The organism is Stenotrophomonas sp. TWI1409 (genome assembly GCF_039673015.1).
Lineage (GTDB): Bacteria > Pseudomonadota > Gammaproteobacteria > Xanthomonadales > Xanthomonadaceae > Stenotrophomonas > Stenotrophomonas maltophilia_A.
In genome coordinates, this window is record NZ_JBDJKU010000029.1 from 1 (window position 1) to 51,526 (window position 51,526).

52 protein-coding genes, 1 other RNA gene and 1 riboswitch are annotated in these 51,526 nt (G+C 66.3%); of the genes, 30 read left to right on the forward strand and 23 right to left on the reverse strand.

The window, feature by feature from the left end; all coding sequences use genetic code 11:
• Positions 1–162: 162 nt before the first annotated feature.
• On the reverse strand, positions 163–1,740 hold the full coding sequence (locus tag ABE423_RS11285) for a BCCT family transporter (RefSeq protein ID WP_049400562.1): 1,578 nt from the start codon (positions 1,738–1,740) through the stop codon (positions 163–165).
• Between the two features lie 245 nt (positions 1,741–1,985).
• A riboswitch (TPP riboswitch) is annotated at positions 1,986–2,087 on the forward strand.
• 82 nt (positions 2,088–2,169) lie between these two features.
• Between ABE423_RS11285 and thiC the strand changes: the two genes are divergently transcribed.
• The 5 genes from thiC (at position 2,170) to ABE423_RS11310 (ending at position 11,337) form a co-directional block, all read left to right on the forward strand.
• Positions 2,170–4,014, forward strand: coding sequence for a phosphomethylpyrimidine synthase ThiC (gene thiC / locus ABE423_RS11290; RefSeq protein WP_071228157.1), 1,845 nt, complete (start codon positions 2,170–2,172; stop codon positions 4,012–4,014).
• Between the two features lie 137 nt (positions 4,015–4,151).
• Positions 4,152–4,823 carry an ion channel gene (locus ABE423_RS11295; RefSeq protein ID WP_125895004.1) on the forward strand — a complete coding sequence of 224 codons (672 nt, stop codon included), beginning with the start codon at positions 4,152–4,154 and terminating at the stop codon, positions 4,821–4,823.
• A 260-nt stretch (positions 4,824–5,083) separates the two neighbouring features.
• Positions 5,084–7,408: a winged helix-turn-helix domain-containing protein gene (locus ABE423_RS11300; RefSeq protein WP_107431606.1), complete on the forward strand. Its 2,325-nt coding sequence runs from the start codon at positions 5,084–5,086 to the stop codon at positions 7,406–7,408.
• Positions 7,409–7,523: 115 nt separating this feature from the next.
• Positions 7,524–8,423, forward strand: coding sequence for a helix-turn-helix transcriptional regulator (locus ABE423_RS11305; RefSeq protein WP_032128400.1), 900 nt, complete (start codon positions 7,524–7,526; stop codon positions 8,421–8,423).
• 49 nt (positions 8,424–8,472) lie between these two features.
• Positions 8,473–11,337, forward strand: coding sequence for a TonB-dependent receptor (locus ABE423_RS11310; protein WP_204305885.1), 2,865 nt, complete (start codon positions 8,473–8,475; stop codon positions 11,335–11,337).
• 179 nt (positions 11,338–11,516) lie between these two features.
• On the opposite strand, the gene ABE423_RS11315 is transcribed toward ABE423_RS11310, so the two are convergent.
• Positions 11,517–12,638, reverse strand: a complete 1,122-nt coding sequence (locus ABE423_RS11315) for an HDOD domain-containing protein (RefSeq protein WP_100446678.1) — start codon at positions 12,636–12,638, stop codon at positions 11,517–11,519.
• A 152-nt stretch (positions 12,639–12,790) separates the two neighbouring features.
• Positions 12,791–13,327: an inorganic diphosphatase gene (ppa, locus tag ABE423_RS11320; RefSeq protein WP_005410935.1), complete on the reverse strand. Its 537-nt coding sequence runs from the start codon at positions 13,325–13,327 to the stop codon at positions 12,791–12,793.
• A 184-nt stretch (positions 13,328–13,511) separates the two neighbouring features.
• Here ppa and ABE423_RS11325 point away from each other — a divergent pair, with 184 nt between their 5' ends.
• The 4 genes from ABE423_RS11325 (at position 13,512) to ABE423_RS11340 (ending at position 18,713) form a co-directional block, all read left to right on the forward strand.
• A complete protein-coding gene (locus ABE423_RS11325; RefSeq protein WP_197616267.1) occupies positions 13,512–13,985 on the forward strand; it encodes a hypothetical protein in 474 nt (157 codons plus the stop codon).
• 72 nt (positions 13,986–14,057) lie between these two features.
• Positions 14,058–14,558: an RNA polymerase sigma factor gene (locus tag ABE423_RS11330; RefSeq protein ID WP_014038389.1), complete on the forward strand. Its 501-nt coding sequence runs from the start codon at positions 14,058–14,060 to the stop codon at positions 14,556–14,558.
• Between the two features lie 104 nt (positions 14,559–14,662).
• Positions 14,663–15,595 carry a FecR domain-containing protein gene (locus ABE423_RS11335; RefSeq protein ID WP_346486055.1) on the forward strand — a complete coding sequence of 311 codons (933 nt, stop codon included), beginning with the start codon at positions 14,663–14,665 and terminating at the stop codon, positions 15,593–15,595.
• Between the two features lie 199 nt (positions 15,596–15,794).
• A complete protein-coding gene (locus ABE423_RS11340; RefSeq protein ID WP_346486057.1) occupies positions 15,795–18,713 on the forward strand; it encodes a TonB-dependent receptor in 2,919 nt (972 codons plus the stop codon).
• A 96-nt stretch (positions 18,714–18,809) separates the two neighbouring features.
• Here ABE423_RS11340 and ABE423_RS11345 read toward each other — a convergent pair whose 3' ends face one another.
• Positions 18,810–19,067, reverse strand: a complete 258-nt coding sequence (locus ABE423_RS11345; protein WP_006390068.1) for a DUF2789 domain-containing protein — start codon at positions 19,065–19,067, stop codon at positions 18,810–18,812.
• A 106-nt stretch (positions 19,068–19,173) separates the two neighbouring features.
• Between ABE423_RS11345 and ABE423_RS11350 the strand changes: the two genes are divergently transcribed.
• The 6 genes from ABE423_RS11350 to ABE423_RS11375 all read left to right on the forward strand — a co-directional run bounded on the left by ABE423_RS11350 (position 19,174) and on the right by ABE423_RS11375 (position 22,549).
• Positions 19,174–19,761 (forward strand): biliverdin-producing heme oxygenase, encoded by a 588-nt coding sequence (locus ABE423_RS11350; protein ID WP_049400694.1) that lies wholly within the window; start codon positions 19,174–19,176, stop codon positions 19,759–19,761.
• A 31-nt stretch (positions 19,762–19,792) separates the two neighbouring features.
• A complete protein-coding gene (locus ABE423_RS11355; RefSeq protein WP_346486059.1) occupies positions 19,793–20,260 on the forward strand; it encodes a YbaN family protein in 468 nt (155 codons plus the stop codon).
• The gene (gene exbB, locus ABE423_RS11360) at positions 20,247–20,975 is read left to right on the forward strand and encodes a tonB-system energizer ExbB (protein WP_164081248.1); all 729 of its coding nucleotides are present in this window, start codon (positions 20,247–20,249) and stop codon (positions 20,973–20,975) included. The genes ABE423_RS11355 and exbB overlap by 14 nt, the downstream gene beginning before the upstream one ends.
• 9 nt (positions 20,976–20,984) lie before the next feature.
• Positions 20,985–21,410 carry a TonB system transport protein ExbD gene (gene exbD / locus ABE423_RS11365; RefSeq protein WP_346486062.1) on the forward strand — a complete coding sequence of 142 codons (426 nt, stop codon included), beginning with the start codon at positions 20,985–20,987 and terminating at the stop codon, positions 21,408–21,410.
• Positions 21,407–22,126, forward strand: a complete 720-nt coding sequence (locus ABE423_RS11370) for an energy transducer TonB (RefSeq protein WP_346486064.1) — start codon at positions 21,407–21,409, stop codon at positions 22,124–22,126. Before exbD ends, ABE423_RS11370 begins: the two co-directional genes overlap by 4 nt.
• Before the next feature lie 87 nt (positions 22,127–22,213).
• Complete coding sequence (locus ABE423_RS11375; protein ID WP_346486066.1) at positions 22,214–22,549, forward strand: hypothetical protein; 336 nt, start codon at positions 22,214–22,216, stop codon at positions 22,547–22,549.
• A 43-nt stretch (positions 22,550–22,592) separates the two neighbouring features.
• Here the strand turns inward: ABE423_RS11375 and ABE423_RS11380 are convergent, their stop codons facing one another.
• Positions 22,593–24,620, reverse strand: coding sequence for a sodium-translocating pyrophosphatase (locus tag ABE423_RS11380; RefSeq protein ID WP_346486068.1), 2,028 nt, complete (start codon positions 24,618–24,620; stop codon positions 22,593–22,595).
• 282 nt (positions 24,621–24,902) lie between these two features.
• Between ABE423_RS11380 and ABE423_RS11385 the strand changes: the two genes are divergently transcribed.
• Positions 24,903–25,406, forward strand: coding sequence for a hypothetical protein (locus ABE423_RS11385; protein ID WP_346486070.1), 504 nt, complete (start codon positions 24,903–24,905; stop codon positions 25,404–25,406).
• 72 nt (positions 25,407–25,478) lie between these two features.
• Here ABE423_RS11385 and ABE423_RS11390 read toward each other — a convergent pair whose 3' ends face one another.
• The 3 genes from ABE423_RS11390 to ABE423_RS11400 form a co-directional block, all read right to left on the reverse strand.
• Entirely contained in the window at positions 25,479–25,868 is a 390-nt protein-coding gene (locus ABE423_RS11390) for a DUF488 family protein (protein ID WP_346486072.1), read from the reverse strand.
• Positions 25,869–25,988: 120 nt separating this feature from the next.
• Complete coding sequence (locus ABE423_RS11395; protein WP_049400701.1) at positions 25,989–26,783, reverse strand: hypothetical protein; 795 nt, start codon at positions 26,781–26,783, stop codon at positions 25,989–25,991.
• Between the two features lie 205 nt (positions 26,784–26,988).
• The gene (locus ABE423_RS11400; protein WP_125894981.1) at positions 26,989–28,245 is read right to left on the reverse strand and encodes a 6-phosphofructokinase; all 1,257 of its coding nucleotides are present in this window, start codon (positions 28,243–28,245) and stop codon (positions 26,989–26,991) included.
• Between the two features lie 136 nt (positions 28,246–28,381).
• On the opposite strand from ABE423_RS11400, the gene ABE423_RS11405 reads away from it, so the two are divergent.
• From ABE423_RS11405 to ABE423_RS11415, 3 genes are all read left to right on the forward strand, one after another.
• Positions 28,382–28,945: an adenylate kinase gene (locus ABE423_RS11405; protein ID WP_032128385.1), complete on the forward strand. Its 564-nt coding sequence runs from the start codon at positions 28,382–28,384 to the stop codon at positions 28,943–28,945.
• A gap of 328 nt (positions 28,946–29,273) precedes the next feature.
• The gene (gene mpl / locus ABE423_RS11410) at positions 29,274–30,638 is read left to right on the forward strand and encodes a UDP-N-acetylmuramate:L-alanyl-gamma-D-glutamyl-meso-diaminopimelate ligase (RefSeq protein WP_346486074.1); all 1,365 of its coding nucleotides are present in this window, start codon (positions 29,274–29,276) and stop codon (positions 30,636–30,638) included.
• On the forward strand, positions 30,635–31,213 hold the full coding sequence (locus ABE423_RS11415) for an LON peptidase substrate-binding domain-containing protein (protein WP_032128383.1): 579 nt from the start codon (positions 30,635–30,637) through the stop codon (positions 31,211–31,213). Before mpl ends, ABE423_RS11415 begins: the two co-directional genes overlap by 4 nt.
• 141 nt (positions 31,214–31,354) lie before the next feature.
• On the opposite strand, the gene ABE423_RS11420 is transcribed toward ABE423_RS11415, so the two are convergent.
• Positions 31,355–33,349, reverse strand: a complete 1,995-nt coding sequence (locus ABE423_RS11420) for a VTT domain-containing protein (RefSeq protein ID WP_346486077.1) — start codon at positions 33,347–33,349, stop codon at positions 31,355–31,357.
• Positions 33,350–33,434: 85 nt separating this feature from the next.
• Here ABE423_RS11420 and ABE423_RS11425 point away from each other — a divergent pair, with 85 nt between their 5' ends.
• The 3 genes from ABE423_RS11425 (at position 33,435) to ABE423_RS11435 (ending at position 35,120) form a co-directional block, all read left to right on the forward strand.
• The gene (locus tag ABE423_RS11425; protein WP_049400706.1) at positions 33,435–34,097 is read left to right on the forward strand and encodes a serine/threonine-protein kinase; all 663 of its coding nucleotides are present in this window, start codon (positions 33,435–33,437) and stop codon (positions 34,095–34,097) included.
• Positions 34,094–34,600, forward strand: a complete 507-nt coding sequence (locus ABE423_RS11430) for a DUF2867 domain-containing protein (protein ID WP_346486079.1) — start codon at positions 34,094–34,096, stop codon at positions 34,598–34,600. The genes ABE423_RS11425 and ABE423_RS11430 overlap by 4 nt, the downstream gene beginning before the upstream one ends.
• Positions 34,601–34,757: 157 nt before the next feature.
• Positions 34,758–35,120: a DUF4288 domain-containing protein gene (locus ABE423_RS11435; protein ID WP_071228176.1), complete on the forward strand. Its 363-nt coding sequence runs from the start codon at positions 34,758–34,760 to the stop codon at positions 35,118–35,120.
• Positions 35,121–35,182: 62 nt separating this feature from the next.
• Here ABE423_RS11435 and ABE423_RS11440 read toward each other — a convergent pair whose 3' ends face one another.
• Positions 35,183–35,866 (reverse strand): hypothetical protein, encoded by a 684-nt coding sequence (locus tag ABE423_RS11440; protein ID WP_346486081.1) that lies wholly within the window; start codon positions 35,864–35,866, stop codon positions 35,183–35,185.
• 108 nt (positions 35,867–35,974) lie between these two features.
• On the opposite strand from ABE423_RS11440, the gene ABE423_RS11445 reads away from it, so the two are divergent.
• The 3 genes from ABE423_RS11445 to ABE423_RS11455 all read left to right on the forward strand — a co-directional run bounded on the left by ABE423_RS11445 (position 35,975) and on the right by ABE423_RS11455 (position 38,862).
• A complete protein-coding gene (locus tag ABE423_RS11445; RefSeq protein ID WP_071228178.1) occupies positions 35,975–36,793 on the forward strand; it encodes an NAD(P)-dependent oxidoreductase in 819 nt (272 codons plus the stop codon).
• Between the two features lie 93 nt (positions 36,794–36,886).
• Positions 36,887–37,879 carry a YiiG family protein gene (locus ABE423_RS11450; protein WP_346486083.1) on the forward strand — a complete coding sequence of 331 codons (993 nt, stop codon included), beginning with the start codon at positions 36,887–36,889 and terminating at the stop codon, positions 37,877–37,879.
• A 17-nt stretch (positions 37,880–37,896) separates the two neighbouring features.
• Positions 37,897–38,862, forward strand: coding sequence for a YiiG family protein (locus tag ABE423_RS11455; protein WP_346486085.1), 966 nt, complete (start codon positions 37,897–37,899; stop codon positions 38,860–38,862).
• A 65-nt stretch (positions 38,863–38,927) separates the two neighbouring features.
• On the opposite strand, the gene ABE423_RS11460 is transcribed toward ABE423_RS11455, so the two are convergent.
• Positions 38,928–39,800: an ion transporter gene (locus ABE423_RS11460; RefSeq protein WP_346486086.1), complete on the reverse strand. Its 873-nt coding sequence runs from the start codon at positions 39,798–39,800 to the stop codon at positions 38,928–38,930.
• Positions 39,801–39,863: 63 nt separating this feature from the next.
• On the opposite strand from ABE423_RS11460, the gene ABE423_RS11465 reads away from it, so the two are divergent.
• A complete protein-coding gene (locus tag ABE423_RS11465) occupies positions 39,864–41,090 on the forward strand; it encodes an acetylornithine transaminase (protein ID WP_006467246.1) in 1,227 nt (408 codons plus the stop codon).
• Positions 41,091–41,138: 48 nt separating this feature from the next.
• Here ABE423_RS11465 and ABE423_RS11470 read toward each other — a convergent pair whose 3' ends face one another.
• The gene (locus ABE423_RS11470; RefSeq protein ID WP_346486088.1) at positions 41,139–41,741 is read right to left on the reverse strand and encodes an HAD-IA family hydrolase; all 603 of its coding nucleotides are present in this window, start codon (positions 41,739–41,741) and stop codon (positions 41,139–41,141) included.
• Positions 41,742–41,864: 123 nt separating this feature from the next.
• On the opposite strand from ABE423_RS11470, the gene azu reads away from it, so the two are divergent.
• The gene (azu, locus tag ABE423_RS11475; protein WP_049460658.1) at positions 41,865–42,314 is read left to right on the forward strand and encodes an azurin; all 450 of its coding nucleotides are present in this window, start codon (positions 41,865–41,867) and stop codon (positions 42,312–42,314) included.
• Positions 42,315–42,445: 131 nt separating this feature from the next.
• Here the strand turns inward: azu and hemL are convergent, their stop codons facing one another.
• Together hemL and thiE are read right to left on the reverse strand one after the other, a co-directional pair.
• Complete coding sequence (gene hemL, locus ABE423_RS11480) at positions 42,446–43,735, reverse strand: glutamate-1-semialdehyde 2,1-aminomutase (protein ID WP_346486090.1); 1,290 nt, start codon at positions 43,733–43,735, stop codon at positions 42,446–42,448.
• Positions 43,736–43,751: 16 nt separating this feature from the next.
• Positions 43,752–44,378: a thiamine phosphate synthase gene (gene thiE / locus ABE423_RS11485; protein ID WP_253145211.1), complete on the reverse strand. Its 627-nt coding sequence runs from the start codon at positions 44,376–44,378 to the stop codon at positions 43,752–43,754.
• Positions 44,379–44,412: 34 nt separating this feature from the next.
• Between thiE and ABE423_RS11490 the strand changes: the two genes are divergently transcribed.
• Positions 44,413–44,637 carry a rubredoxin gene (locus ABE423_RS11490; protein ID WP_080291769.1) on the forward strand — a complete coding sequence of 75 codons (225 nt, stop codon included), beginning with the start codon at positions 44,413–44,415 and terminating at the stop codon, positions 44,635–44,637.
• 70 nt (positions 44,638–44,707) lie between these two features.
• Here the strand turns inward: ABE423_RS11490 and ABE423_RS11495 are convergent, their stop codons facing one another.
• From ABE423_RS11495 to ABE423_RS11530, 8 genes are all read right to left on the reverse strand, one after another.
• Positions 44,708–45,553, reverse strand: coding sequence for a SirB1 family protein (locus tag ABE423_RS11495; RefSeq protein WP_010484022.1), 846 nt, complete (start codon positions 45,551–45,553; stop codon positions 44,708–44,710).
• Between the two features lie 298 nt (positions 45,554–45,851).
• Positions 45,852–46,295, reverse strand: coding sequence for a DUF192 domain-containing protein (locus ABE423_RS11500; protein ID WP_125894959.1), 444 nt, complete (start codon positions 46,293–46,295; stop codon positions 45,852–45,854).
• Positions 46,296–46,316: 21 nt separating this feature from the next.
• Entirely contained in the window at positions 46,317–46,964 is a 648-nt protein-coding gene (gene rpiA, locus ABE423_RS11505) for a ribose-5-phosphate isomerase RpiA (RefSeq protein ID WP_019338635.1), read from the reverse strand.
• Between the two features lie 22 nt (positions 46,965–46,986).
• Positions 46,987–47,466 (reverse strand): EVE domain-containing protein, encoded by a 480-nt coding sequence (locus ABE423_RS11510; protein WP_032128370.1) that lies wholly within the window; start codon positions 47,464–47,466, stop codon positions 46,987–46,989.
• Complete coding sequence (locus ABE423_RS11515) at positions 47,463–48,056, reverse strand: 5-formyltetrahydrofolate cyclo-ligase (protein ID WP_107431543.1); 594 nt, start codon at positions 48,054–48,056, stop codon at positions 47,463–47,465. Before ABE423_RS11515 ends, ABE423_RS11510 begins: the two co-directional genes overlap by 4 nt.
• Before the next feature lie 83 nt (positions 48,057–48,139).
• Positions 48,140–48,325: non-coding RNA, 6S RNA (gene ssrS, locus ABE423_RS11520), on the reverse strand.
• 152 nt (positions 48,326–48,477) lie between these two features.
• Complete coding sequence (locus ABE423_RS11525; protein WP_005410899.1) at positions 48,478–48,774, reverse strand: cell division protein ZapA; 297 nt, start codon at positions 48,772–48,774, stop codon at positions 48,478–48,480.
• Positions 48,771–48,992 carry a TIGR02449 family protein gene (locus tag ABE423_RS11530; protein WP_005410898.1) on the reverse strand — a complete coding sequence of 74 codons (222 nt, stop codon included), beginning with the start codon at positions 48,990–48,992 and terminating at the stop codon, positions 48,771–48,773. The genes ABE423_RS11525 and ABE423_RS11530 overlap by 4 nt, the downstream gene beginning before the upstream one ends.
• A 153-nt stretch (positions 48,993–49,145) precedes the next feature.
• Here ABE423_RS11530 and ABE423_RS11535 point away from each other — a divergent pair, with 153 nt between their 5' ends.
• Together ABE423_RS11535 and ABE423_RS11540 are read left to right on the forward strand one after the other, a co-directional pair.
• A complete protein-coding gene (locus ABE423_RS11535) occupies positions 49,146–49,694 on the forward strand; it encodes a YecA family protein (protein WP_032128368.1) in 549 nt (182 codons plus the stop codon).
• Positions 49,695–49,699: 5 nt separating this feature from the next.
• Positions 49,700–51,022 (forward strand): aminopeptidase P N-terminal domain-containing protein, encoded by a 1,323-nt coding sequence (locus tag ABE423_RS11540; RefSeq protein WP_100437673.1) that lies wholly within the window; start codon positions 49,700–49,702, stop codon positions 51,020–51,022.
• A gap of 236 nt (positions 51,023–51,258) precedes the next feature.
• Here ABE423_RS11540 and ABE423_RS11545 read toward each other — a convergent pair.
• Positions 51,259–51,526, reverse strand: a 268-nt coding sequence (locus tag ABE423_RS11545; protein WP_346486094.1) for a hypothetical protein, incomplete at its 5' end; no start/stop codon positions are given.

A 51,526-nucleotide genomic window follows, 5' to 3' on the forward strand; every position in this document is an offset into this window, starting at 1 on the left:
GTCCACGGCATGGATGCCGTGGACGAGCCTACAGGGACGTACTTGCGGCGTGTCCCGCCATCTGCCCCCTCCCCGCCAAGCAAGCAGCAACCCAGAGCCGCTCTGGCTTTTGAATCTGCACTTGCTTGAAAGAGCGGTGCAGCCGCAGGCTGCAAAACACCCTCAATCCTGATCGTGCGCGCGCGCCGCCTCCGCCTGGGTCTCCTCCTGCGCCGCCATCTCGCGCGCGATCCACGCATCGATCATGTGCCGCTGGCGCTGCGCCTGCCGCCGCTCGCGCGTGTACTCCTGGTCCAGCACCCGGTACAGCGACACCATCACCAGCACCATCAGCAGCGCGAATGGCAACGCCGCAATCGTGATCATGCCCTGCAGTGCATCCAGGCCACCGGCCAGCAGCAACGCCGCTGCAATCAGCGCCACCGCGATGCCCCAGGCCAGCTTGCGCTTCAACGGCGGATCGCCTGCCTCGTCAGTGGACATGCTGGCCAGTACCAGCACCGCCGAATCGGCTGATGTCACGAAGAAGATCATCAGCAGCACCAGTGCGATGCAGGAAAGCAGCAAGGGCAGCGGCATGCTGTCAAACAGGGTGAACAGCACCGTTTCATAGCCATTGCCCAGCGCCTGCACCAGGTCGGCGTGGCCGAAGATCTGCGCCCACAGCGCAGTACCACCAAACACCGCGAACCAGAAGAAGCCCAGCACCGTGGGTGCCAGCACGACGCCGATGACGAACTCGCGGACGCTGCGCCCACGCGAGATGCGCGCGATGAACGAGCCGACGAACGGGGCCCAGGAAATCCACCACGCCCAGTAGAAGATGGTCCAGTCCGCTACCCATGTGCTTCCCGAGAACGGCGACATGCGCAGGCTCATCGTCACCAACTGGTTGAGGTACGACCCCAGTGTGGTGGTGAACGTATCGAAGATGAATCCGGTCGGGCCCAGCACCAGTACGGTGGCCGCAAGAAGCGCGGCCAGTGCAAGATTGAAGTTGGACAGCCACTTCACCCCGCGCTCGACACCGCTGGCGGTGGAGGCCATGTACAGCACGAACGCGATGGCGATGATGGTCAGCTGCAGTGGCACACCCGCGTGCAGGCCGAACACGCGTTCCATGCCGGCAGCGATCTGGATGGTACCGAACCCCAGCGTGGTGGCCACGCCAATGGCAGTGGCAACAACCGCGGCGATGTTGACCACGCGTCCGATCCAGCCGCGATGGTGCCGGCCGATGATCGGTTGCAGCATGTCACTGACCAGTCCACGGCCATTGCGGTTGAACTGGAACCAGGCCATGGCCAGGCCGATCAGCGCGTAGATCGCCCATGGATGCAGACCCCAATGGAAGAATGCATAGCGCATCGAAGCCCGCGCCGCGTCCATGCTCTGCGGTGCGAGGCCTTCCGGAGGCTTGGTGAAGTGGGAAATCGGCTCGGCGGCGCCCCAGAACACAAGGCCGATGCCCATGCCGGCGGCGAACAGCATCGACATCCAGCTGGCGCGCGAGAACTCCGGCTCGGCATCTTCACCGCCGATGCGCAGGTTGCCGAAGCGACCGAATGCCAGATACATCAGGAACGTCAGTGCCAGGAACACGACCAGAAGATAGAGCCAGCCGACACTGCGGATGACATCGGCCAGTACCGACTGCACCACGGTATTGAAGGGGCCGGGTGCAACACCGGCAAGCAGCACCAGAAGCAGAACCAGTGCGATGGAAACGCGAAACACCATGAAGGAGCTTCTCCGATCAAGGGATTGAGGGGAGCGAGCAGAGCTTGCTGCGAGGGGCCGGCGACATGCAGCACAGACCGGGCAGGGGCCGCGAAGGCGGCGGGGAAACACCGGCCGCAGCGGCACGATGCGTGTGCACGTTACTGAATGCGATGTCACGGTTCTGTTAATACAGAAACAGCGGATCCACGCCGTGCGTGGATGGAACAGCCAGGAGCTGCAGTGCGTTCTATGCTCTAATGCACACCAAGAAGCGGGGGTACCGCGGCCATGTGGCCACGGTTGAGACAGTCCCTTGGAACCTGATCCGGCTCATACCGGCGTAGGGAAGCTTTGCAGTGCAGCCATGCCCGGACTCCGCCCAAGGACCGTCCGGGCGCGGCAGCAGTGCGCCGCCGCTTCGTCCCTGACCTTCCTGGACGATGCCCGATGAACGCACAGCTCTCCGCCCTGCAGCAACAGGCCCAGCAACTCTCCGAATCCGTGACCCGGCCCATTCCCGGCTCGCGCAAGATCCACGTGCCCGGTTCACGCCCGGATCTGCAGGTGCCGATGCGCGAGATCGCGCTGACCCGCACGCCGACCTTGTTCGGCGGCGAAGAGAATGCACCGGTGACCGTTTACGACACGTCGGGCCCGTACACCGATCCGGAGGTGCGCATCGATCTGTCCGCTGGTTTGCCGGCACTGCGTCGCGGCTGGGTGGAAGAACGCGGTGATACCGAGCGGCTGGAAGGACTGAGCTCTTCGTTCGGTCGCGATCGCGAGCATGACCCGAAGCTCGATGCGGTGCGCTTCCCCGCGCGCAGCCTGCCTCGCCGTGCGCGTGCAGGTGCCAACGTCACCCAGATGCACTACGCGCGCCGCGGCATCATCACGCCGGAAATGGAATTCGTCGCCATCCGCGAGAACCAGCGGCTGGACGCGATCCGCGATGCCGGGCTGCTGCAGCAGCACCCGGGCGAGGCGTTCGGCGCTTCGATCCAGAAGATCATCACCCCGGAGTTCGTGCGCGACGAAATCGCCCGCGGCCGTGCGGTGCTGCCCAACAACATCAACCATCCGGAAAGCGAGCCGATGATCATCGGCCGCAATTTCCTGACCAAGATCAACGCCAACATCGGCAACAGCGCTGTTTCCTCGGGCATTGCCGAGGAGGTGGAGAAGCTGGTGTGGGCGATCCGCTGGGGCGGTGACACGGTGATGGACCTGTCCACTGGCAAGCACATCCATGAGACCCGCGAGTGGATCATCCGCAACTCGCCGGTGGCGATCGGTACCGTGCCGATCTACCAGGCGCTGGAGAAGGTCGACGGCCGCGCCGAGGCGCTCACCTGGGAAATTTTCCGTGACACGCTGATCGAACAGGCCGAGCAGGGCGTGGATTACTTCACCATCCACGCTGGCGTGCTGCTGCGCTATGTTCCGCTCACCGCCAAGCGGGTCACCGGCATCGTCAGCCGCGGTGGCTCGATCATGGCCAAGTGGTGCCTGGCACACCACAAGGAGAACTTCCTCTACACGCATTTCGAAGACATCTGCGAAATCATGAAGGCCTATGACGTGACCTTCTCGCTGGGTGACGGCCTGCGCCCGGGCTGCATCGCCGATGCCAACGACGCTGCGCAGTTCGGTGAGCTGGAGACGCTGGGCGAACTGACGAAGATCGCCTGGAAGCACGACGTGCAGACCATGATCGAAGGCCCCGGCCACGTGCCGATGCAGCTGATCAAGGAGAACATGGACAAGCAGCTGCGCGAATGCGGCGAAGCGCCGTTCTATACGCTGGGGCCGCTGACCACCGACATCGCACCGGGCTACGACCACATCACCAGCGCGATCGGTGCGGCGATGATCGGTTGGTTCGGTACGGCGATGCTGTGCTACGTGACGCCGAAGGAACACCTCGGCCTGCCCAACCGCCAGGACGTACGCGACGGCATCATGGCCTACCGCATCGCCGCGCATGCGGCCGACCTGGCCAAGGGACACCCCGGCGCACAGGTGCGCGACAACGCGCTGAGCAAGGCACGCTTCGAGTTCCGCTGGGAAGACCAGTTCCATCTCGGGCTGGACCCGGAGAAGGCCAAGGAATTCCATGATGAGACCCTGCCGAAGGATGCGCACAAGCTGGCGCACTTCTGCTCGATGTGCGGCCCGCACTTCTGCTCGATGAAGATCACCCAGGACGTGCGCGACTACGCCGAGGCCGGCATGAAGGAGAAGTCGGAAGAGTTTCGCGCGGCCGGCGCCGAGGTCTATCACCAGGGCTGACGTGTAACGGGTAGTGCCGGCCGCTGGCCGGCATTCCGTCGTGCGTGGGACCGGGAGAGTGCCGGCCAGTGGCCGGCACTACCGCTCATCACGTCGCTCCCGGCTATCCTCCGCCCATCACCCTGGGGAAGGACGCCATGCCCGTTGCCATCACCACCCGCTGGCTGGCCATTGCCCGCCGCCATCCTTCGGCCTGGCTGCTGGGTGCCCAGTTGATCGCGGTGCTGCTGTATCCCGCACTTGATGACACCGCCGGCGGCCGTGCGGCACTGGGCATGTTCGGCATGGCGGTACTCGGCCTGGCGCTGTGGGTGGTCCAGCGCAGTCCGCTGGGCACCTGGCTGGCACTGCTGCTGGCCATTCCTTCGGTGGTGTTCTCGCTGGCCGGCGCACTGCTGGATCGCAGTGCGCTGCTGACCACCGCGCAGCTGCTGGAAAGCCTGCTGTACTTCTATACGGCCGGTGCGCTCATCGCCTACATGCTCCAGGACCATAAAGTCACCCGCGATGAACTGTTCGCAGCAGGTGCGACATTCACGTTGCTGGCGTGGGCCTTCGCGTTTGCTTTCGCCGTGTGCCAGCAATGGTATCCGGGCAGTTTCCAGGGCACCGGTGGTGGCGCGCAGCGCACCTGGATGGAGCTTCTTTATCTGAGCTTCAGTTTGCTCTCGGGTGTTGGCTTGAGCGACGTTGTGCCACTGCATTCGCAGGCGCGCGCCTTGGTCATGCTGGAGCAGTTTTCAGGCGTGATGTACGTAGCTTTGGTGGTTTCGCGACTGGTTGGATTGACCATGCTGCGGCGCATGTGAAAATGAACGCCAGATAAAAATTTCGCGCCCCGCAGGGCGCGAATGGTGCAGCAAATTATGTGAATGCGTCGGCGAGAGAGAGCCTGGATGTCGACCACGCGATAGGCGAGGTAACCCGCATAGGCTAGTATTCGCCCGCTTCATTGTTTTTGCGGTATGCGCCGATGCTTTGTGCGGAGTCTGGCTTTTTGCTGTTCCCAGGACGGGAGGGTATCGAAGGCAAACGCTGCCCCGGACCTGTCTCTACTGTGTAGCGGAAAATGAACAGCAGTGAAAACCAGCCCCCCGGATTCGATCGGATCCGGATAGGAGAGTGCACTGTCACTCTGTCCTCGCGCGAAGTCGAGGTCGTGGGTGCGCGTCGCCCGCGTCGGCTGACGCCGAAGGCGCTGGGCGTGCTGCGTGTGCTGCTGCGCCAGCCGGGGCGTGTTGTCACCCGCGATGAACTGTTCGCGGAAGTCTGGCCGGACACGCTGCCGACCAATGATGTGCTTACCCAGGCCGTCACCCAGCTGCGCAAGGCGTTCAGCAACGACGACGACAACGGCCAGGCCTATATCGAGACCATCGCCAAGACCGGCTATCGCCTGCTGGTGCCGGTGCAGGTACTGGACGATGTCGAGCCGGCGCCGCCCGCGGGAGCCGATGACGAAATCGTGGACATGCAACCGGCGATGGCCATCGCCGAGATGATGCCGCCACACGTGCAGGCATCGCGCCGCCGCTGGCGCCACGTCCGCCGGCGCGTACTGCTGGTGCTGGGCGTGCTGATGCTGGCCACGGTGGTGGTGCTGACCGCGCTGCTGCTGCGGCGGGCACCGGCCAGCAGTTCAGCTGTGGACGCGGCCGTGGAGAACGGCACGCGCGTGATCGGCAGCCCGCAGCGTCCCTATCGGTTGATCACCGCGACCAGCGGCTTTGAAACCTATCCCACGCTTTCACCCGATGGTTCATTGGTGGCCTATGAGGGCGCCAACGAAGACGGGCAGGGCGGTGGCGCGATCAAGGTGCAGACCTCCGGCAACGCGCCTGCGCGGCAGCTGCTGGCTCCGCCGGCCGGCTCGGTCGATCGCTTCCCGAGCTGGTCGCCGGATGGACGCGAGATCGCCTTCGCGCGGTTCAGCAACAACGGCGGTTGCCAGGTGCTGATCGCCAGCGCGACCGGTGGTGCCCTGCGCCAGGCCACACGGTGCGATGGCACCGAGCTGCTCAGTTTCGACTGGACGCCGGACGGCCGTGGCCTGGTGTTCGGCAGCATGGTGGGGCGCTATGCCCATCGCGGCATCCGCAAGCTTGATCTGGCCAGTGGCCAATGGGAGGCGCTGGACTACGGTGTCGCCGAGGATGACTTCGACTATGCGCCGCGCTACTCGCCTGATGGCAAGTGGCTGGTATTCGTGCGCAATCCGCAGCTGGGCGACCTGTGGCGCATGCCGGCCGCGGGTGGCACGCCCGAGCAGCTGACCAACGAGGCCGCTGAACTGCGTGGCTGGGCCTGGTTGCGTGATGGCCGGACGATCGTGTTTGGACGCCGTGTCGACAGTGAGGTGCGCCTGTACTACCTGGACGTCGAGAGCCGCACGCTGCGCGACGCCGGGCTCGACGACGCACAATGGCCGGCGACGGCGCGCCGCGCGGGCATGCTGGCCTTCGTTCACCGCCGCGCGCAGTTCGGCATCTTCAAGGTGCCGATGGAGGGCGGTTCACCCCCGCAGCGTCTGTTTGCGTCCAGCGGCCGGGATGGGCAGCCGATGGCGGCGCCGGATGGACGCCAACTGGTGTTCACGTCCGATCGTTCAGGCAGCTTCGCGCTGTGGTGGGCGGACATGGAGCGCCCCGATTCGCTGCGGCCTATCGAAGGATTGCGGCCTGAGGCACGTCAGGCACCGGACTGGTCGGCCGACAGCCGGCGGTTGCTGGTGGTCGGGCGCGACGAACACGGACGCACGGTGGTCTATGAGATCGCACCGCGTGACGAACGCGTCCAGCCGTTGCCGGTACCGTCGGAGCAGCCGCTGCAGGCACTGTACGGCGCAAACCCGGACCAGCTGCTGGTAGTCGAGCGCGATGACCAGCAACAGACGCGGCTGAGCCTGTTTGATCGAAGCGTGCAGCCTTGGCGCCGCCTTGCCAGCATCGAGGGCGTGTCTCAGGCGCGGTTCGATCGCAGCAGCGGGCGAGTGCTGTTCACCCGCCTGGCGGCAGGTGGCCTGTGGTCGGTGGATGCGGCGCTGGCGCCAGGCAGCGTGCAGCAGATCAGCGATGACCAGCCCAGCCGGTGGCGGTACCGGGCCTGGACCGTGGCCGGCAACAGTGCGATCGGCTATCTCGGTACGTCCACCCGCTGCGGTACGACACTGGTGCTGATCCAGGCCGGGCGCGAGGAACCGGAACGCTGCCTGGATGCGGAACGCCTCAGTGCCGGCAACGGGCTGAGTGCCGGCGCCGATGGGCGCACCCTGTTCGTGGCAATGGCGGTCAGCGACGGTGCCGACATCGGTGTGATGCGTTTGCCCGAGCGCTCGCCGACGCTGCTTCCGGCGTTCTCCAAGTTGTTGTTGTTCAACGGAAATGGGCCTTCGTAATTTCTTCGTGGCGACCTCGCCGCGAATTCGTGGCGATCTCGTCTGACTTTCCTGACGTGGTGCCGCCTGATTTGGCAAAACGGAGGCCTGTACTAGGCAAATCCGTGGTGCCCCCATGCGTCAACTCTCGCTGGCCGATCGCGGCCAAACCGTCTCTCTGGACCGGTCGCTCGACGATGCTGCGCCGACCTGCCTGGGCGTGGCCCGGCTCGGCAGCCTGCAGACCGCAGGCAGCAGCTTCACTGTGTGGATGCAGGTGCGCGGCAGCTCCTGGGTGGAAGCCAAGGAAGGACGCTTCCGCTTGCGCCAGGGCGAGTGGATCGCCTTCGAGAAGGAGTCGCGGCCGCTGGTGCAGGCCGGTCGCAACGGCTTGTGCGTTGGCCTGAACCTGACGGTCGAAGCGCTGCGCGTGCTGGCCGAGATGGCCGATTGCGGTCTGTATGCCGGGCGTGGCCGCATGAACCGTGGCGATGCCCGCGTTGCGCTGCGCCTGTGGCGCGATGCGCTTGCCAGTGGCCAGCCGGCACAGGCACTGCGCCCGCTGCTGCTGCACCTGGCGGGCCTGCAGCGTGGGCTGGCCGACAACGTGCAGCGTTGCCCGGGGCGCTCGCGCAGCCGCAAGCGCCAGGTGTTCGGCCGCATGCAGCGCGCCCGCCTGTACCTGGAAGGCAACAGCCACCGCGTGGTGCGCATCGGTGAACTGGCCGAGCTGACCAACTTCTCCAGCTGGTATCTCTCCAAGACCTTCCAGAGCCTGTACGAGGAAAGCCCGCAGTCGCTTTCGGCGCGGCTGCGCCTTGAGCGCGCTGCCGACCTGCTGCGTGACACCGACATGATGGTCGGCGAAGTTGCTGCAGCCAGTGGCTTCGACAACTGCTGCAGCTTCGCGCGTGCGTTCCGCGCCCGCTACGGCCAGTCCGCATCGCGCTTCAGGGAGAACGGCGGCTTGCTGCCGCCACAATCTGCAAAGTCTCCGGTTGGTTCGCGCAAATACAGCGCTGCAACGCAATCGTAACGTGCTGGGGTGTTTTAACACGCTACTAACACGTACCTTGGAGAGATAGATGAACGTTCGTATTCCTGCAGTGCGGCTCGGCTTGTTGCCGGCCGGCATTGCGCTTGCCTTGGCACCGTCCTTCGCTTCGGCGCAGGACGCAGCTGCCGGCGGCACGACCGACCTGGACCGCATTTCGGTTACCGGTTCGCGCATCCGCCAGGCGAGCATGGAAACCGCGCAGCCGGTGATCGCGCTGCAGCGCGCAGACATTGAAAAGCAGGGCTTCACCAGCGTTGCCGACATCGTGCAGAACCTGTCGGCAACCGGTTCGCCGGCGATCAGCCGCGCCGATGCCCTGAGCTCGGGCGAAGAAGTCGGCGGCCAGTATGTTGACCTGCGCAACCTCGGCCCGCAGCGCACCCTGGTACTGCTGGACGGCAAGCGCATGGGCGTCAGCTCCGGCGGCTACACCGATCTGGCGTCGATCCCGACCTCGATCGTCGAGCGCGTGGAAGTGCTGACCGACGGCGCATCGGCTATCTACGGCTCCGATGCCATTGCCGGCGTGGTCAACATCATCACCCGCAAGAACTTCGATGGCCTGGAAGCGAGCGTCTACCGCGGCCAGTACGGCCAGGGCGACGGCGACAAGGAAACCTACAACTTCGTCTACGGCATGACCAACGACCGTGGTTCGTTGACCTTGGGTGCCGAGTACAGCGACGAGAAGCCGGTGCTGGCCAAAGACCGCCGCTTCAGCGCCTATGCCAATGGCCCACGTCATCCGTTCCCTACCGAAGATGACGCCAACGGCTGGTCGGCGATCACCGAGAAGGGCGTATTGGTCAACGGCGGCAACAACTACGTCGTGAACCCTGGCGCCGATCCGACCGATTTTGCCAACTACCATGAGCTGACCAACGCCGACCTGTCCAACCCGACGCAGCAGATGTATCTGTCGACCGGGATCAAGCGTCGCTCTGTGTTCGCCAACGGCCAGTACGATTTCACCGACAACATCCGCGGTACCGCCAACGTTTTGTACACCGAACGCGAGGCGCTGCAGCAGATCGCCGGTTACCCGTACCGCTCCAGCGCGTATGGCACCAAGCTGTCCAAGGACAGTGCGTTCAACCCTCTGGACCAGGATGTCGACTTCATGCGTCGCACCTGGGAAATGCCGCGCCAGACCAAGTCCGAGCTGAATACCTTCCGCTTCTCGGCCGGCCTGGAAGGCTCGTTCGAGTTCGGCGATAAGTACTTCGATTGGGATGTCGGTTACGTCTACAACCGTAACAAGGGCACCAAGACCGGCACCGGCAACCTGTTCATCCCGAACGTGAAGAATGCCGTCGGCCCGTCGTTCGTCGAGAACGGCGTCGCGTACTGTGGTGCCCCGGGGGCGGTCATCGCCGGTTGCACCCCGTGGAACCCGCTGCTTGGTTATGGCATCGACGGCGCTGGCTCGCTGTCCAACCCGGATCTGCAGAAGTATCTCTTCCTGCCGACCCACGACACGTCGCTGACCACCTCCAAGGTCTACAGCGCCAACCTGTCCGGCGCGCTGTTCACCCTGCCGGCCGGTGACCTGTCGTTTGCAGCAGGCTACGAGCACCGCGAAGAGCAGGCCGAATACAACCCGGATGCGCTGCTTCAGTCGGGCCTGAGCACCGACCTGGCCGGTGCGTCCACCGCCGGTGGCTACAAGCTCAACGAGTTCTTCCTCGAGCTGAACGTACCGATTCTGGCCGACCTGCCGTTCGCCAAGGAACTGTCGGTCGACATGGCCGGTCGCTACTCGGATTACAACACCTTCGGCAACACCTTCAACAGCAAGTTCGGCCTGAAGTGGAAGCCGATCGATGATCTGCTGGTGCGCGGTACCTACGCCACGGGCTTCCGTGCGCCGACGGTGGCTGACCTGTACGGCGGCACCTCGCAGACCTTCGACAAGTACACCGATCCGTGTGACACCCTGTTCGGTGCGGCAGTACGTAACCCGCAGGTTGCCGCGCGCTGCGCCGGTGCCGTCCCGGCCAACTTCCGCCAGGAAGCATCCGGCGGTATCGATGCCACTGGCCCGGGGTCTCAGTCCAACTATGCCTACCTGTCCGGCTCCAATGCCGAACTGCTGCCGGAAACTTCCAAGACCTGGACCGTCGGCCTGGTGTACAGCCCGAACTTCGTACAGGGCCTGGACATCAGCCTGGACTGGTGGAAGATCCGCATCGACAACGTGATCGCGGCCGAATCGGTTACCTCGATCCTCAACCAGTGCTACATTCTGGGCAACGCCAACGCGTGTGATCGTGTCACTCGAGATCCGGAGAACGGCTCCCAGGTGACCGACGTCACCCGTACGCTGATCAACGGTGGTTACCAGGAAACCGCTGGTTACGATCTGGGCATCAAGTACCGCCTGCCGGAGTTCTCCTTCGGCAACATCGTCATCGACTGGAAGACCACCTACGTCGATTACCTGGAGTACAAGCGGGACAACGAAGAGCAGACTGCCGTCGAGCAGCACACCGGCTGGGGCACTGGCGACTGGGGTGGCAACTTCCGCGTGCGTTCGAACCTGAACATCGATTGGAGCCTGGGCAACTTCGGTGTCAACTGGGGCATGCGCTACTACTCCGGCCTGAAGGAAGAGTGTTCCTACGACCGCACCGGCGGTGCCGAGTGCAACAACCCGGACTTCTCCTCGGCCTACACCCTGGCCATTCCGGTTCGCAACACCGGTTCGAACACCTTCCACGACCTGCAGGTGCGTTACAACACTCCCTGGAACGCCACCATCTCGGCAGGTGCCAACAACGTGTTCAACCACGAGGGCCCGGTCATGTACAGCCAGCCGAACTCGAGCTTCTCGTACTACGGTGGCTTCGACATCGGTCGCTTCTACTACATGAAGTACACCCAGCGCTTCTGATCCATCAAAGCGTGACAGCAGAAAGAGGAGGGCGGGCCGCAAGGTCCGCCCTTCTTGTTTGCGCGCTGCACCGACTGAGGAGATCCACGCCATGCGTGGATGAGTCTTCAGGCACAACGGAAAAAGGCAGGCCATCCGGCCTGCCTTTCATACCCAGAGAACTCGCCCGGGACGGCGCCTCAGGCCTCGCTCGGCACCAGTCCCATCAACGCATTGGCATGCTCGCGCCACTGCGGCAGCCTGTTGAGTACACCTGCGCGCTGCAGGTAGTCCTCATCCACCGGATCGCCGTTGACCAGCGCCAGCGCCACATGCACCGCACCGGTCACCCAGAAGCTGCGCGTATTGGCGCGCTGCGGCTGCAGGTGGAAGGCAACCGCTTCGATGATCGGCATCGGCAGGCCCCACAGGCCCAGCAGGTAGGCGCCGGCCTCGGCATGGCCGGGGCGGGTGTCACCGGCCAGCGACGGTTCGCTGCGCTCGTTGCGCACGCCGGGCAGCAGCAGGCCGATGTCGGCCAGCAGGGCGGCGGTCGCGCCCAGTTCGGCACTGGATTCGGGCAGCAGGCGCGCGGCCAGGCGCGAGGCGAGCAGGGCGCGCTGCTGCAGCGAATTGCGTTCGGCGGTGGACAACGTGGGTGCGGAAAACACCTCGCTGGCCAGCACGAGGTCGCGCAGCGTCGACAGGCCCAGGCGGGTCACGGCCGTGCGCAGGTCAGCGATGGTGCGTCCCTGGCTGAAGAACGCCGAGTTCGACAGCTGCAGCACCTTCGCGGCAATGGCCGGGTCGGCCGCCACCAGCTTGGCGACGTCGGCGCTGTCGGCGTCGTCGTCATGCTCCAGCGCCTGGGTCAGGCTCAGGTACAGGTGCGGCGGCGAGGGCAGCTTCTCGATACGGCCGATGGCATCGCGCAGGCGTGGGCTGTCCAGTACTTCGCGCAGCTCTTCCAGGCTGGTCAGTGCCTCCAGCAGCACTTCCGGTGCCAGTGGCAACGGCAGGAAACGGTGAGCGACACCGATCAGGCGTGCCGGCGGCGGCCGGTTGCCATGCTGGGCATCCACCAGCGCAATGCGGATGGTTTCCGGGCGCAAGGTCCGGATCTGGCCCAGCAGCGTGGTGGCATTGAGGTCCGGCAGCTGCGGGCAGACGATCACCGCATCCACACCCTGCGTAGCCACCGCGGTCATCGCGGTCTGGCCATCAGTGGCGGTCAGCGGCTGCCAGTCTTCCCCAAGATCGGCAATGAATTCGGTCAGCTCGGCCGGCAGGCTGGCTGCATCCCCAACAAGCAGAATACGCACGACACATTCCCCTGGCTGTCTCGACGATGGATGTCGATGACGTGTGAAGTGACGCAATTTACCTAATACGGCGGCACGTGTGATGTGCCGTCGTCATGAAACGTGACCCGCATCGCTCCGGCGGGGTGCCGCCGGAGCGATCCGGTTCAGGCTCAGGCCTTGCTGTCGAGATGGCGCTGGTGCGCCTCGATCAGGATCTGCTTGGCCTCAGCGGCGCCGCCCCAGCCGTCGAGCTTGACCCACTTGCCCTTTTCCAGGTCCTTGTAGTGCTCGAAGAAGTGGCCGATGCGCTCCAGCCAGTGGCTGGACACCTGGGCGATGTCTTCGACGTGGGCATAGCCACTGAAGATCTTCGACACCGGCACGGCCAGGATCTTCTCGTCGCTGCCCGCCTCATCGCTCATCTTCAGCACGCCGACCGGACGGCAGCGCACGACCGAGCCCGGCACCAGCGGCAGCGGCAGCACCACCAGCACGTCGGCCGGATCGCCGTCGCCGCACAGGGTGCTCGGCACGTAGCCGTAGTTGCAGGGGTAGCGCATCGGGGTGGACAGGATACGGTCGACGAAGATCGCGCCGGTTTCCTTGTCCACTTCGTACTTCACCGGCTCCGAGTCCTTCGGGATCTCGATGATGACGTTGATTTCTTCCGGCGGGTTCTTGCCGGGCGAGACGAGTTCCAGACCCATGGTCGTGCTCCAGGTGGGGGATATAGACGAATAGCCCCCCATTTTATGCCTTTGCCGGGCGCTGTGCAGAGGGAGGGGCCGACGGCGCTGTGGGGCGGGGGCCTACCCGGCAGGCCGGGATTGGCTGATGGGGGCGGCCGGCATGGGAGCGCAGGCTGGACCAACCTTCCCAAGGAGTCTGCCCATGAACGTGTCTGCCCTGCCGTTTGGCCTGACCTGCATGCTGCTGGTTGCGCCTTTGGCCCAGGCGTCCCCTTATGTCGACCTGATCGACTACCCGCATCAGGAGGCCAACTGGGACCGCTTCTTTGCCCTGGAAGGCCGTTTGCAGCATGGCTTCGATGCCATCTGTGGCGACACCTTCTGCGAGGGCGAATACAGCGATATCCGCGCCCTGCGCCTGCGCTGTTCGGTGGATGCGGTGCGGGGAACCGTGCATGAATGCCTGTGGGCATTCGCCGCCAGCGATCTGGAGGTGTCCCGCAACGATGGCGCGATCGTGGCCCGGCAACCGACCTGGTTGTGCCGCCTGCCGCTGGTGGCGGGAACCCCGGTGGAAGCCTTCCATGCCGCGCTCGCCGCGCGCAATCCACTGCATGACCCGCTGCCGGGGACCTCGCAGAGCGTCTATGACGGGCTGACCGGGTGCATCCATTGATGCGAACGTGACTGATTCTCATTAACGGAGTAGCATGCGCGGCGCCTTCCGTCTGTCGTCCCGGTTCCGCGCATGTCCTCCAATGCCGCCTCCCTCACCGAACTGCTGATCCGCGAGCGGCCCGCGCTGCTGCGCCGGGTGCAACGCATCCTGGGGGGCGACAACGGCGCCGAGGACGTGATCCAGGCGGTGTGGTTCAAGGCACGTGGCGTCGATGACAGCCAGGCCATCGACAACCCGCGCGCCTATCTGTACCGGTTGGCCGCCAACCTGGCCACCGACCATGGCCGCGAATCGACCCGGCGCAACCGTCTGCTGGCCGACCACTACCTGTGGGGGCCGGACGAGGTGATCTCGACTGAGGAGCAGGCGATGGCACAGGACGAGCTGCAGCGGGTGCTCGACGCGGCGGGACACCTGCCGGAGCCGACCCGCACCATCTTCCGGCTCAACCGCCTGCAGGGCCTGACCCAGGCCGAGATCGCCCGCCGTCTGGGGGTGTCGGTGACTACCGTCGAGAACCATGTGCGCACCGCGCTGCAACGCCTGGCCTGGGCGCGCAGCGGCCGATGATCGCCCCGGCTTGGGGCTGGCCCTCGCTGAAACGTCTTGATCACTGGACCGTGGATGCGGTCTAGTTCCTCCGCCCGCGCTTGAATGCGCCTGTCCGCCAGCCGATGAGCCCGCCGAACACGCTGCCCGCCGCCAATGACGATGCCCTGGCCGAACAGGCCCGGGGCTGGATCGCGTGGCTGGCCTCGGGTGACATCGGCGAGGGGCGCATGCATGAGTTCGAACGCTGGCTGGCACAGCCGGGGCACCGTCGGGCCTTCGAGCACGAGCGCGCGCTGTGGCGCAGCGTCGGACCACGCCCGCAGGCCCGGCCCGCCGAACGCCGGCGCCCGCGGCGGCTGCGCTGGGCAATGGCCGCTGCAGCTGCGCTGGCGATGCTGGTGGCATGGCCGGAGGCCTGGTTGCGGCTACAGGCCGACCATCGCAGTACGCATGTCGTGCAGAACGTGCAACTGCCCGATGGCAGTCGAGCCGTGCTGGATGCGGACAGCGCGATCGCCGTGCGGTTTGATGCCGATGCACGCCGGATCGAGCTGCTGCGCGGGCGCGCCTGGTTCGAGGTCAGCCCGGATGCCCAGCGGCGTTTCAGCGTGCGCGCGGGCAATGGCGTGGTCGAGGACATCTCGACCGCGTTCTCCGTCGCACGCGACAACGATCAGGTGGAAACCCAGGTCGGACAGGGCAGGGTGCGCGTGGCCAGCTCGGCCGACGGTGGCTGGACCTACCTGCAGGTGGGACAGCGTGCGGTCTATGGCGAGCGCAGTGGCGTGACGCGTCTGGGAGATGTGGCGGCCGACAGTGTCGGCGCGTGGCGGCAGGGTGAACTGCTGCTGGAGCAGGCCAGCGTCGCCGAGGCCATGCAATGGGTCGGGCGCTATCGCGCTGGCCCGACCTTCGTGCGTGGCGATCTGTCGCAGCTGCCGGCCGTCAGTGCAGCATTGCGCATCGATCGCCCGGAGCAGGCGCTGGATGCGTTGGCGGCAACAGCAGGTCTTCGGGTTACTCGTCTTCCATTCGGCGTCGCCATCGTGCAGTAGATCCACGCCATGCGTGGATGACCGTCCCTGTGCCGACCCACGGTCGGCACCTGCCGCGGCCGCAAATCGCTCTTGGGGTTGCCACGCTTTCATCCGTCTTACTCCGCGAACGTACCCGCCGCCGCCAGTACGTCGCCGTGTCCGCCCGTGTTGCGGATGTCGCCGCGCCCGCGGCACCGATTACCTGACAGGTTCCCCCATGTTCGATTTCCATCGTCCGGGCCGCATGCCGCGCCCGTCCCGCCTGTGCATCGCCCTGCTGGCGGCCGTCCTGGCCAGCGCCGCGCCCTCCGTACTCGCGCAGGATGCCAGCGGTGACCATACTGCCGTGCAGCGCTTCGATATCCCCGCGCAGCCACTGGACGAGGCGCTGCGCAGCTACATGCGCCAGTCCGGTGTGCAGGTCGTGTACCCGGCCACCCTGGCCCGGGGTGTGACCTCGCGTGCGGTCAGCGGGAGCCTGTCGGCCAGCGAGGCTTTGCAGCACCTGCTGCAGGGCAGTGGCCTGGCGGTGCGCCGGGTCAGTGCCGATGCGGTGACCCTGGAAGCGGCAGCGTCGGCGCAGGCCGACAGCGGTGTGATCGTCACCGATACGCTGAGCGTGGCCGGCGACCGTATCGACAGCGGCGCAACCAGCGACGAGGCGCGCCTGCTCGACGGCTATCGCAGCGTCGGCTCCACCACCACGCTCAACCGCACGCACCTGGAGCGATTCCGCGGTACGTCCAACGGCGACATCGTCAAGGGCGTGGCTGGCGTCACCGCCGGTGATCCGCGCGTGGGCAACGGCTTTGACGTCAACATCCGTGGCATCCAGGGCCAGGGCCGCGTGCCGGTGATCATCGACGGTGGCCAGTCCAGCATGGATACCTACCGTGGTTATGCCGGCCAGTCGCAGCGCACCTACCTCGACCCGGACCTGATCTCCAGCCTGACCATCACCAAGGGCCCGAGCCTGCAGGCCAACGCCTCCGGTGGCATCGGCGGCGTGGTCGAGATGGAGACGCTGAAGATCGGTGACGTGCTGCGCGAAGGCCGGGACTTCGGCGTGCGCGTGCGTGGCGGCCTGGCCAACAACAGCGCCAACAACCTGCCGTCCTACAGCGCCGCGCCGCGCACCGACCGCAGCGCCACCGGTAGCCAGTTCTTCAACGTGGCCGCTGCGGGACACTGGGATCGCTTCGACCTGGTTGCCGCCTACGCCTACCGCGACAACGGCAACTACTTCTCCGGCAAGCATGGCTACGATGACTTCCCGCAGACCCGGCGCACGCTGGCACCGCTGAATCCGCCGCGTACCGAGGTGTTCAATACCTCGGCGCGCTCGAAGTCGGCGCTGCTCAAGGGAACCTGGCGCATCGACGATGCACAGACCCTGGAAGCGGGCTACCGCCGCTACGAGGGCACCGCCGGCGAGATCATGGCCTCGCAGATCATCCGCGTCGATCGCGACCGCATTCCGCAATGGGACCCGGGCCACGTTGACATGGACAGCTACACCCTGCGTTACCGCTTCAACCCGGACAGCGAGCTGCTCGACCTGCGCGTCAACGCCACGTACACCGATACCGACAGCGTGATGTACAACAGCCTGACCGGCATCACCCCCTGGTACTTCGATCGCCGCACCGAGTGGTACGACGCGCCCAGCTTCAGTGGCGACCCCGGTTACAAGGATGCCTACCGCAATCCGCTGCGGCAGAAGCGCTTCGGCCTGGATGCCAGCAACACCTCGAAGTTCGATACACACGCCGGTGCATTCACCCTCGACTACGGCCTGTCCTACAGCGATGAGGACATTGCACCGGGCAGCTCGGGGCCGGTCATGCACGATGACCTGATCAACAACCGCTTCCTGCGCAACGCCGAGCGCAAGGAATACAGTGCCGTGGCCTCGCTGAAGTGGCAGCCCGATGAGCATTGGGAACTGCTGGCCGGCGGCCGCTGGAACCGCGTGGATGTGCATGACCGCAACCGCCTGGCCACGCCCGATGCCTACGAGGTGCAGGGCCAGTACCGCTACACCGAGCTGCTCAATGGCAACCCGGCGCTGCCGTCGTGGCGGGCCAAGCGCATCGCGCTGCTGAACTGGTATCCGGACGCCAACGGCAATTTCACCCAGGAATCGCTGCTGGCTTCACCGTACAAGAAGGGTACGGTGGGCGACATCGGTGGCTGGAACTTCTACGACGCCGGCAAGGCGCAGGACCTGGAGGTGCCGGTCAGCTGGAGCTGGTCGCAGCCGATCCGTCGCCGCGACACCGCGTTCTCGCCGACCGCCAGCGTGGCCTACCGCTTCAGCGAAGACACCATGGTCTACGTGAAGTATGCCGAAGGCACCAAGCTGCCGAGCCTGTTCGAGACCACGCTGGGCCTGTTCACCGCCGCCAAGCCGGTGGGCGAGCTGAAGCCGGAGCGTGCGCGCAGCTGGGAGATCGGTGCCAGCACCATCCGCTATGACCTGTTCACCGCCGGCGACCGCCTGGCGCTGAAGCTGGCGTACTTCGATACCCGCATCGACGACCTGATCACCCGTGACTACCGCACGCTCTCGGCCGGCCTGATCCGCAACGTTGACCGGTTCAAGGTCTCGGGCATGGAGTTCCAGTCCAGCTATGACAGCGGCAAGGTATTTGCTGATCTGTCCGCGCACTATTACTTCAAGGCCAAGACCTGCGCACCGGACATCGCCGCCGAGCGCCGTGCCTATGGTGCACAGCGCAGGAACGATGAACTGGCCAACACGCCCAACTGCGTGGACGGCGGCTTCGAGGGCTCGTACACCAATACCCAGAACCCGCCGCGCTACATGGTCAACCTGACCCTGGGCTCGCGCCTGTTCGACGAGCGCCTGACCTTCGGTACCCGCGTGGTCCACAACGCCGGCCCGATCAGCAAGCTGGACAAGGACTGGAACGTGGGCCTGTCGGCGATCCAGCAGCTGTACCGGCCGACCACCCTGGTCGACCTGTTCGCCAGCTGGAGCTTCAACGACCAGCTGTCGGTGGAGGCGGGCGTGGACAACGTCACCGACCGCTACTACCTGGATCCGCTGGCGCTGGGCGTGATGCCGGCCCCGGGCCGTACCGCGAGGCTGGCGCTGACCTGGAAGTATTGATCGTCGGGGTCGGATCCCTTTCCTGCAGAAAGGGCTCTGCCCCCAGCGGGAGACAACGGTAGCGCCGGGCCATGCCCGGCGCCTTCCTCCAGCCAGTTACAGCCCGGTCGCCGCCTTCACGGCATCTTCGTGCAGCGACTCGTTCAGCTCATCCACCACCGTGGTCCATGCCGCATCGGCCTGCAGCGACTCGGACAGGAACTGGCGCTGGGCATCGTTCCAGTACGGCGCTTCGACCACTTCCACATCGGTGGCCAGCTGGTGTTCGCGGATGAAGCGGGCGATGCCCTCGGCGCTGGCATCCAGGCCCAGCTGCAGGAACAGGTTGGTCATGCGCGGTTCGGTGGTGATCATCGTCGGTTCCTGCGGGAAGAAGGGATACGCCATTATCGGTGCACATGGCCTTGGGGAAAGCCCCGTGGCGAACGTCTACAGCAGGACGACCCCCTTGGCATCCCCCATGAACGCACACATCGCCCCTGAAGACAGCCGCAGCCTGCGGCTCAAGGCCGCCACCCGCGACAGCCATGGCGCGCTGGACAAGCGCATCATGGCCGGCGACATCTTCGCCGACCGCAGCAACTTCGCCCGTTTCCTGCGCGTGCAGTACCGCTTTCATCGCAGCATCGATGCGCTGTATGCCAACCCTGCGCTGGATGCACTGCTGCCGGACCTGGGCGAGCGCCGCCGCCTGACCCAGGTGGCGCGCGACCTGCAGGATCTGGAGCAGACCCTGCCGGGGGCCGACATCGCGGCGTTGCCGTCCGATCTGGAGCTACCCGCCGCATTGGGGTGGCTGTATGTGGCCGAAGGCTCCAATCTCGGCGGCACCATTCTGTACAAGATGGCTGCCAAGCTCGGCCTGGACCGCGATTTCGGTGCCCGTCACCTGGCCGCACACCCGGATGGCGCGGCGCGCCACTGGCGTGAATTCACTGCTGCGCTGGACGCGGTGCCGCTGAGCGCCGAGCAGGAGCAGCAGGTGATCGATGCGGCGGACGCCGCCTTCCGCAGCGTGCACGGCCACGTCGAAGTGGAATTCGCCTGATGCACGCCTCCCGCCTATCGGCGCAACGCTGATGCGCTGGCTCTGGTTCGCGCTGGGCTGGCTGATGGTCGGCCTCGGGGTGATCGGCGCGCTGCTGCCGGTGATGCCGACCACCATCTTCCTGATCCTGGCCGTGGGCTGCTTCGCGCGCAGTTCGCCGAAGTTCGAGCAACGCCTGCTGGCGCACCCGCGCTACGGCCCGTCACTGCGGCTGTGGCGCGAGCAGGGCGCGGTGTCGCGCAAGGGCAAGGCGTTTGCCAGCGCCGGCATGGCGGTGGGCTTCGCGCTGTTCTGCTGGGGCGCACATCCGTCCTGGCGGCTGCTGCTGGGCGTGGGCCTGTTCTTCGCGGTCAGCGCCGGCTACGTGCTCAGTCGGCCCGCACCGCGGCTGGAGCCCAACCCGGTCGTGGAAGTGGACGACGCCAATGATCCGCGCTCGGCACGCCGCCGTGCAGCGACCCCTGATGCTGATGGAAACCGAGACGATGCTGCCTGCTGACCTGGCCCCCGTGGCTGCTCCTGCACTGACCCCGTGGGGCATGTACCTGGCCGCCGATGTGGTGGTGAAAACGGTGATGATCGCGCTGGCACTGGCGTCGCTGGCCACCTGGACCGTGCTGCTGGCCAAGGGCTGGGAGCTGGCCCGGCAGGGCCGGCAGCTGCGTGCAGCGCGCGCGCTGCTGCTGCAGGCGCCGAGCCTGCCCGGCGGGAGCGTGGAGGCCAGCCTGCAGCAGGGCACCGCACTCGCCATGCTGGACGCGGCGCGCACCGAACTGCGCCTGTCGCAGGAACTGGATAGCCGCGACGGCATCAAGGAGCGCGTGGCCTCGCGCCTGGACCGCATTGAACTGGAAACCGCGCGCGTGCAGCGACGCGGCATCGGCGTGCTCGCCAGCATCGGCGCGGTGGCGCCGTTCGTCGGCCTGTTCGGCACGGTGTGGGGCATCATGAACAGCTTCATCGGCATCGCGCACAGCAACACCACCAACCTGGCGGTGGTTGCGCCCGGCATCGCCGAGGCTCTGCTGGCGACCGCGCTGGGTCTGGTCGCAGCGATTCCCGCCGTGCTGGTCTACAACCACTTCAGCCGTGTACTGGCCGGCCTGCGGGGTCTGCTCGGTGATCTGTCGGCGGCCGTGCAGCAACTGGTCTCACGCGATCTCGATCGTGCCGTTCCGCGTACCGCAGCGGCGCCGCTGCGTGCGGTGCACTGAGGCGCGACGATGGCGATCAGGACCGCGTCCGACCGCGACGATGTGCCGGAAGAAGCACACGAGATCAATGTCACGCCCTTCATCGACGTGATGCTGGTGCTGCTGATCATCTTCATGGTGGCCGCACCGCTGGCCACCGTGTCGGTGCCGGTGCAGCTGCCGGCCAGCAGCGCCAGCGCCACGCCGCCGGAACAGGCACCGGTGTATGTGACCGTGCAGGCCGATCTGTCGCTGCGCGTTGGTGAACAGGCCGTAGCGCGCGACGGGCTGGCGGCTGCATTGCAGGCGGCCACTCACAGTGACACCACGCAGCGCATCTTCCTGCGTGCCGATACCCGCGTGCCCTATGGCGAACTGATGGCCACGCTGGATGCGCTGCGAGCGGCCGGCTACCTGAAGGTGGCACTGGTCGGCCTGGAGCAGGGCGTACGATGAGTGGACTGCGGCGCTGGGCGACCAGCCTGGCGATCGTGCTGCTGGTGCATGCGCTGTTGATCGGCGCGGCCTGCTGGTGGGCGGCCCGTGCGCCAGCGCTGACGGCTGCGGCGCCACCCGCTGCGCTGATGCTGGAACTGGCGCCGATGGCGCAGGCACCGCCGGTGCCGCCGCGCGAGGTCGCGACCGGGCCGCTGCAGCAGCAACAACAGCGGCAGGCACCGACGCCGGCCCTGCGCGAGCAACCCAAGGCGCCGGTGCAGCCGCAGGGTGAGCTGCCACCGCCGCGTACACCGGAGCCGACGCCGTCGCCGGACACCGCTGACGCCAACGTCGCGCAGACCAGCGCACCGCCGCAGGTGGCGGCTGATGCGGCTACACGCTACACCGCACCGCAGACCACGGCGGGTGAGCGCAGTCGTGCCGAGGCGACCTGGGAAGGACGCCTGCTCGGGCACCTGCAGAAACACCGCCGCTATCCGCGCCAGGCCGAGCGGCTGCGCCAGCAGGGTGTGGTCTACGTGCGCTTTGCGGTTGCCCGCGATGGCGCGGTCTCGGGGTTGAAACTGGGCCGCAGCAGTGGCTTCGCGCTGCTCGACCAGGAGACGCTGGACACCGTGCAGCGGGCCAGCCCGGTACCGGCGCCGCCGGCCGAAGTGGCCGGCGACCCGGTGGAAGTGATGGTGCCGGTGTCGTTCTTCCTGCGCGGGCGGTGATCGCCATCGGGGTCGGATCCCTTTCCGCAGGAAAGGGCTCTGACCCCAACCGGAATTCACGGCAGCGCGCAGGCGTTATGCTCGTGCATGACCGTCAATGGACGCGCGGAGGCTGGCATGACGACTCGGACGTTACGGGGGCTGGCCTGGTGCAGCGTGTTCCTGGCTGCATGCGTGGCCGTTCTTTCGCTGGCACCGTTCACGCCGGCGATCATCCTGACCTTGCCCTTGCTGTTGTTCGCGGCCTTCTGCATCCGGCGTGGCTCGTGGCTGCCCGGCGTACTCTGCGCGTGGCTGGCCTCGTTCGCCTTCATCGGCAGCCCGCTGAGCCTCTTCGATGGCTGGGACCGGCCGATCTACGCCTGTTGGATGATCGCCGTCGTGCTGCTTGTCGTCCGGTGGATGAGGCGGGCGCGGCCGTAGAGTCGAGCAAGCTCGACTCTACGGGTTTGCGCAAGGCGTGGATCTACAGCAGGGGCACCAGCAGCAGTGCCACGATGTTGATGATCTTGATCAGCGGATTGATCGCCGGGCCGGCGGTGTCCTTGTAGGGGTCACCGACGGTATCGCCGGTTACCGCCGCCTTGTGCGCCTCGCTGCCCTTGCCGCCGAAGTGGCCGTCCTCGATGTACTTCTTGGCGTTGTCCCAGGCGCCGCCGCCGGTGGTCATCGAGATGGCCACGAACAGGCCGGTCACGATCGTGCCGATCAGCAGGCCGCCCAGTGCGCGCGGCCCCAGCAGCAGGCCGACCACCACCGGCACCGCCACCGGCAGCAACGAGGGCACGATCATTTCGCGGATCGCCGAGCGGGTCAGCATGTCCACCGCCTTGTCGTACTGCGGCTTGCCGGTGCCCTGCATGATGCCGGGGATCTCGCGGAACTGGCGGCGCACTTCCTCCACCACCGCACCGGCGGCGCGGCCGACCGCTTCCATCGCCATCGCACCGAACAGGTAGGGAATCAGGCCGCCGATCAGCAGTCCGATGATCACCGTGTGGTCGCTGAGGTCGAAGCGGAATTCCTGCCCCGGATGTGCTGCCTGCAGGTTATGGGTGTAGTCGGCGAACAGCACCAGCGCGGCCAGTGCCGCTGAACCGATTGCATAGCCCTTGGTCACCGCCTTGGTGGTGTTGCCCACCGCATCCAGCGGGTCGGTGATGTCGCGGATCTCCGAGGGCAGCTCGGCCATCTCGGCGATGCCACCGGCGTTGTCGGTGATCGGTCCATAGGCATCGAGGGCGACGATCATGCCGGCCATCGACAGCATTGCGGTGGCGGCGATGGCGATGCCGTACAGGCCACCCAGCGCGAACGCACCCCAGATGGCCGCGCACACCGCGATCACGGGCAGTGCGGTGGACTTCATCGAGATCCCGAGGCCGGCGATGATGTTGGTGCCGTGGCCGGTGGTCGACGCCTGTGCCACGTGCTGCACCGGCTTGTACTGGGTGCCGGTGTAGTACTCGGTGATCCACACGATCAGGCCGGTCAGCACCAGCCCGATCAATGCGCAGCCATACAGCGCCATCGGCCCGTGCACGTTGTCACTCATCAACCCGGTGGTGATCGGGTAGAACGCAATCGCGGCCAGTACGCCGGAGACGATCACGCCCTTGTACAGCGCGCCCATGATCGAGCCGCCCGGCTTCACCTTGACGAACAGCGCGCCGATGATCGAGGCGATGATCGACACGCCGCCCAACACCAGCGGATACAGCACCGCGTTGGCGCCGGCCTCGGTCAGCATCAGGCTGCCCAGCAGCATGGTGGCGATCACGGTGACCGCATAGGTCTCGAACAGGTCGGCAGCCATGCCGGCGCAGTCGCCGACGTTGTCACCGACGTTGTCGGCGATCACCGCCGGGTTGCGCGGGTCATCCTCGGGAATCCCGGCTTCGACCTTGCCGACCAGGTCGGCACCTACGTCCGCGCCCTTGGTGAAGATGCCGCCGCCCAACCGCGCGAAGATCGAGATCAGCGAGGAGCCGAAGGCAAGGCCCACCAGGGCATGCAGCGCTTGTCCCATCGGCAGGCCCATGCGCAGCAGCAGTGCGTAGTAGCCGGCCACGCCCAGCAGGCCGAGGCCGACCACCAGCATGCCGGTGATGGCGCCGCCGCGGAAGGCGACGTCCATTGCGGCGCTGATGCCGTGGCGTGCAGCTTCGGCAGTGCGTACGTTGGCGCGTACCGAGACGTTCATGCCGATGTAGCCGGCCGCGCCGGACAGCACCGCACCGATGGCGAAGCCGATCGCGGTGTACCAGCTGAGGAAGATGCCGACCAGCACGAACAGCACCACACCGGCCACGCCGATGGTCAGGTACTGGCGGTTGAGGTAGGCACGCGCACCTTCCTGGATCGCGGTGGCGATCGCGATCATGCGTTCATTGCCGGTGGGTTGGCGCAGGATCCAGCGCGCCGAGACGATTCCGAACAGGATCGCGAGAATGGCGCAGCCCAGCGCCAATGACAGCCCGTGACGTTCCAGCATTAGACCCCTCCGCAGAATGGATGTAGGCATCCAGTGGCGATGAACGGCACCACGAGGGGGACGACGGGCTGCAGCCTGGAACCAACCCGTACCGACCTTGGTGGTCGTCCGACGTATGGCGGTGTTCAGCATTCCCTGGTGCCCGCAGTATGCGTGCACCTGCGCCCGGATGGTAGCGCAGGGCCATGCCCGGCGAGCGCAGTGGCTGCTCGATGGATGCGTCTTTGCGCCCCGTTAAGCCAGCCTCTGCAAGCCTGCGCCCAGTCCCGTAGGAGATTCCCCATGCGCCTGTCCCTGTTGATGCTTGCCGCCCTGGTCCCGGCCGTACCGGCACTCGCCGCGGAAACCCCGGAGCTGCAGCGCGCCGTGGGTGCCCCCCAGGCCGTGGGCGCGGTGCACACCCTGCGGCAGATTCCCGAGGCCTGCGCGCGCCTGGAAGGTGCCTTCACCGGTCAGGCGGCCGAGCCGTATCGCTTCGCGCCGGTGCGGACCAGCGAGCAGTGCCAGCCGCGCGCGCGTTTCGTCGACTATGCCAAGGCGCAGCCAAGCGCCGACAAGGGCTGGAAGCTCAATGATGTGATCCGCGTACCCAATGCCGCGTGCCCGGCGCAGCAGGCAGTAGTGCGGGTGTGGCGCCTGCCAGTGAACAATACCCAGGCATTGGATGGGCAGGGCCAGTCGCGCATCTATCTGGAAGAGGCCAAGAAGCAGGCCGCTGCCGGCAAGATCCCGCAGGTGACGATGTTCGCCGCGCAGCTGCAGATGGAAGGCAAGGCCTGCAATTGAAATTGCGCGGGCGGTGTACCCACGCGGTCATCCACCGGTAGTGCCGGCCGCTGGCCGGCAACCCTGCAATCATCACTCCGCCAGCGTCGCCCCGCGCGCGACCAGCAGCTCGCGCAATACCGTACGGTGGCAGTGCGTCTCATCCTCGCAGTAGCAGCCCACGCTGATGTCGCTGTGCTGCGACATCGCGGCCAGCAGATCCAGCGCATGCGCGGCATCGGGTGCCTTCATCTCGGCCTTGTAGTGGCGGAAGAAGGCATTCCAGTCGGCGGCGGTCTTCGCTTCGTGCGCCCGCTTTACCAGTTCCGCGCTGGGTGACAGGGTCGGGAACCAGACGTCGTACCAGTCCTGTTCCGCGAACTCACTGCGCGGCACGCCGCGTGGCGGCCGCCGCACGGTACCGATGCGCAGCCCTTCGCCGGGGTGGCGCGGCGTACCCAGCCGAACAACACGCAGTGCCATGATGACCTCCGGACGGGGCATCCATCATCCTGCGATGCACGTGCGCCAGGTGTGAACCGCTGTGGAAACGAAAAGGCCCGGGCGCCTGCGCACCCGGGCCTTTTCCCATGCTGGCAGCGATCAGTTGCCGCGGCAGTCCTTCAACCACAACACACGACCAATCTGGTCGTAGCTGTCGACCACACCAGTCAGTGTCACCTTCTCGCGCGGGCGCAGGGCCAGCGCATACGCGGCCTGGTTGGCTGCGAACGAGCAGGAAATGGCCACGCGCTCAAAGTCGATGCTGCCATCGCTGGGCAGGTCGAAGCTGGTGTTGTAGGTGCCGCCACTGCGCAGCACGGAGGTGATGCGACCGGTGATGGCGTAGGTCTTGCCCTTGTAGCGCGGCTCGACCGCGGCCGGGTTGTCCTTGTTCTGGTTGCGCAGCTGGAAGCCGAAGCGGTCGGCGGCAATCGTCACCACCGACGCCTGCGGAGTGGCCTTGGCCGCCTGTTCGCCAGCCTTGCCCGGCTTGATCTGGTTGAGCAGCTTGCACATTTCTTCGCGCACGCCGTCGGCCGAGGCAATGGCGCCCTTGTTGACCTTCACCACCATGCCGACGGTGCCCTGGCCGCCTTCGGAGGTGGCACTGATGATCATCGGAATCGGCTTGTGGGCCATGGATTCCGGCTCTTCGATCAGCATCGAGCCGCCTTCCACGTCCTCGCTGAGGACGTCCATGTTGGCGTTCTTGGCGATCACCCGCATCTGGCCGATGGCACTGGCCACGGTCAGGTCTGGATGGGTGACCGATGAGGTGAAGGTCGTGCCGACGAAGGGATTGCCCTTCTTCTGGAAGTTGCTTTCGCAGGTCGCAGCGAAGGCCGGCGCGGCGGCACCGCACAGCAGCGCGGCGATCAGGATCGGGTGCTTCATGGTTACAGTCCTTGTGAAATGGCAGCACAGGCCCGGGCCTTGAAGGCCGGGCAGCGTCGAATCTGGCTTGCGGCGGCCCCTTTGCCCCGGGCCGGAGCCCGATTGTGGGGTGCTTCGACGGCCGCCGCAATGTGCCCTGCGCTCCGCACAGGGCTCAACACAAAGGGGCGTATACGACTTAATCCCCTCCGTCCCCTTTTTCGGCTCAGCCCTCGAAGGCCGGCAGCTTCTGCTTCACGGCCACGTTCTTCAGCGTCACGTACTTCGGCAGGCCGTCGGTGCCGTACGGCAGCGGGGCTTCGCCCTTGATCAGCGGCGACAGGTAGGCGCGTGCCTTGGCGGTGATGCCGAAGCCGTCGCGGCGGATGAAGCCGGCGGGCATCTTCTTTTCATGATTGGCGATCTTCGACAGCGGCGCCGCTTCGATCTTCCAGCGATAGGGCGCATCGGTGCTGCGCACGATCACCGGCATCACGCCGTTCTGGCCCTTCAGTGCCAGCTGCACGGCGGCCTTGCCGACCGCCTGCGCCTGCTCCCAGTCGGTCTTGCTGGCCAGGTGGCGGGCCGAGCGCTGCAGGTAGTCGGGCAGCGCCCAGTGCACCTTCAGGCCCAGCTGGTCCTTGACCCGGCCGGCCAGGTGCGCCGCCACGCCGCCCAGCTGCGAGTGACCGAACGAGTCCTTGCCGCCACCGGCGTCGGCGACGAAGCGGCCATCGGCGGTGGCGATGCCTTCCGACGCCACCACCACGCAGTAGCCGACGCGCTCGACCACCGCCTTGACCTTGGCCAGGAACGCCGCTTCGTCATAGGCGCGTTCGGGCAGCAGGATGATGTGCGGGGCCTCGTCATCGCCATTGCCGGCCAGGCCGGCGGCCGCAGCCAGCCAGCCGGCGTGGCGGCCCATGGCCTCGTAGATGAAGACACGGGTGGAGGTCTCGGCCATTGCCGCCACGTCCAGCGCCGCCTCGCGCACCGACACGGCGGTGTATTTGGCCGCCGAGCCGAAGCCGGGGCAGGTGTCGGTCACCGCCAGATCGTTGTCGATGGTCTTGGGCACGCCGATGCAGGTCAGGTCGTAGCCGGAGGCCTTGGCCAGCTGCGAGACCTTCAGCGCGGTGTCGGCCGAGTCGTTGCCGCCGTTGTAGAGGAACCAGCGCACGTCGTGCGCGCGCAGCACTTCCAGCAGGCGGTCGTAGCGGGCACGGTCGGCGTCCAGCGATTTCAGCTTGACCCGGCACGAGCCGAAGGCGCCGCCCGGGGTATGGGCCAGCGCGCGGATCGCGGCGGCACTCTCTTTGCTTGTGTCGATCAGCTCCTCGCGCAGGGCGCCGAGGATGCCGTTGCGGGCGGCCAGAACCTTGATGCCCTTGGCCCGGGCCTGCTCGATCACCGCCGCCGCCGTGGCGTTGATGACCGCGGTGACACCGCCGGACTGGGCGTAGAGGAGAGTACCGTTGCGCATGCTTCTACCTGCTCGGGGGAGGGGACATTGCAGGGACATTACCCGGATGCGGTAAAGTGGCGCTATTGCGGTGCAGCGATACCGGTCCGTCCGGGACGCGAACCTTCTTTGTTTTCAACACGTTGGAGTCAGGTCAATGCGATTGGTTCTGTTGGGACCGCCCGGTTCGGGCAAGGGGACACAGGCGACGCGCCTGAAGGAAAAGCTGGGGATCGCCCACATTTCGACCGGTGACATGCTGCGCGCGGAAATCGCCGCGGGCACGGAGCTGGGCAAGCAGGCCAAGACGGTGATGGATGCCGGCAACCTGGTGTCGGACGACATCCTGCTGGGCATGCTGGAGTCGCGCCTGACCCAGGCCGATGTCGCCAAGGGCTTCATCCTCGATGGCTACCCGCGCAATGTGGCCCAGGCCAATGCGATGGACGGCCTGCTGGCCAAGATCGGCCAGCCGCTGGATGCCGTGGTGCAGCTGGACGTGGCCACCGAGCTGCTGGTCGAGCGCATCGCCGGTCGTGCCAAGGAACAGGGCCGCGCCGATGACACGCCGGAAGCGGTGCGCCAGCGCCTGCAGGTCTACAACGACCAGACCGCCCCGGTGGTCGACTTCTACGCCGGCCGTGGCACCCTGGCCCGCGTCGACGGCGTCGGTGAGCTGGACGAGATCGAAGCCCGCATCCTGGCGGCGATCAAGGGTTGATCCTGCAGGGCCGGTGCACTGCCGGTCCCTCGGGCGCAAAAAGCACAGGCCTGGTCCGCGAGGACCAGGCCTGTGTCGTTTGATAGGCGCCAGCAGAGGGCTTGCTCAGGGCCCCGCAGCATGAGCTCCCTTGGGGATGGCCTCTTGGGGAGTAGGACCGGTTCGGGTACTGCGGCTGGCAGTTCGAATTGTGTCCGGGTTCACAGAACATCGCTATCGGGATTTCCCTGACAGATGATTGGAGTTTTCTCACATCCTGTGTAGGACTTGTCTTACCCCGGATCGGACATTGGCCCTATACAGCCGTCATCGGTCACAATCCTCGGTCATGAGCAGCGTACATATCCTTGCAATCGCCGGCACCTTCATGGGCGGCGTGGCCGCCCTGGCGCGGGAACTGGGCCATACGGTCAGCGGCAGCGACCAGGCCATCTATCCGCCGATGTCGACCCAGCTCGAACAGCTGGGCATCACCCTGGACCAGGGTTACCGCGCCGACAGCGTGCCGGCCGGCACCGACGAGGTGGTGATCGGCAACGCGCTCTCGCGCGGCAACCCGGCCGTGGAGGCCGTGCTCGACGCCGGCCAGCGCTACATCTCCGGCGCCCAGTGGCTGTCCGAACAGGTGCTGCCGGGCCACGACACCCTGGCCGTGGCCGGTACCCACGGCAAGACCACCACCACCACCATCCTCACCTGGCTGCTGGAAAGCGCCGGTCGTTCACCGGGTTTCCTGATCGGCGGCGTAGCCGAGGATTTCGGCGTCTCCGCCCGCCTGGGGCAGGGCCGCGAGTTCGTGGTCGAGGCCGACGAGTACGACACCGCCTTCTTCGACAAGCGCAGCAAGTTCGTGCACTACCGGCCGCTGGTGGCCATCCTCAACAATCTTGAATACGACCACGCCGATATCTTCCCCGACGTGGCCGCGATCCAGCGCCAGTTCCACCATCTGGTGCGCACGGTGCCGGCGCGTGGCCGACTGATCGTCAACGGCGAGGATCAGCATCTGGCCGAAGTGCTGGCGATGGGCTGCTGGACGCCGGTCGAACGCTTCGGATTCGATCCGTCGCTGGAATGGCATGCCGAGCTGCTGGCCGCCGATGGCGGCGCCTTCCGCGTGCATCACCGCGGGCAGGCAATGGGCGACGTGCAGTGGTCGTTGCTGGGCCGCCACAACGTGCTCAACGGCCTGGCTGCGCTGGCCGCCGCGCATGCGGTGGGCGTGGCACCGGCCGACGTGATTCCTGCGTTGTCACGCTTCCGCAGCGTCAAGCGCCGCATGGAAGTGATCGGCCAGCATGACGGCATCACCATTTACGACGACTTCGCCCATCACCCGACCGCGATCGCCACCACATTGGAAGGCCTGCGTGCCAAGGTGGGTGATGCGCGCATCGTGGTCGCGATGGAGCCGCGCAGCAATTCGATGCGGCTGGGCGCACACGCGCAGGCGCTGGCTCCGTCGCTGGCGCTGGCCGATGAAGTGGTGTTCCTGCATCGCCCGGAACTGGCCTGGGATGCCGCTGCTGTGATCGCCGCGGTGCGTGGCGAAGCGCACGCCGTGCCCGATACCGACGCGCTGCTGGCGCAATTGCAGGCCAGCGCGCGCAGTGGTGACCAGGTGGTGTTCATGTCCAATGGTGGCTTCGACGGTGCACCGCGCCGTTTCCTGGCCGCGCTGCAGGCCCGATGAGCGTCGACGGTTCGCTGCCGCTGTTTCCGCTGCACACCACGCTGGTGCCGGGTGCGGCGGTAGGCCTGCGCGTGTTCGAGCGCCGCTATCTGGACCTGGTCCGCGACAGCGGCCGCAGTGGTGAGGGGTTTGGTGTCTGTCTGATCCTCGATGGCGAGGAAGTCGGCGCACCAGCAACGCCGGCCGCCTATGGCGTGCAGGTACGCATCGAAGACTTCGATGTCGGCGCCGACGGCGTGCTGCAGTTGCGCCTGCGTGGCACCCGCCGCTTCCATGTCGAGCGCACCCGCGTACGCGACAACGGCCTGGTGGTGGCCGACGTGCGTTGGTGTGATGAAGACCCCGATGACGAATTGCGGCCGCAGCATGCGCTGCTGGCCACGGTGCTGGGGCACATCATCGAACAGGCCGGCGAGGCCTATGCGCCGGCCAACCCGGCATTGCTGGACCAGGCCAGCTGGGTCGGCTGGCGGCTGGCCGAACTGCTGCCACTGAGCGAGCAGCAGCGCCTGCAGCTGCTGCAGATGGATGACCCGCACCAGCGATTGCAGCAGTTGCTGGGCTGGATGCCGTAACCGGAAAACGCCAACCAAGGTTGGCCACTACCAGGGCGCAGCGGAACCGGAAACGCCAACCAGGGTTGGCGACAGCCAGAGCGCGCCGGAACCGGGAAACGCCAACCAGGGTTGGCGACTACCAGAGAAGCACCGGCTCGATCACGGCATGGTCTTCAACCGCAACACCGGCAGCCCGGTTTCGCTGTGCACATCCTCCCGCTGCGGCAGGTTCTGCACGGCGTCCTTCACCGCGTTCAACGCCGGGTCGACACCACGCAGCGGGTGCCACATGCCGATCCATTCGAAGTGGCGCTCGTAACGCAGGGTCTGTGCACTGCCCAGCCACAGCGGCGTGTTGCCCGGCTGCAGCTGCGCGGGTGCCGGCCACAGGCGCAGCACATAGCGCTCATCCGGCTTCGCACCCTGGCGCACCATCAGCAGTGCTTCCACGCGGGTGTCCAGCGTGGCCGGCAATACCGGCAGCTCATCGGCGCCGGTGTTCTTGTCCAGCATCAGCAGCGCCTGCTGCCAGCCGGCCTGCTCCTGCCGCTTCCAGCCGCGGGCTTCCAGCTGCGCCTGCAGCGGCGCCAGCGGGCCCGCCACCTGCACGTCCAGCGGCCAGCGCTGGTCGTCGTCGAACTCGTTGCGGCGCGCCGGCAGCGTGGCCCAGTCGTGCTGCCACCAGGCTTGCGCATCCATCGCCTGCGGTGCCGGCAGGGTCGGCTCGAAACGCTCCAGCTTCACCGGAATGTGGCGCGGCGCGTACCACATCGCCGCCACGGCGAATACGCCGTAGAACAGCCAGGCCACCGGCTTCACCCAGAACGAGCGGTTGAAGCGGCGGCGGTAGGCGATGCCCAGCACCAGCAGCCAGAACGTGCCGAACAGCATGCCGCCGATCACATCGCTCAGCCAATGCGCGCCCAGGTACAGGCGCGAGAAGCCGATCAGGCTGACCACGATGCCCGACACCAGGTACGGCCAGACGCGGGTGCGACCGGGCATCTCGCGGGCGATCAGCACCGCGAAGAAACCGAAGGTGATGGTGGCCATGGTCACCGACACCGACGGGAAGCCAAAGCCGCTGCTGGCATCGACCGGGCGTACCACATCCACGGTGGCGCCGAGCAGCATGGTCAGGGCCAGGCCGAAGGCAAGCGCGGCCAGCCAGTGCGCGGCTGCCATCCAGCGCCGGCGCCAGATCAGATAGCCCATCGCCGCCGCGGTGGCCGGCAGCAGTACCTGCCAGGCGCCCAGCGATGCCAGCGCGGCCATCGGGTAGTCGGCCAGCGGATTGCGCAGCGCCAGCATGGCCTGGTGCACCAGCAGGTCGATCGCCAGCGGCTCGCCGTGTGCGACCACCACGGTCAGCAACGCGAACCAGCCCCAGCCCAGTACCAGCAGCATCAACGCCAGCATTGCCAGCGGCACCGACTCACGCCGCTTCGGGTCCAGCACGCCAACGGTGTAGCGGCCCAGCGTCGGGTGACGGTTGGACCAATCCAGCAGGCGCGCCAGCCAGTTGTCCATGCGCGCGGCCGACCAGCGATAGCCGTACAGAACGATGGCCCAGACCAGGCCGAGGATCACCGCCAGCAGGCCGACCACCACCACCAGTCGTCCGGCCACGGCGGCCACGGCGTCATACGCCTCGCCAAGAATCCAGCCCGGCGCCAGGAACAGCACCGCCCAGGAGATGCTGGCGATGCCGCTGGCCTGCACGTAGCGGCTGGCCGGCATCTTCATCATGCCGGCGATGGCCGGCACGAACGGGCGGATCGCGCCCACGTAGCGTGCGATCAGGATGCTTTTGAAGGCGTTGCGGCGGAACAGGTTCTCGCCGCGGTCGAGCAGCTGCGGGTAGCGGCTGAACGGCCAGATGCCGCGCAGGCGGTCGCCCCAGCGTCGGCCGATCCAGTAACTGATACCGTCGCCGGCAAATGCGCCCAGGGCTGCAGCCGCCACCGCGTACGGCCCGGAGATCTGGCCCAGGCCGATGAACACGCCCACCGCGAACAGCAGCGGCAGCGCCGGCACGATGGCGCCAAGAATGATCACCGCATCGCAGAAGGCGATGAGGAAGATAACGGCACCCGCCAACACGGGGTGAGCGGCAATCCACGCGAGCGTGGCGTCGATCCATGAAGAGTCCATTGCCCGATTATAGGGGCGTGAAGGTGACTGGTTCCCAGCCGCTTCGTGACCGTTTGCAACCGGCGCCTTCGCCTAGAATGGCCCCATGCCGCATACGCCAGACGCTCCACCGCACGCTTTGAAGGCCGACAGCTTCGGCCAGATCCTTCTTGTGAAAGGGCCCGATGGCCCCTTCGTGCGCCGTGATCTGGGCGCCACGCCGCTGTGGCTGCGGCTGCCGGCCTGGTGGCTGGCCCGCCGCGAAGCACGCGCGCTGCGCCACATCCACGGCATGGCCGATGTGCCGCAGCTGCTGGCGTGGGATGGCCGTCACCTCGACCGCAGCTTCATGGCCGGCGATGCCATGTACCAGCGTCCACCACGCGGTGACCTGGCCTGGTTCCGCTCGGCGCGTCGGCTGCTGCAGCAGCTGCACCGCAATGGCGTGGCCCACAACGATCTGGCCAAGGAAGCCAACTGGCTGGTCACCGAAGACGGTCGTCCAGCGCTGATCGACTTCCAGCTGGCGGTGATAGGCAACCCGCGCTCGCGCTGGATGCGGCTGCTGGCCCGCGAGGACCTGCGCCACCTGCTCAAGCACAAGCGCATGTATTGCCGCGAGTCGCTCACCCCGGTGGAGAAGCGCGTGCTCAAGCGCACCTCGTGGGTGCGCGAACTGTGGTTCGCTACCGGCAAGCCGGTCTATCGCTTCGTGACCCGCCGCATCCTGCATTGGGAAGACAACGAAGGGCAGGGGCCGAAGCCGTGAGCAGTGCGTCCGTCGTGAGCAGGCCGCCAACTGCCTGCAGCGTGCTGCGTGCGCAGTTGCCCGGTGCCGACTTCGTGCACGCCTGCCAGGCGACGACCCGTCGCGATGGGCGCTCGGCCCTGCAGGCCTATCGCGATATGGCGGCGACCATTCCCGGCTGGTTCGATGGGCTGATGGCACTGCGCAATCGCGGCATGCGCCTGCTCGGCATGAAGCACCTGGGCTCGTTGCGTGCGGTGCAGGATGTTGAGGATCCTCAACCCGGCCAGCGGCTGGGCATCTTCACCCTGCAGTCGCTGGACGTCGATGCCATCGTGCTGGAAGACGACGACCGCCACCTGCGTGTGCAGTTGGCCCTGCAATGGCAGGGCGATGTGCTGGAAGTGGCGACGGTGGTGCATACGCACAACGCGTTCGGGCGTGTATACATGCTGCCGGTCGCCCCGGTGCATCGGTTGATCGTGCCGCATCTGCTGGAGAAGCAGGTGCGGTTGTACCGGTAGATCCAGGCCATGCGTGGATGTGGTTTGTGATCCGTGGGCTGCTTAACGGCTAAACGGCTCATTGCCAAGTGCCGCATAAATGTGGATTCCGCTGGCAGCAGAAGGCTCGCGACATCCAAACCAGGGACAACCCGCAAAAGAATCATTGAGGTGATGCATGTGGTATTGCGCACACGCCATTTTCTACTACGAGAGTCCAGGACAGGGGGCGTTCCGGGTGCATGAGAACGTGTATCTGATCAGTGCCGACAACGATGAACACGCTCTTGAGAATGCAGAAGCGCTTGCTTCCGGGTATGAGGATCTGACCGGTCGCCTGGTGGGTGAAGACGGTAGGCCTTCCCTCTATCGATTCGCCGGAATTCGCAAGCTGATATCAGTGGCGAGTGATGAGGACACTGCCGAGGGACGCCTGCACTCGGGTGTGGAGGTCACGTACTCCGTCATGGCGGTGGATACGTTGGACCAGGTGAAGCGGCTTGCCCGTGGTGATGGCGTGGCAGTGCTGTACCAGGAATAGAGCTGTACCAGGAATAGAAATGTAGAGCCGAGCCATGCTCGGCTCTATAGGGGGCCGTGGCTTTACGGCGTCGCCGGCACCACCTGCTGGCCGATGAATTTGCGCTTGGCATCGAAGTCATAGGCGATCTGCAGCTGCCCCACATCCGGGCAGGCGTGGCAGTCGCGCAGCGGCGTGCGGTACAGCAGGCGGATGCCGCCGTTATCCAATGGCGAAGCGCCGGCCGACTGTGCCGGCGCGAACGGCGTGGCCTGCGGGTTGGCCTTCAGCAGTTCCTGCACAGCGGGGTCGGCACGCAGGGTGTCGTCCAGCTGCACGGCATCCACATCGATGCGCTTGCCGCTGGCATCGACCAGGCGGGTGCCTTCATTGGTGTTGGCGCGGAACGGATACTCGACCGTGGCAATGCCCAGTCCTTCGTTCTCGTGCCAGGCGGTCACATAGGCCAGCTCACCGCCGCTGGACAACTGCTCGGCGGCGGTGATGGCATCGGCGCTGGCGCCACCCGCGCGCATCGCATCGCGCAGGCAATCGCGGGTCGCGGCGTTCTCACCCTGGCGGCAGGCGTTGAGATCGCCATCCCAGACCACCGCCTCGCTCCAGCGCATCTTGCCGTCGGCGGCGGCCTTCTCCGCGCTGGGCGCGTCACCGGCGGGCGGCTCCTTTCCGGGTTCCGGCGAACGGCCCTGGCAGGCGGTCAGCAGGGCAAGCCCCAGGGCAGGCAGCAACAGGCGGGAACGGCGCATGGCGTGGACCTCGTGCGTTGTCTGGAGGCCCGAGTATCGTCAAGGGCGGGTGAACTCCGCGTCGGCGCGGCATACTAGCGGCTCATTGCATACGCTGGAGTGTGGAACGTGGGCAGTCTGCAGGGCAAAACGCTTTTCATCACTGGTGCCTCGCGCGGCATCGGCCTGGCCATCGCACTGCGCGCTGCGCGCGACGGCGCCAATGTGGCCATTGCAGCCAAGTCGTCGGTGCCGAACCCGAAGCTGCCGGGCACCATCCATACCGCGGCCGAAGCGGTAACGGCGGCTGGCGGCCAGGGCCTGGCCCTGAAGTGCGACATCCGCGAGGAAGAGCAGGTGCAGGCGGCGGTGGCGGCCACGGTCGATACCTTCGGTGGCATCGACATCCTGATCAACAACGCCAGCGCGATCTGGTTGCGCGGCACGCTGGATACGCCGATGAAGCGTTTCGACCTGATGCAGCAGGTCAATTCGCGCGGCAGCTTCCTGTGCGCGCAGGCCTGCCTGCCGTACCTGCTGCAGGCGCCGAACCCGCATATCCTGACTCTGGCGCCGCCGCCGAGCCTGGAGCCGAAGTGGTGGGCACCGCACACCGGCTACACGCTGGCGAAGATGGGCATGAGCTTCGTCACCCTGGGCCTGGCCGCGGAATTCGGTCCGCAGGGCGTGGCGGTGAATGCGCTATGGCCGCGCACGGTGATCGCCACCGATGCGATCAACATGATTCCGGGCGTGGATGCGGCTGGCTGCCGTACGCCGCAGATCATGGCTGATGCCGCACATGCGGTGCTGGTGCGTGAAGCGGCCGGCTTCCACGGCCAGTTCCTGATCGACGATGAAGTGCTGGCACAGGCCGGTATCACCGATCTTTCCGGATACGCGGTGGATCCGTCGCGGCCGTTGTTGCCGGATCTGTTCCTGGATTGACCGCGCGTCGCTGGAAGAGGCCGAGGGCTGCGACCCTCGGCCTGCTGCGCTAGAATGCGTGGCTGTAATCGATTTCAACAAGGATGTGAGCACATGTCACGCACTCTTTCCGTCGCGGCGTTGGCCGCTTCGCTGTCGTTGATCCTGACCGCCTGCGGTGGCAAGGCACCCGCAGCTGCGGGCGGCGCCGCTGCCTCCGGCACGCCGGACGCCAGCACGGCCCCGTCCGATACACAGCAGCAGTTGACCGCCAAGCTCAACGCCTACATCGGCTGCTTCAACGCGCTGGATTCGAAAACCCACGGCAGCATCCAGTCCTACACGCGCTGGATCAAGGATGTCGACGCTGGCCCGACCGGACGCGAGACGCACGTGTACGGCCCGTTCGAGATCAGCGACTACGACATGAAGCAGTGCGACGCTCCGGTGACCGAGGCGATTGCTGCCAAGCCGGCGCTGGCCGAACTCGATGCGGCTGCAGGTCACTACCGGCAGGCGCTGAAGGCACTGGTGCCGGTCAGCAAGGACGCGCATGACTACTACGATCGCCAGGACTACGAAGACGACCAGTTCGCCAAGGGCAAGCAGCTGCACGCGCCCTTGATGGCCGCCTTCAAGGATTTCGTGGCTGCCAGCGAAACGTTCAATGCCGAGCTGGAGCGCCAGAACGACGCCGCCCAGCGCGAGCAGCTCAAGGCGCTGGAACAGGCCGAGGGGCGCACGCGCGAGTACTACCGTCTGGCGATGATGCTGGAAGCCAAGGCCATCATGGATCTGATGAGCGAGGATGATTTCGATCAGGGCAAGGCCCGCGAACGCCTGGATGCCTTCAACCGCATTTCCGATGAAGCGCACGCCAAGGTTGCCGACCAGGAACCGGGCAAGTCGGACTGGGAAGGCTTCGAGCGTGGGGCCGAGAATTTCCGGCGCGAAGGCAAGGAGCGGCTGCAGCGCGTCAGCGAGAAAAAGCCTTACACCGATTTCGAACGACGCATGCTTGATTCGCCGTCGATGGCGCCGCGTGGCTCTGCCAGCAAGCTCATGCAGGAATACAACACGCTCGTTTTCCAGAGCAACCGCCAGTGACCGGCGCGCCAGCACCCATGCGAGAGACCATGACGACTTCCTGTCTGCGTATCGCGCCGCTGCTGCTGATCGGCGCTGTGGCTGGCCTGAGCGGCTGCAACAAACCGGCAGGGTTGTCGCTGGCCGACCCCAGCCTGGAGAAGGTGAACGCCTACATCGAGTGCTACAACGGCGTTGAACAACCCATTCACGAGGGTTTCCAGACCTACACCAGCTGGATGAAGGACCCTGAAGCCGGCCCGACCGGCAAGGAAGCGCAACCGCGTTCGCCCGGGAAGGTGCTGTCGCACCGCGTCGAGTACTGCGGCCAGCCACTGGCCGACGCGCTGGCGAAGACCCCGGCCTTGCCGATGGATGGCCCCGCGCGTGACTATCAGCAGGCCTTCCAGGCATTGAACACCCTGGTCGAGCGCGCCGATGGATACTTCACCCGCGAGGATTATCGTCGTGATGGCGGTGAAGGGATGCGCAGCCAGCATGCCCCGCTGATGCAGGCCTATGCTGATTTCTTCAAGGCCAGCGAAGCGATGGATGTGGCGCTGGAAAAGAACGAGAACGATCGCCGTGCCGCGCAGCTGAAGCAGATCGAGGAGAGCGAAGGGCGCTCGCTGGCCTACTATCACCTTCGCCTGCTGGGCGACGGCAAGCTACTGGCCACGGCGTTCCAGGACGACGCACCGGATGTTGCGGCGCTGCGCGTGCAGCTGGCTGACTATCAGGCACTGGTGACGGAAATCCAGAACGGCGGCGTCGGCAAGGACGACCCGATGTGGGGCCACGTGCAGCGTTCGGCGGACAAGCTGGTGCGTACTGCGGGACGTGGCGTCGAGCGCCTGGAGCAGCACAAGCCGATCACCGCCGAAGCACTGGCGGCAGAGCGGAAGGCGTCGGGCAGTTGGCTCACCACCGACCCGGAAGGAGCGCAGTCAACGATCCTCGCCGCATACAATGATCTGGTGACCACCAGCAACCGCATGCGGTGAGCAACGGCACACGCATCCATGCGTAACCGCCGAGAGGTAGTGCCGGCCGCTGGCCGGCATGTGCCTCAATGGTTGAACGCATCCGGCAGCTTGCCGCCGCACTTGCGGCAGTGCAGTGCATCCGGTTCATGGCCTTCCAGCCCACAGTCCGGGCAGCCACGTGCATCACGGCGTGCGGCCAGCTCGGCTTCACGCATGGTGCTGGCCAGTTCGGCGGTGTAGATGCCGGTGGGCACGGCGATGATGCTGTAGCCGATCAGGATCAGCACTGAGGTGACGAAGCGGCCAAGCACGGTCTGCGGCACGATGTCGCCGAAGCCGACCGTGGCCATGGTCACCACCGCCCAGTACATGCTGGCCGGGATGTTGGTGAAGCCGTGTTCGGGGCCCTCGATCACGTACATCAGCGCACCGGCGATGATGGTGATGGTGATCACCGTGAACAGGAACACCAGCACCTTGCGCCGGCTGCGCCACAGTGACGTCATCAGGATGCCGCTTTCCTCGATGTAGCGGGTCAGCTTGAGGATGCGGAACACGCGCAGGATGCGCAGCGCGCGCACCACCAGCAGGCTCTGCGCGCCGGGGATGAACATCGACAGGTAGGCGGGCAGGATCGACAGCAGGTCGATGATGCCCCAGATGCTCACCGCGTAGCGCAGCGGGCGCTTGACCACCGCCAGTCGCAGGAGGTACTCGGCGGTGAAGATGATCGTGAAGGCCCATTCCAGGATGTACAGGCCGGTGGACCATTCGGCATGCAGGTGCTGCACGCTGTCGATCATCACCACCAGGATGCTGGCGACGATCGCCACCACCAGGATCAGGTCGAAATTGCGCGAGGGCCGCGAGTCGTGGCGGTAGATGATGTCGAACCACCGACGGCGCCAGCCGGTCTCGGTGGCGGGGTTCAGCTGGGGGGCGGAAAACGGTCGCATGGGCGCATTGTGCCGCAGGGGTTCCGGCGCGAGAATGGGGATTCCTGAACCCTGCCGACTGCCATGACCGCCGCTACCGATCCGCTGATCTCCCTTTCGCACTATTACCTGCCGGTCTACAAGCCCCGCCAGGTGGTACTGGAACGAGGCCAGGGCGCCCGCGTGTGGGACAGCCAGGGCCGTGAGTTCATCGACCTGGCCGCCGGCATCGCCGTGTGTGGCCTGGGCCACAACGACCCGGACCTGGTCGCCGCGCTGGTCGAGCAGGCCGGCAAGCTCTGGCACACCAGCAACGTGTTCTACAGCGCGCCGCCGTTGCACCTGGCCGAGGAGCTGGTGAAGGCCAGCCGCTTCGCCGAGCGCGTGTTCCTGTGCAATTCCGGCGCCGAAGCCAACGAAGTGGCGATCAAGATGGTCCGCAAGTGGGCCTCCAGCCAGGGTCGCCCGGCCGACAAGCGGGTGATCATCACCTTCCGTGGCAGCTTCCACGGCCGCACCATGGGCGCGGTGACCGCCACCGCACAGCCGAAGTACCAGGAAGGCTACGAGCCGCTGCCCGGTGGCTTCCGCTACATCGATTTCAACGATGAGGTGCAGCTGGAAACCGCGATGGCCGCCGGCGACGTGGCCGCAGTGATGCTGGAGCCGATCCAGGGCGAGGGCGGCGTGATGCCGGCCAAGTCCGGCTTCCTCAAGCGCGTGCGCGAGCTGTGCGACCAGCACAACGCACTGCTGGTGCTGGATGAAATCCAGGCCGGCATGGGCCGCACCGGCACGCTGTTCGCGCACTGGCAGGACGATGTGGTACCGGACATGGTCACCCTGGCCAAAGCGCTGGGTGGTGGCTTCCCGATCGGTGCGATGCTGGCCGGCCCGAAGGTGGCCGAAACCATGCAGTTCGGCGCACACGGCACTACCTTCGGCGGCAACCCGCTGGCTGCTGCGGTGGCCCGCGTGGCACTGCGCAAGCTGGCCTCGGCGGAGATCGCCGCCAACGTCAGCCGTCAGTCGAAGGCGCTGCGCGATGGCTTCGCCCGCATCAACGACGAGTTCGGTGTGTTCAGCGACGTGCGTGGCCGTGGCCTGATGCTGGGCGCGGTGCTGAGCAAGGACTTCGCCGGCCAGGCCGGTGCGATCCTCGACCACGCCGCCGAGCAGGGCCTGCTGACCCTGCAGGCCGGCCCGGACGTGCTGCGCTTCGTGCCGTCGCTGAACATCACCGACGAAGAAGTGGCCGAAGGCCTCAAGCGCCTGCGCGCGGCGATTGCCGCGTTCATCGCCGCGCGCTGAATCTGCTGAGGTCGGACCCCTCTCCTGCGGAGAGGGCTCTGACCCTGATCAGCTCACCGCGTAACGCTTCAACACCTTGCCCAATCCCCGGCCATCGCGCACGGTTTCCGCGTGCAGGCCGGCGGCGCGTGCGCCGCGCACGTTGGCGAACAGGTCATCGACGAACAGCGTGCGCGCAGGTGCCACGCCGAGTACCTCAAGCGTGCGCAGGAAGACTTCCGGCGCCGGTTTGCGCAGGCCGAAATCGGCGCTGCAGAACACGCGGTCCTGCAGGGCAGGGAACAGTTCCGGCAGCAGGGTGGGCAAGGCCTGTTGCATCAGCGCGCCGTTGTTGGTCAGCACTGCCATCGGCAACTGCAGGGCCTGCAGCCGCTGCAACACGGCAGCCTGCGGATGGCTGGCGGCCCGCCGCGCCGCGGTCCAAGCAGTCACATCGACCGTCGTGCCTAGAAGCTCTCCCAGCTGCGCCAGATAGGCCGGGCCATCCAGCGTGCCATTGTCATGTGCCGCTTCCAGCCCGCTGTCGTACAGCGCGGCCTGCACGGTTTCCGGCACGACATCCAGCGCCTGCGCAAGGTGCAGCACGCGCTGCGCGCGCTGGTAGTGCACCAGCACGCCATCCACATCCAGCAGCAACAGGTCGATCCGCATTGGTCGAGCATGCCATTGCAGTGAACACGCGGGAAACCCTGGAGCAGCCATGCGACAGACGGTCGCAGACGCGGCCGCAGGGGCCTGCCTAGAATGGCGCTTGAATCCGCAGGAGATGCAACGATGAAGGCTTGGATGGTGGCAGTGGGACTGGGCGCGCTGATGCTGGCGCCGTCAGCGATGGCGCGGGTGTGTGCGGTGAGCATCGACAGCACCGACCAGATGAGCTTCAGCAGCCGCGAGATCAAGGTGGCCGCTGATTGCACCGCCGTGGATCTGACCCTGCGCCACACCGGCAAGCTGGCCGCTACCGCGATGGGCCACAACTGGGTGCTGACCCGCAGCGCGGATTACCAGCCGGTGGCGATGGCTGGCATGCGTATGACCCTGGCCGACAGCTACCTGCCGAAGGCCGACAAGCGCGTGCTGGCGCACACCAAGGTGATCGGCGGTGGTGAAACCGCGCGCGTGCGCTTCTCTACCCAGGGCCTGCAGAAGGGCGGTGACTACACCTTCTTCTGCTCGTTCCCCGGCCACTTCGCGATGATGAAGGGCAAGTTCGTCTTCGGTTGAGCAGCCACGCATGGCGTGGCTCTACCAGTAGATCCACGCCATGCGTGGATGAAAAAGGGGACGGAGGGGATTAAGTCGTTTGTGCACAAACGACTTAATCCCCTCCGTCCCCTTTTTCGTGCAGAGCGGGCTCAGCCCTTGGCGGCCTTGAACGCCACGCATGCAGCGGCGAGGGTGGCCTCGATCACGGCATCGTCGTGCGCGCTGGACAGGAAGCCGGCCTCGTACGCCGACGGTGCCAGGAACACGCCCTGGTCCAGCATCGCGTGGAAGAAGCGGTTGAACGCCGGGATGTCACAGGCGGTGGCCTGCGCATAGGTCTCCACCTTCTCGCTGGTGAAGAACAGCCCGAACATCGCACCCACGCAGGTGGTGGTCACGGCCACACCGGCGTCGGCGGCGGCCGCTTCCAGGCCGGCACACAGGCGCGCGGTGCGCTCGGCCAGGTCGGCGTGGAAGCCCGGCTGCTGGATCAGTTCCAGCATCGCCAGGCCGGCGGCCATCGCCACCGGATTGCCGCTCAGCGTGCCGGCCTGGTAGATCGGGCCGGCCGGGGCGATCTGCTGCATCAGCTCGCGGCGGCCGCCGTAGGCACCCACCGGCATGCCGCCGCCGATGATCTTGCCGAAGGTGGTCAGGTCCGGGGTGATGCCGTAGTGCGCCTGTGCACCGCCAAGGGCAACGCGGAAACCGGTCATCACTTCGTCGAAGATCAGCAGCGCGCCATGCTTCGTGCACAGGTCGCGCAGGTGCTGCAGGTAGCCTTCGCGTGGCGGAATGCAGTTGGCGTTGCCGACCACCGGTTCGATGATCAGGCCGGCGATGTCGTCACCCTGCTGTTCGAACAGGGCAGTGGCCGCTTCGAAGTCGTTGTAGGGCAGGGTCAGGGTCAGTTCGCTCAGGCCGGCCGGGACGCCCGGCGAGGTCGGCACGCCCAGGGTCAGCATGCCGCTACCGGCCTTGACCAGGAACGAGTCACCGTGGCCGTGGTAGCAGCCTTCGAACTTGACGATGCGGTTGCGACCGGTGGCGCCGCGCGCCAGGCGGATCGCCGACAGCGTGGCTTCGGTGCCGGAGTTGACCATGCGTACCATCTCGCACGACGGCACCAGTCGGGTGATGGTCTCGGCCATGGTCACTTCGGCCGCGCAGGGCGCGCCGAAGGACAGGCCGTTGTCGATCGCCTTCTTCACCGCCTGGCGCACCGCCGTGTGGTTGTGGCCAACGATCATCGGGCCCCAGGAGCCGACGTAGTCGATGTAGCGGTTTCCATCGACGTCGTACAGGTAGGCGCCATCGGCGCGCTCGACGAAGAACGGTTCGCCACCGACCGATTTGAACGCGCGCACCGGCGAATTGACGCCGCCCGGCAGCAGCTGCTGGGCGCGGGAGAACAGGGCGTGGGACTGGTCGTGGTTCATGCGGATTTCCTGGGCATTACGCGAACTGGGCGAGATAGGCGCGCTGGATCGCAACCGGGTCTTCGGCGGCGAACACGCTGCTGACCACGGCGACCAGATCGGCGCCGGCGTCGATGATGGGACCGACATTGTCCGGCGTCAGGCCGCCGATCGCCACCCGCGGCACGCCCAGTGCGGCGCTTTGCCGCAGCAGGTCGGTGTGGGCGCGGCTGGTGGTGATCTTGGTGGTGGTCGGGAAGAACGCGCCGAAGGCCACGTAGCTGGCGCCGGCCGCCACGGCCTGCTCGGCGTTGGCCAGCTGGTCGTAGCAGGACGCGCCGATGATGGCGTCCGCGCCGAGCAGGGCACGCGCGCTGGGGATATCGCCATCGGTGCCGCCCAGATGCACGCCGGCGGCGCCGACCGCCTTGGCCAGCGCCGGGTCGTCGTTGACGATCAGCGGCACGCCGTGTTCCTCGCACAGCGCCTGCAGGGCGGTGGCCTGCTCCCGCCGCAGCGCGCCGCTGGCGGTCTTGTTGCGGTACTGCAGCCAGGTGGCGCCGGCGGCCAGCAGCGGCGCGGTGCGGGCCAGCAGGCGCGCGGTATCGGGCTCGTCCGGGGTGATCAGGTAGACGCCGCGGGGCGCCGGGGAAGCAGAAGTCATCGATGGCTACCGGTGAGTGGGCCGCGATGGGACAATGGCGGCCCGTGAATCCAGCCTTGATTATCCGATGAGCGATGCCACCCCCACCACCTTGCGTACCTGGATGTGCGTGGTCTGCGGCTTTCTTTACAGCGAAGCGGAAGGCTTGCCGGAAGAAGGCATCGCGCCGGGGACGCGCTGGGAAGACATTCCCGAGACCTGGACCTGCCCGGATTGCGGCGTGACCAAGGCTGATTTCGAGATGGTCGAGGTCGATTGAGTTTCCGGGCCGCCGGGCATGGCCCGGCGCTACCGGTGGGTGTGGACCGTTGGTCCACACACCGACACCCTCAGTGCAGCCGTGGCACCGGCCCGCCGAGGTCGATCAGCTTCTCGCGCAGCCACTGCGCATCGCTGGCTTCCGGGTTGCGCTTCAGATACTGCCCCAGGTCGTGGCGGGCACCGGCCAGATACTCCAGCTGCAGGTAGGCCAGGCCGCGATCACGCAACGCGTCGTCCTGCTCCGGGGCCAGCTTCAGCAGGCGGTCGGCACTGCGTGCGGCGCGGTCCCATTCGCCGGCTTCGGCATACACGCCGTGCAGGTTACGCAGCATGCGCATCAGGATCGCGCGCGCCGGCGCCGGATCGAGGATCTGCGCCAGCACCTGGTCGTCGGGCATCTGCCCGCCCAGGTGTGACTTGGCCCGCTCGCGCAGTTCGTCCACGTCCAGCGGGCGGCCGCCATTGAACGGGTCCATCACCAGCACGCCGTCGTCCACCGGCAGGCGCACCAGGAAGTGGCCGGGGAAGGACACGCCGTCGAGCGGGATTCCCAGCCGGCGTGCGACTTCCATCTGCACCAGCGCCAGCGAGATCGGGTTGCCCAGGCGGCGCTCGAATACCTGGTTGAGGTAGCTGTTGCGCGGGTCGTAGTACTCGTCGTGGTCGCCGCTGTAGCCCAGCTCGTCGAACAGGTGGCGGTTGATCGCCGCCATCTTCAGCGGGCTGTTGTCGATGCTGTCCACTTCCGAACGGAGGTGGTCGACATGGCTCTGGATCAGCGCGTCATAGGTGGACGGCTGCAGATCGGGGTATTCATCGCGCGCGATCAGCAGCGCGGTCGGCAACAGTGGCAGCGCCTCGTCTTCGAGGTCGGCCAGTGCATCCCAGTCGGGGAGTGAGATCCGGTCCTGCATGGCCACAGACTGGCGTCATTCGCAGGCGGTTTCAAGCGGTGCCGCGTGAAAAGAACATCGTCTTGGAAATGTCGTGTCGACCAAGGTCGACACCTACCAACAGCCGCCGGCCAACTGTCAGAGGTGGGGCGGTGTGGGCTTGCAGGACCGCAGGCGCCATGGATGGCGCCTACGAACCCCCAGGGACGGGTTTACGGCGTGTCCTGCAAGTCCACACCGCCCCGCCATCCCTCGGTAACCCAGCTTTTGCCTTTGATGTTGATTCGGCGGGTGCCGGGCGCAGCCCGGCAGAACCCTGTTACTCGATGCCCGGGCCGAAGGTCAGCTCGGTGCCGTCCTTCAGCTTGAGCTTCTCGGCCTGGCCGGCGTTGAGCTCCAGTACATAGCGCGCCGGGCCACCGCTGGGGTAGGGCGGGCACATGTCGCCGGCCGAGCACGGCGGCACGTCGCGCTGCTGGCTGACCAGCTTGCGCTGGCTGTCGAAGTACAGGATGTCCAGCGCAAGCTTGGTGTTCTTCATCCAGTACGCCTGCATTTCTTCGCGGTCGTGGATGAACAACATGCCGTGGTCAGCGGCCATCTGGTCGCGGAACATCAGCCCGCGCGCGCGGGTTTCATCGTTGGTGGCCAGCTCCACCTGGTAGCGCGCACCATCCAGCTCGACCCAGTGGCGGGCCGCATCGGTGGCACAGCCGGCCAGGGCCAGCAGCGGAAGCATCAGCAGCGAACGCAACAGCGACATCGTCAGGATCCTTCGAAAGGGTCAGAGCACGACCGGCGGCTCACCACCGACGATCACCACATCGGCGCGACGGCGCGCGAACAGGCCGACGCAGACCACGCCGGGCAGCTGGTTGAGCTCGCGCTCCAGCTTTTCCGGATCGGTGATCTGCAGGTTGTGGATGTCCAGGATCTGGTTGCCGTTGTCGGTGACCACGCCTTCGCGCCAGGTCGGCTGGCCGCCGGTCATGTCGCGGATCTGGCGGGCGACCAGGCTGCGCGCCATCGGGATCACTTCCACCGGCAGCGGGAACCTGCCCAGCACCGGCACCTGCTTGCTCGGGTCGACGATGCAGATGAAGCGCTCGCTGGCCTCGGCGATGATCTTCTCGCGGGTCAGTGCGGCGCCGCCACCCTTGATCAGGCACTTGTTGGCATCGCACTCATCGGCGCCGTCCACGTACAGCGACAGGTTGCCGCTGTGGTTCAGCTCGATCACCTCGATGCCGTGCTGCTTCAGGCGCGCGGTGCTCTGTTCGGAGCTGGACACGGCACCCTTGATGCGGTGCTGGATGCGGGCCAGGGCATCGATGAAATAGGCCACGGTGGAACCGGTGCCGACACCGACGATCATGCCGTCTTCAACGTACTCGATGGCTTTCTCGGCGGCCAGGCGCTTGGCTTCGGACATGGGAGAACTCTCAGGCAGGGAATCAGGATTTCTTTTCCAGCGACAGCAGCAGCTTCCACTGCGCGGCGGTCACCGGGAACACCGACAGGCGGTTGCCCTTGGCAACCAGCGGGAAGCCCTCGCCGAGTTCTTCGGCGTGCAGCTTGATCTCGTCCAGCGCGATCACCTGCTTGAGCTTGCGGTCGAAGGCCACGTCCACCAGCATCCAGCGCGGGTTCTCGCGCGTGCTCTTGGGGTCGTGGTAGTCGGATTTCGGGTCGAACTGGGTGTCGTCCGGATAGGCCGGGCTGGCGACCGTGGCCAGGCCGACGATGCCGGGCACCTTGGTATTGGAGTGGTAGAACAGGATGCCGTCGCCCACCTGCATGCCATCGCGCATGAAATTGCGCGCCTGGTAGTTGCGCACCCCGTTCCAGGGTTCGACCTTGACCTTGGCCAGGTCATCGATGGAGAAGGCGTCCGGTTCGGACTTCATCAGCCAGTAGCGCTTGCGGGCGGTCATGCGTTCACGGGGGCAGCGGAGGGGAACAGGGTGCCGTCTTCGGTGCAGATCGCATCCACCGGCACGTCCCACGACGCCACCGGCAAGGACTCGACCTGCTGCACCGCGAATGCAGCGCCGACCAGCCAGGGCGGCGCCGGCCGGTCGTGGCGGAAGGCGAAGCTGCGATCATACCAGCCGCCCCCCATGCCCAGCCGCCGGCACTGTGTGTCGAAACCCACCAGCGGGGTCACTACCAGCGCCATCTGCGCCGGTTCCAGGGTGTCTTCCACCGCCACGTCCGGCTCAGGAATGCCATAGCGGTTGCTGGTCAGCGGCTGCCCGGGGCGCCACGGTGCGAAGCGCAGCACGTCACCCGCCAGTACCGGCAGGCAGTAGGTCAGTGTGTCGGGTAGCTGCAACTGCCAGCGGTGCAGGGCAATTTCGCCATCCAGCGCCCAGTAGCCGGCCACGGCGCCTTCGCGCGGGGCGAACGGCAGGGCCAGCAGGGCATCGGCAAGCGATTCGGCGGCGGCGATGCGCTCAGCGGCGGAAAGGTCGCGGCGGCGTTGCCGCAGGTCGTGGCGCAGGGCCTGGCGCGGGTCGGTCATGGCAGCGTGCGGCAAGGATCAGCCGTCATTGTGCCGGAAAGAACAAGGGCGACGCCCGAAGACGCCGCCCTTGCTGGAATATTGCATTCTCCGCAATGTCGATGCATGCGAAACGACCTTGAACCCGGGGGCTCAAGTGGGAACGCTGGAGAACCATCGGGCTTCCCGCTACAAGGCGGACCTGCACTCCCGGCGCTGTCGCGCTCCCGGTGTCGTTCTTAAGGGACAAGGCGAATGTTTGCACATGCCGTCGAGTACCGCAGAGAACGCGTGGCTATTATAGCCAGCACGCAGGATCTGGATAGGCCGTTCGTCGGCAACAGTCCGTGCCAATTCAGATATGAGAAAAGGGGACGGAGGGGATTAAGACGTTTCCGGCACGGAAGGGGCGAATGCGCCTTGATTCCCTCCGTCCCCTCTTCTACGGGGTGCCGTCGATCGCGCGGTCCAGGCGCCGGTTCAGGTCGGCCAGCGTCTGCTGCAGGGCGACTGCCTGGCGGGCGTTCTCGTCGCGCAGCAGTTGCAGTTCATGGGCCAGGTTCAACGCCGCCAGCACGGCGACGCGGTCGACCGCGGCCATGCGGTTGCTGCCGCGGATTTCGCGCATGCGCGCATCGAGCAGGCGGGCGGCGGCCATCAGGCTATCGCGTTCATCGCCGCCGACACCCACGGTGTATTCACGATCGAGGATGCGGACACTGACCGGTTCGGCGCTCATGTGTGCTGCTCCAGGGATTTGAGCCGGCTGATCATTGCTTCCACCCGCGAGCGTGCCTGCTCGTTCTTGGCCAGCAGCGTGGAACGCTCGGCCACCAGCTGTTCCTGCTGGTGGCGCAGGCTGCGGTTCTCCTCGGCCAGGCGCTGGTTGCGTTCAAGCAACGCTTCCACGCGGGCAGCGAAGTCCTGCAGCTGGGCAAGGGGATCGGCGGGTTCCATACGGGCACGATAGGCAAGCCGGGTAAGGGCGGTCAAGCGTTGTCGCAGCAAGGCCTGACGGTCGCAGAGAGGATGCCGTCGGGTTGCTACACTACGGGGTCTCACGGGCGCGCGCGTGCGCGCCCCGGGTTTCCTTTCCGAACGAGCCGCACGATGACCGAACTTCCCTCCGTCGACGACGTTACCCGCGCCAGCCAGGAACTGGGCCTGGGCGCCACCGCTGCCGAGCTGCACGGCGCACTGTGCGGCTGGCTGGCCGCCGGTGGTGCCCCCGGCAATGATTGGCCGGCGCGTGTGCTGGCCGACGACAACCTGCCGCCGGTGGCCGCCGACAGCGTGCTGGGGCAGCTGCTGCAGGTCACCATCAAGCAACTGGAAGACCGCGATTTCGCCTTCGAACTGCTGCTGACCGATGGCGACGACGTGTCCGCGCAGGCTGATGCCATGTTCAGCTGGACCCGTTCCTTCCTGGGCGGCTTCGGCCTGGGCAGCGGCGGCCGCCGCCCGACCCTGTCCGAAGAGGGCGAAGAAGCGCTGACCGACATGGCCAGCCTGGCGCGTGCCTCCAGCGAGGATTTCGAGGCCGGCGGCGATGACGATGACGAAGCCCTGTCCGAGATCGAGGAATTCATCCGCGTGGCGGTGTTGCTTCTGCACGGTGACGTGGTGCTGGCCTCGCGCCATCGGCAGCGCCTGAACTGATGGACATCAAGCAGCGCACCGGCATCGCGGCCGGCGAATACAAGCGTCGGCGCCGCCAGCTGATGGACATGGCCGGCGAGGATGCGATCCTGGTGCTTCCCGCCGCCGCCGAGAAGGTGCGCAGCCTCGATACCCATTACCCGTTCCGGCAGGATTCGGACTTCCAGTACCTGAGCGGCTTCCCGGAGCCGGAAGCGGTGCTGGTGTTGATCCCGGGCCGCCGCCACGGCGAGGCCATCCTGTTCTGCCGCGAGCGCGATGCCGAGCGCGAGGCCTGGGACGGCAGCCGCGCCGGCCAGGAAGGTGCGGTGGCGCAGTACGGCATGGACGATGCGTACCCGATCGACGATCTGGACGACATCCTGCCGGGCCTGCTGGAAGGGCGTTCGCGCGTCTATTACCACTTCGGTCGCGACGCCGATTTCGACCTGAAGCTGATCGGCTGGGTCAACCGCGTGCGTTCGCAGGTGCGCCACGGCGCGCAGCCGCCGCATGAGTTCCTGGAGCTGGGCCACCTGCTGCATGAGCAGCGCCTGTTCAAGTCCGGCGCCGAAGTGGCGCTGATGCACCACGCCGCGCAGATCAGTGTACGTGCGCATCTGGCAGCGATGAAGGCGGCCAAGGCAGGCATCCACGAGTACGAACTGCAGGCGGAGCTGGAACGCGTGTTCCGCGCCAACGACGCGGTGCCGGCCTATTGCAGCATCGTCGGTGCAGGTCGCAACGGCTGCATCCTGCATTACCGCGACAACAACGCACGTTCGCGCGATGGTGAGCTGGTGCTGATCGACGCCGGTGCCGAATACCGCGGCTATGCCAGCGACATCACCCGCACGTTCCCGGTGAACGGCCGCTTCAGCGCCGAGCAGCGCGCGCTGCACGACCTGGTCGGTGACGCGCAGGCCGCGGCACTGGCCCAGGCCAAGCCGGGCGTGGCCTACGAGATGGGTCACCTGGCGGCGGTGCAGACCCTGACCGAAGGCCTGCTGCGGCTGGGCCTGCTGAAGGGCACGCTGGAAAAGAACCTGTCCGAGGGCCTGTACCAGCGTTTCTACCGGCACAAGACCGGGCACTGGATCGGCATGGACGTGCACGACGTGGGTGACTATCGCCTGGCCGGCGATTCGCGGCTGCTGGAGCCGGGCATGGCGTTCACCATCGAGCCGGGGCTGTATATCGGCGTGGACGATACGACGGTGGAACCGCGCTGGCGCGGTATCGGCATCCGTACCGAGGATGACGTGCTGATCACCGATGACGGGCATCGCGTGCTGACCGAAGGCCTGGCGCGCAGCGCCGACGAGATTGAAGCGGTGATGGCGGGGTAAGGGGTTTCGGCAGGGCTTGCAGCCCTGCACCTGCTGCAATCAACGGCAACGTCAAAAGCCGAAGCGGCATTCCGTGGGAGGGCGGGGCACTGTGGGTTTGCGGGGACGCCGCAAGTACGTCCCTGTAGGCTTGGTCGCCGCATCCATGCGGCTCACACCCCGCAAACCCACAGTGCCCCGCCTTTGACAGGTTCAGGCGGCTGTTGGTGAGTGCCGACCGTTGGTCGGCACATCTGTCAGATATCGAATGAATCCTCCACGCATGGCGTGGATCTACTGGCGACTGCGGCCGTTGGAACGCGCGGCTGTTGGTAGGTGTCGACCTTGGTCGACACAGAGCGAGCGCAGCGAGCGACCCGCTTCTGCTTTTCTTTTTTCTTTTCCGTGGTTGAACGCGGCAGGAAACTGTCAGAGGTGGGGCGGGTGGGCCATGCAGGGGCGTTGGCGCCATGGATGGCGCCATCGAGCTTACAGGGACGTACTTGCAGCGTCCCCTGCATGGCC

Bases quoted from the DNA above. Each gene is read 5' to 3' on its own strand.
- ABE423_RS11375 (WP_346486066.1), top strand. From the start codon at position 22,214: ATGACCGTCAATGGACGCGCGGAGGCTGGCATGACGACTCGGACGTTA.
- rpiA (WP_019338635.1), bottom strand. From the start codon at position 46,964: ATGTCCGAAGCCAAGCGCCTGGCCGCCGAGAAAGCCATCGAGTACGTT.
- ABE423_RS11335 (WP_346486055.1), top strand. From the start codon at position 14,663: ATGAGCCCGCCGAACACGCTGCCCGCCGCCAATGACGATGCCCTGGCC.
- ABE423_RS11370 (WP_346486064.1), top strand. From the start codon at position 21,407: ATGAGTGGACTGCGGCGCTGGGCGACCAGCCTGGCGATCGTGCTGCTG.
- thiE (WP_253145211.1), bottom strand. From the start codon at position 44,378: ATGACTTCTGCTTCCCCGGCGCCCCGCGGCGTCTACCTGATCACCCCG.
- ABE423_RS11385 (WP_346486070.1), top strand. From the start codon at position 24,903: ATGCGCCTGTCCCTGTTGATGCTTGCCGCCCTGGTCCCGGCCGTACCG.
- exbD (WP_346486062.1), top strand. From the start codon at position 20,985: ATGGCGATCAGGACCGCGTCCGACCGCGACGATGTGCCGGAAGAAGCA.
- ABE423_RS11285 (WP_049400562.1), bottom strand. From the start codon at position 1,740: ATGGTGTTTCGCGTTTCCATCGCACTGGTTCTGCTTCTGGTGCTGCTT.
- ABE423_RS11460 (WP_346486086.1), bottom strand. From the start codon at position 39,800: ATGCGACCGTTTTCCGCCCCCCAGCTGAACCCCGCCACCGAGACCGGC.
- ABE423_RS11455 (WP_346486085.1), top strand. From the start codon at position 37,897: ATGCGAGAGACCATGACGACTTCCTGTCTGCGTATCGCGCCGCTGCTG.
- mpl (WP_346486074.1), top strand. From the start codon at position 29,274: ATGAGCAGCGTACATATCCTTGCAATCGCCGGCACCTTCATGGGCGGC.
- ABE423_RS11415 (WP_032128383.1), top strand. From the start codon at position 30,635: ATGAGCGTCGACGGTTCGCTGCCGCTGTTTCCGCTGCACACCACGCTG.
- ABE423_RS11400 (WP_125894981.1), bottom strand. From the start codon at position 28,245: ATGCGCAACGGTACTCTCCTCTACGCCCAGTCCGGCGGTGTCACCGCG.
- ABE423_RS11440 (WP_346486081.1), bottom strand. From the start codon at position 35,866: ATGCGCCGTTCCCGCCTGTTGCTGCCTGCCCTGGGGCTTGCCCTGCTG.
- ABE423_RS11405 (WP_032128385.1), top strand. From the start codon at position 28,382: ATGCGATTGGTTCTGTTGGGACCGCCCGGTTCGGGCAAGGGGACACAG.
- ABE423_RS11490 (WP_080291769.1), top strand. From the start codon at position 44,413: ATGGCGGCCCGTGAATCCAGCCTTGATTATCCGATGAGCGATGCCACC.
- ABE423_RS11395 (WP_049400701.1), bottom strand. From the start codon at position 26,783: ATGAAGCACCCGATCCTGATCGCCGCGCTGCTGTGCGGTGCCGCCGCG.
- hemL (WP_346486090.1), bottom strand. From the start codon at position 43,735: ATGAACCACGACCAGTCCCACGCCCTGTTCTCCCGCGCCCAGCAGCTG.
- ABE423_RS11515 (WP_107431543.1), bottom strand. From the start codon at position 48,056: ATGACCGACCCGCGCCAGGCCCTGCGCCACGACCTGCGGCAACGCCGC.
- ABE423_RS11535 (WP_032128368.1), top strand. From the start codon at position 49,146: ATGACCGAACTTCCCTCCGTCGACGACGTTACCCGCGCCAGCCAGGAA.
- ABE423_RS11450 (WP_346486083.1), top strand. From the start codon at position 36,887: ATGTCACGCACTCTTTCCGTCGCGGCGTTGGCCGCTTCGCTGTCGTTG.
- ABE423_RS11330 (WP_014038389.1), top strand. From the start codon at position 14,058: ATGTCCTCCAATGCCGCCTCCCTCACCGAACTGCTGATCCGCGAGCGG.
- ABE423_RS11295 (WP_125895004.1), top strand. From the start codon at position 4,152: ATGCCCGTTGCCATCACCACCCGCTGGCTGGCCATTGCCCGCCGCCAT.
- thiC (WP_071228157.1), top strand. From the start codon at position 2,170: ATGAACGCACAGCTCTCCGCCCTGCAGCAACAGGCCCAGCAACTCTCC.
- ABE423_RS11465 (WP_006467246.1), top strand. From the start codon at position 39,864: ATGACCGCCGCTACCGATCCGCTGATCTCCCTTTCGCACTATTACCTG.
- azu (WP_049460658.1), top strand. From the start codon at position 41,865: ATGAAGGCTTGGATGGTGGCAGTGGGACTGGGCGCGCTGATGCTGGCG.
- ABE423_RS11495 (WP_010484022.1), bottom strand. From the start codon at position 45,553: ATGCAGGACCGGATCTCACTCCCCGACTGGGATGCACTGGCCGACCTC.
- ABE423_RS11500 (WP_125894959.1), bottom strand. From the start codon at position 46,295: ATGTCGCTGTTGCGTTCGCTGCTGATGCTTCCGCTGCTGGCCCTGGCC.
- ABE423_RS11435 (WP_071228176.1), top strand. From the start codon at position 34,758: ATGTGGTATTGCGCACACGCCATTTTCTACTACGAGAGTCCAGGACAG.
- ABE423_RS11420 (WP_346486077.1), bottom strand. From the start codon at position 33,349: ATGGACTCTTCATGGATCGACGCCACGCTCGCGTGGATTGCCGCTCAC.
- ABE423_RS11340 (WP_346486057.1), top strand. From the start codon at position 15,795: ATGTTCGATTTCCATCGTCCGGGCCGCATGCCGCGCCCGTCCCGCCTG.
- ABE423_RS11470 (WP_346486088.1), bottom strand. From the start codon at position 41,741: ATGCGGATCGACCTGTTGCTGCTGGATGTGGATGGCGTGCTGGTGCAC.
- ABE423_RS11390 (WP_346486072.1), bottom strand. From the start codon at position 25,868: ATGGCACTGCGTGTTGTTCGGCTGGGTACGCCGCGCCACCCCGGCGAA.
- ABE423_RS11380 (WP_346486068.1), bottom strand. From the start codon at position 24,620: ATGCTGGAACGTCACGGGCTGTCATTGGCGCTGGGCTGCGCCATTCTC.
- ABE423_RS11305 (WP_032128400.1), top strand. From the start codon at position 7,524: ATGCGTCAACTCTCGCTGGCCGATCGCGGCCAAACCGTCTCTCTGGAC.
- ABE423_RS11325 (WP_197616267.1), top strand. From the start codon at position 13,512: ATGAACGTGTCTGCCCTGCCGTTTGGCCTGACCTGCATGCTGCTGGTT.
- ABE423_RS11525 (WP_005410899.1), bottom strand. From the start codon at position 48,774: ATGAGCGCCGAACCGGTCAGTGTCCGCATCCTCGATCGTGAATACACC.
- ABE423_RS11345 (WP_006390068.1), bottom strand. From the start codon at position 19,067: ATGATCACCACCGAACCGCGCATGACCAACCTGTTCCTGCAGCTGGGC.
- ppa (WP_005410935.1), bottom strand. From the start codon at position 13,327: ATGGGTCTGGAACTCGTCTCGCCCGGCAAGAACCCGCCGGAAGAAATC.
- ABE423_RS11530 (WP_005410898.1), bottom strand. From the start codon at position 48,992: ATGGAACCCGCCGATCCCCTTGCCCAGCTGCAGGACTTCGCTGCCCGC.
- exbB (WP_164081248.1), top strand. From the start codon at position 20,247: ATGCTGCCTGCTGACCTGGCCCCCGTGGCTGCTCCTGCACTGACCCCG.
- ABE423_RS11310 (WP_204305885.1), top strand. From the start codon at position 8,473: ATGAACGTTCGTATTCCTGCAGTGCGGCTCGGCTTGTTGCCGGCCGGC.
- ABE423_RS11425 (WP_049400706.1), top strand. From the start codon at position 33,435: ATGCCGCATACGCCAGACGCTCCACCGCACGCTTTGAAGGCCGACAGC.
- ABE423_RS11350 (WP_049400694.1), top strand. From the start codon at position 19,174: ATGAACGCACACATCGCCCCTGAAGACAGCCGCAGCCTGCGGCTCAAG.
- ABE423_RS11300 (WP_107431606.1), top strand. From the start codon at position 5,084: ATGAACAGCAGTGAAAACCAGCCCCCCGGATTCGATCGGATCCGGATA.
- ABE423_RS11355 (WP_346486059.1), top strand. From the start codon at position 19,793: ATGCGCTGGCTCTGGTTCGCGCTGGGCTGGCTGATGGTCGGCCTCGGG.
- ABE423_RS11510 (WP_032128370.1), bottom strand. From the start codon at position 47,466: ATGACCGCCCGCAAGCGCTACTGGCTGATGAAGTCCGAACCGGACGCC.